Source organism: Frigidibacter sp. ROC022 (assembly GCF_024723735.1).
Taxonomy (GTDB): Bacteria; Pseudomonadota; Alphaproteobacteria; order Rhodobacterales; family Rhodobacteraceae; genus SLM-1.
The window spans coordinates 393416-448297 of sequence record NZ_JANQDU010000001.1 but is presented as its reverse complement, the minus strand read 5'-3'; the positions used below and the strand labels follow the sequence as shown (position 1 = coordinate 448297).

57 protein-coding genes, 1 tRNA gene and 2 pseudogenes (2 of these 60 only partly in view) are annotated in these 54882 nt (G+C 65.2%); 37 read left to right on the top strand and 23 right to left on the bottom strand.

Going from position 1 to position 54882, the window contains the following annotated elements; translation table 11 throughout:
* From NUW50_RS02120 to NUW50_RS02110, 3 genes are all read right to left on the bottom strand, one after another.
* Window positions 1-44, bottom strand: partial view of a polysaccharide deacetylase family protein gene (locus NUW50_RS02120; protein ID WP_258287405.1) — the beginning only. The gene continues 853 nt to the left of window position 1, outside the view; 44 of the gene's 897 nt are visible here — the first part of the coding sequence; the start codon lies at window positions 42-44; its stop codon lies beyond the left edge, outside the window.
* Window positions 45-303: 259 nt separating this feature from the next.
* Window positions 304-1005 (bottom strand): creatininase family protein, encoded by a 702-nt coding sequence (locus NUW50_RS02115; RefSeq protein ID WP_258287404.1) that lies wholly within the window; start codon window positions 1003-1005, stop codon window positions 304-306.
* Entirely contained in the window at window positions 1005-2003 is a 999-nt protein-coding gene (locus NUW50_RS02110) for a GntR family transcriptional regulator (RefSeq protein WP_258287403.1), read from the bottom strand. The genes NUW50_RS02115 and NUW50_RS02110 overlap by 1 nt, the downstream gene beginning before the upstream one ends.
* Before the next feature lie 175 nt (window positions 2004-2178).
* On the opposite strand from NUW50_RS02110, the gene NUW50_RS02105 reads away from it, so the two are divergent.
* The 6 genes and pseudogenes from NUW50_RS02105 (at window position 2179) to NUW50_RS02085 (ending at window position 7749) form a co-directional block, all read left to right on the top strand.
* Window positions 2179-3747 carry an ABC transporter substrate-binding protein gene (locus tag NUW50_RS02105; protein WP_258287402.1) on the top strand — a complete coding sequence of 523 codons (1569 nt, stop codon included), beginning with the start codon at window positions 2179-2181 and terminating at the stop codon, window positions 3745-3747.
* Window positions 3748-3855: 108 nt separating this feature from the next.
* The gene (locus NUW50_RS02100) at window positions 3856-4830 is read left to right on the top strand and encodes an ABC transporter permease (RefSeq protein ID WP_258287401.1); all 975 of its coding nucleotides are present in this window, start codon (window positions 3856-3858) and stop codon (window positions 4828-4830) included.
* Window positions 4830-5777 carry an ABC transporter permease gene (locus NUW50_RS02095; protein ID WP_258287400.1) on the top strand — a complete coding sequence of 316 codons (948 nt, stop codon included), beginning with the start codon at window positions 4830-4832 and terminating at the stop codon, window positions 5775-5777. The genes NUW50_RS02100 and NUW50_RS02095 overlap by 1 nt, the downstream gene beginning before the upstream one ends.
* Window positions 5672-6310, top strand: a pseudogene (locus NUW50_RS21500) (ABC transporter ATP-binding protein); the annotation flags it as partial. The gene NUW50_RS02095 and the pseudogene NUW50_RS21500, both read left to right, overlap by 106 nt.
* A gap of 144 nt (window positions 6311-6454) precedes the next feature.
* Window positions 6455-6742, top strand: coding sequence for an oligopeptide/dipeptide ABC transporter ATP-binding protein (locus tag NUW50_RS21495; protein WP_443135086.1), 288 nt, complete (start codon window positions 6455-6457; stop codon window positions 6740-6742).
* Window positions 6739-7749, top strand: a complete 1011-nt coding sequence (locus tag NUW50_RS02085; protein WP_258287398.1) for an ABC transporter ATP-binding protein — start codon at window positions 6739-6741, stop codon at window positions 7747-7749. Before NUW50_RS21495 ends, NUW50_RS02085 begins: the two co-directional genes overlap by 4 nt.
* Before the next feature lie 461 nt (window positions 7750-8210).
* Here the strand turns inward: NUW50_RS02085 and NUW50_RS02080 are convergent, their stop codons facing one another.
* Entirely contained in the window at window positions 8211-9161 is a 951-nt protein-coding gene (locus tag NUW50_RS02080) for a hypothetical protein (RefSeq protein WP_258287397.1), read from the bottom strand.
* Window positions 9161-10081 carry a restriction endonuclease gene (locus tag NUW50_RS02075; RefSeq protein ID WP_258287396.1) on the bottom strand — a complete coding sequence of 307 codons (921 nt, stop codon included), beginning with the start codon at window positions 10079-10081 and terminating at the stop codon, window positions 9161-9163. Before NUW50_RS02075 ends, NUW50_RS02080 begins: the two co-directional genes overlap by 1 nt.
* A 215-nt stretch (window positions 10082-10296) precedes the next feature.
* Between NUW50_RS02075 and NUW50_RS02070 the strand changes: the two genes are divergently transcribed.
* From NUW50_RS02070 to NUW50_RS21490, 4 genes and pseudogenes are all read left to right on the top strand, one after another.
* The gene (locus NUW50_RS02070) at window positions 10297-11004 is read left to right on the top strand and encodes a hypothetical protein (RefSeq protein WP_258287395.1); all 708 of its coding nucleotides are present in this window, start codon (window positions 10297-10299) and stop codon (window positions 11002-11004) included.
* The gene (locus tag NUW50_RS02065; protein ID WP_258287394.1) at window positions 11001-11681 is read left to right on the top strand and encodes a hypothetical protein; all 681 of its coding nucleotides are present in this window, start codon (window positions 11001-11003) and stop codon (window positions 11679-11681) included. Before NUW50_RS02070 ends, NUW50_RS02065 begins: the two co-directional genes overlap by 4 nt.
* A 442-nt stretch (window positions 11682-12123) precedes the next feature.
* Window positions 12124-12435: a hypothetical protein gene (locus tag NUW50_RS02060; protein ID WP_258287393.1), complete on the top strand. Its 312-nt coding sequence runs from the start codon at window positions 12124-12126 to the stop codon at window positions 12433-12435.
* A pseudogene (locus NUW50_RS21490) lies at window positions 12428-13465 on the top strand (recombinase family protein); the annotation flags it as partial. The gene NUW50_RS02060 and the pseudogene NUW50_RS21490, both read left to right, overlap by 8 nt.
* A gap of 493 nt (window positions 13466-13958) precedes the next feature.
* Here NUW50_RS21490 and NUW50_RS02055 read toward each other — a convergent pair.
* Both NUW50_RS02055 and NUW50_RS02050 read right to left on the bottom strand, forming a co-directional pair.
* A tRNA-Leu gene (locus tag NUW50_RS02055) sits at window positions 13959-14045 on the bottom strand.
* Between the two features lie 95 nt (window positions 14046-14140).
* Window positions 14141-15550, bottom strand: coding sequence for a peptidoglycan-binding domain-containing protein (locus NUW50_RS02050; protein WP_258287392.1), 1410 nt, complete (start codon window positions 15548-15550; stop codon window positions 14141-14143).
* A gap of 217 nt (window positions 15551-15767) precedes the next feature.
* Between NUW50_RS02050 and lipB the strand changes: the two genes are divergently transcribed.
* From lipB to NUW50_RS01985, 13 genes are all read left to right on the top strand, one after another.
* Complete coding sequence (gene lipB / locus NUW50_RS02045) at window positions 15768-16454, top strand: lipoyl(octanoyl) transferase LipB (protein ID WP_258288288.1); 687 nt, start codon at window positions 15768-15770, stop codon at window positions 16452-16454.
* A gap of 46 nt (window positions 16455-16500) precedes the next feature.
* On the top strand, window positions 16501-16944 hold the full coding sequence (locus NUW50_RS02040) for a tellurite resistance TerB family protein (protein WP_258287391.1): 444 nt from the start codon (window positions 16501-16503) through the stop codon (window positions 16942-16944).
* The gene (locus NUW50_RS02035) at window positions 16941-17744 is read left to right on the top strand and encodes a phosphate/phosphite/phosphonate ABC transporter substrate-binding protein (RefSeq protein ID WP_258287390.1); all 804 of its coding nucleotides are present in this window, start codon (window positions 16941-16943) and stop codon (window positions 17742-17744) included. The genes NUW50_RS02040 and NUW50_RS02035 overlap by 4 nt, the downstream gene beginning before the upstream one ends.
* Before the next feature lie 99 nt (window positions 17745-17843).
* Window positions 17844-18617, top strand: a complete 774-nt coding sequence (locus tag NUW50_RS02030; protein WP_338001340.1) for an ABC transporter ATP-binding protein — start codon at window positions 17844-17846, stop codon at window positions 18615-18617.
* Window positions 18618-18748: 131 nt separating this feature from the next.
* Complete coding sequence (locus NUW50_RS02025) at window positions 18749-19471, top strand: transporter substrate-binding domain-containing protein (protein ID WP_258287389.1); 723 nt, start codon at window positions 18749-18751, stop codon at window positions 19469-19471.
* Window positions 19472-19579: 108 nt separating this feature from the next.
* The gene (locus tag NUW50_RS02020) at window positions 19580-20464 is read left to right on the top strand and encodes an ABC transporter permease (protein WP_258287388.1); all 885 of its coding nucleotides are present in this window, start codon (window positions 19580-19582) and stop codon (window positions 20462-20464) included.
* Window positions 20461-21288, top strand: coding sequence for an ABC transporter permease (locus NUW50_RS02015; RefSeq protein WP_258287387.1), 828 nt, complete (start codon window positions 20461-20463; stop codon window positions 21286-21288). The genes NUW50_RS02020 and NUW50_RS02015 overlap by 4 nt, the downstream gene beginning before the upstream one ends.
* Window positions 21285-22616: a glutamine synthetase family protein gene (locus NUW50_RS02010; protein ID WP_258287386.1), complete on the top strand. Its 1332-nt coding sequence runs from the start codon at window positions 21285-21287 to the stop codon at window positions 22614-22616. The genes NUW50_RS02015 and NUW50_RS02010 overlap by 4 nt, the downstream gene beginning before the upstream one ends.
* A 136-nt stretch (window positions 22617-22752) precedes the next feature.
* On the top strand, window positions 22753-23451 hold the full coding sequence (locus NUW50_RS02005; RefSeq protein ID WP_258287385.1) for a type 1 glutamine amidotransferase: 699 nt from the start codon (window positions 22753-22755) through the stop codon (window positions 23449-23451).
* Window positions 23444-24799, top strand: coding sequence for a glutamine synthetase family protein (locus NUW50_RS02000; protein WP_258287384.1), 1356 nt, complete (start codon window positions 23444-23446; stop codon window positions 24797-24799). Before NUW50_RS02005 ends, NUW50_RS02000 begins: the two co-directional genes overlap by 8 nt.
* On the top strand, window positions 24796-26097 hold the full coding sequence (locus tag NUW50_RS01995) for an NAD(P)/FAD-dependent oxidoreductase (protein WP_258287383.1): 1302 nt from the start codon (window positions 24796-24798) through the stop codon (window positions 26095-26097). Before NUW50_RS02000 ends, NUW50_RS01995 begins: the two co-directional genes overlap by 4 nt.
* 169 nt (window positions 26098-26266) lie before the next feature.
* Window positions 26267-27469, top strand: coding sequence for a DegT/DnrJ/EryC1/StrS family aminotransferase (locus NUW50_RS01990; RefSeq protein WP_258287382.1), 1203 nt, complete (start codon window positions 26267-26269; stop codon window positions 27467-27469).
* Window positions 27470-27568: 99 nt separating this feature from the next.
* Window positions 27569-28936, top strand: coding sequence for an aminotransferase (locus NUW50_RS01985; protein ID WP_258287381.1), 1368 nt, complete (start codon window positions 27569-27571; stop codon window positions 28934-28936).
* Window positions 28937-29118: 182 nt separating this feature from the next.
* On the opposite strand, the gene phaR is transcribed toward NUW50_RS01985, so the two are convergent.
* The 5 genes from phaR to NUW50_RS01960 form a co-directional block, all read right to left on the bottom strand.
* The gene (phaR, locus tag NUW50_RS01980; protein WP_258287380.1) at window positions 29119-29676 is read right to left on the bottom strand and encodes a polyhydroxyalkanoate synthesis repressor PhaR; all 558 of its coding nucleotides are present in this window, start codon (window positions 29674-29676) and stop codon (window positions 29119-29121) included.
* 236 nt (window positions 29677-29912) lie between these two features.
* Window positions 29913-30362, bottom strand: coding sequence for a phasin family protein (locus tag NUW50_RS01975; RefSeq protein WP_258287379.1), 450 nt, complete (start codon window positions 30360-30362; stop codon window positions 29913-29915).
* Between the two features lie 194 nt (window positions 30363-30556).
* Window positions 30557-31540 (bottom strand): hypothetical protein, encoded by a 984-nt coding sequence (locus NUW50_RS01970; RefSeq protein WP_258287377.1) that lies wholly within the window; start codon window positions 31538-31540, stop codon window positions 30557-30559.
* Between the two features lie 81 nt (window positions 31541-31621).
* Window positions 31622-32041, bottom strand: a complete 420-nt coding sequence (locus tag NUW50_RS01965; RefSeq protein WP_258287375.1) for a Phasin — start codon at window positions 32039-32041, stop codon at window positions 31622-31624.
* A gap of 134 nt (window positions 32042-32175) precedes the next feature.
* Window positions 32176-34011, bottom strand: coding sequence for a PHA/PHB synthase family protein (locus NUW50_RS01960; RefSeq protein ID WP_258287373.1), 1836 nt, complete (start codon window positions 34009-34011; stop codon window positions 32176-32178).
* 120 nt (window positions 34012-34131) lie between these two features.
* Between NUW50_RS01960 and phaZ the strand changes: the two genes are divergently transcribed.
* On the top strand, window positions 34132-35418 hold the full coding sequence (phaZ, locus tag NUW50_RS01955; protein WP_258287372.1) for a polyhydroxyalkanoate depolymerase: 1287 nt from the start codon (window positions 34132-34134) through the stop codon (window positions 35416-35418).
* Here the strand turns inward: phaZ and NUW50_RS01950 are convergent.
* From NUW50_RS01950 to NUW50_RS01940, 3 genes are all read right to left on the bottom strand, one after another.
* Complete coding sequence (locus tag NUW50_RS01950) at window positions 35402-36118, bottom strand: alpha/beta fold hydrolase (protein WP_258287371.1); 717 nt, start codon at window positions 36116-36118, stop codon at window positions 35402-35404. The genes phaZ and NUW50_RS01950 overlap by 17 nt on opposite strands.
* Before the next feature lie 173 nt (window positions 36119-36291).
* Window positions 36292-37245: an alpha/beta hydrolase gene (locus NUW50_RS01945; protein WP_258287370.1), complete on the bottom strand. Its 954-nt coding sequence runs from the start codon at window positions 37243-37245 to the stop codon at window positions 36292-36294.
* On the bottom strand, window positions 37246-37998 hold the full coding sequence (locus NUW50_RS01940; RefSeq protein WP_258287369.1) for an alpha/beta hydrolase: 753 nt from the start codon (window positions 37996-37998) through the stop codon (window positions 37246-37248). It lies immediately after the preceding gene.
* A gap of 149 nt (window positions 37999-38147) precedes the next feature.
* On the opposite strand from NUW50_RS01940, the gene thrS reads away from it, so the two are divergent.
* On the top strand, window positions 38148-40109 hold the full coding sequence (thrS, locus tag NUW50_RS01935) for a threonine--tRNA ligase (RefSeq protein WP_258287368.1): 1962 nt from the start codon (window positions 38148-38150) through the stop codon (window positions 40107-40109).
* Between the two features lie 21 nt (window positions 40110-40130).
* Here thrS and NUW50_RS01930 read toward each other — a convergent pair whose 3' ends face one another.
* Both NUW50_RS01930 and NUW50_RS01925 read right to left on the bottom strand, forming a co-directional pair.
* A complete protein-coding gene (locus NUW50_RS01930; RefSeq protein WP_258287366.1) occupies window positions 40131-40772 on the bottom strand; it encodes a DUF1109 domain-containing protein in 642 nt (213 codons plus the stop codon).
* Complete coding sequence (locus NUW50_RS01925) at window positions 40769-41359, bottom strand: sigma-70 family RNA polymerase sigma factor (protein WP_258287365.1); 591 nt, start codon at window positions 41357-41359, stop codon at window positions 40769-40771. Before NUW50_RS01925 ends, NUW50_RS01930 begins: the two co-directional genes overlap by 4 nt.
* A 161-nt stretch (window positions 41360-41520) precedes the next feature.
* On the opposite strand from NUW50_RS01925, the gene NUW50_RS01920 reads away from it, so the two are divergent.
* Genes NUW50_RS01920 through NUW50_RS01905 form a run of 4 tightly spaced genes read left to right on the top strand, consistent with a single transcriptional unit; the run spans window position 41521 to window position 44085 of the window.
* The gene (locus tag NUW50_RS01920) at window positions 41521-41820 is read left to right on the top strand and encodes a BufA1 family periplasmic bufferin-type metallophore (protein WP_258287364.1); all 300 of its coding nucleotides are present in this window, start codon (window positions 41521-41523) and stop codon (window positions 41818-41820) included.
* Between the two features lie 60 nt (window positions 41821-41880).
* Window positions 41881-42750 carry an MNIO family bufferin maturase gene (gene bufB / locus NUW50_RS01915; RefSeq protein WP_258287363.1) on the top strand — a complete coding sequence of 290 codons (870 nt, stop codon included), beginning with the start codon at window positions 41881-41883 and terminating at the stop codon, window positions 42748-42750.
* Window positions 42747-43562, top strand: a complete 816-nt coding sequence (locus NUW50_RS01910; protein ID WP_258287362.1) for an HvfC/BufC N-terminal domain-containing protein — start codon at window positions 42747-42749, stop codon at window positions 43560-43562. The genes bufB and NUW50_RS01910 overlap by 4 nt, the downstream gene beginning before the upstream one ends.
* Window positions 43537-44085: a hypothetical protein gene (locus tag NUW50_RS01905; RefSeq protein WP_258287361.1), complete on the top strand. Its 549-nt coding sequence runs from the start codon at window positions 43537-43539 to the stop codon at window positions 44083-44085. Before NUW50_RS01910 ends, NUW50_RS01905 begins: the two co-directional genes overlap by 26 nt.
* Here the strand turns inward: NUW50_RS01905 and NUW50_RS01900 are convergent.
* On the bottom strand, window positions 44065-44397 hold the full coding sequence (locus tag NUW50_RS01900; RefSeq protein WP_258287360.1) for an arsenate reductase family protein: 333 nt from the start codon (window positions 44395-44397) through the stop codon (window positions 44065-44067). The two genes, NUW50_RS01905 and NUW50_RS01900, sit on opposite strands and share 21 nt — an antisense overlap.
* Before the next feature lie 198 nt (window positions 44398-44595).
* Between NUW50_RS01900 and NUW50_RS01895 the strand changes: the two genes are divergently transcribed.
* Both NUW50_RS01895 and NUW50_RS01890 read left to right on the top strand, forming a co-directional pair.
* A complete protein-coding gene (locus NUW50_RS01895; RefSeq protein ID WP_258287359.1) occupies window positions 44596-44802 on the top strand; it encodes a cold-shock protein in 207 nt (68 codons plus the stop codon).
* 95 nt (window positions 44803-44897) lie between these two features.
* Complete coding sequence (locus NUW50_RS01890; RefSeq protein ID WP_258287358.1) at window positions 44898-45542, top strand: SGNH/GDSL hydrolase family protein; 645 nt, start codon at window positions 44898-44900, stop codon at window positions 45540-45542.
* Window positions 45543-46129: 587 nt separating this feature from the next.
* On the opposite strand, the gene thyX is transcribed toward NUW50_RS01890, so the two are convergent.
* Window positions 46130-47050 carry an FAD-dependent thymidylate synthase gene (gene thyX, locus NUW50_RS01885; RefSeq protein WP_258287357.1) on the bottom strand — a complete coding sequence of 307 codons (921 nt, stop codon included), beginning with the start codon at window positions 47048-47050 and terminating at the stop codon, window positions 46130-46132.
* Window positions 47051-47261: 211 nt separating this feature from the next.
* On the opposite strand from thyX, the gene NUW50_RS01880 reads away from it, so the two are divergent.
* From NUW50_RS01880 to NUW50_RS01865, 4 genes are read left to right on the top strand one after another with little or no spacing between them, the layout of a single operon-like run.
* The gene (locus tag NUW50_RS01880) at window positions 47262-48128 is read left to right on the top strand and encodes a hypothetical protein (RefSeq protein WP_258287356.1); all 867 of its coding nucleotides are present in this window, start codon (window positions 47262-47264) and stop codon (window positions 48126-48128) included.
* Complete coding sequence (locus NUW50_RS01875; protein ID WP_258287355.1) at window positions 48125-49489, top strand: surface lipoprotein assembly modifier; 1365 nt, start codon at window positions 48125-48127, stop codon at window positions 49487-49489. The genes NUW50_RS01880 and NUW50_RS01875 overlap by 4 nt, the downstream gene beginning before the upstream one ends.
* Window positions 49486-50388 (top strand): DUF817 domain-containing protein, encoded by a 903-nt coding sequence (locus tag NUW50_RS01870; RefSeq protein ID WP_338001339.1) that lies wholly within the window; start codon window positions 49486-49488, stop codon window positions 50386-50388. Before NUW50_RS01875 ends, NUW50_RS01870 begins: the two co-directional genes overlap by 4 nt.
* Window positions 50385-50813, top strand: a complete 429-nt coding sequence (locus NUW50_RS01865; RefSeq protein WP_258287354.1) for a VOC family protein — start codon at window positions 50385-50387, stop codon at window positions 50811-50813. Before NUW50_RS01870 ends, NUW50_RS01865 begins: the two co-directional genes overlap by 4 nt.
* A gap of 67 nt (window positions 50814-50880) precedes the next feature.
* Here NUW50_RS01865 and NUW50_RS01860 read toward each other — a convergent pair whose 3' ends face one another.
* The 3 genes from NUW50_RS01860 to NUW50_RS01850 all read right to left on the bottom strand — a co-directional run bounded on the left by NUW50_RS01860 (window position 50881) and on the right by NUW50_RS01850 (window position 52200).
* Complete coding sequence (locus NUW50_RS01860; RefSeq protein ID WP_443135068.1) at window positions 50881-51390, bottom strand: MarR family winged helix-turn-helix transcriptional regulator; 510 nt, start codon at window positions 51388-51390, stop codon at window positions 50881-50883.
* A gap of 118 nt (window positions 51391-51508) precedes the next feature.
* Window positions 51509-51811 (bottom strand): FAD assembly factor SdhE, encoded by a 303-nt coding sequence (locus NUW50_RS01855; RefSeq protein ID WP_258287353.1) that lies wholly within the window; start codon window positions 51809-51811, stop codon window positions 51509-51511.
* Window positions 51808-52200, bottom strand: a complete 393-nt coding sequence (locus NUW50_RS01850; RefSeq protein WP_258287352.1) for a helix-turn-helix domain-containing protein — start codon at window positions 52198-52200, stop codon at window positions 51808-51810. Before NUW50_RS01850 ends, NUW50_RS01855 begins: the two co-directional genes overlap by 4 nt.
* Before the next feature lie 128 nt (window positions 52201-52328).
* On the opposite strand from NUW50_RS01850, the gene NUW50_RS01845 reads away from it, so the two are divergent.
* Together NUW50_RS01845 and NUW50_RS01840 are read left to right on the top strand one after the other, a co-directional pair.
* On the top strand, window positions 52329-53531 hold the full coding sequence (locus NUW50_RS01845; protein ID WP_258287351.1) for a pyridoxal phosphate-dependent aminotransferase: 1203 nt from the start codon (window positions 52329-52331) through the stop codon (window positions 53529-53531).
* Window positions 53532-53541: 10 nt separating this feature from the next.
* Window positions 53542-53961 carry a hypothetical protein gene (locus NUW50_RS01840; protein WP_258287350.1) on the top strand — a complete coding sequence of 140 codons (420 nt, stop codon included), beginning with the start codon at window positions 53542-53544 and terminating at the stop codon, window positions 53959-53961.
* Between the two features lie 10 nt (window positions 53962-53971).
* Here NUW50_RS01840 and NUW50_RS01835 read toward each other — a convergent pair whose 3' ends face one another.
* Window positions 53972-54882, bottom strand: the 3' portion of a protein-coding gene (locus tag NUW50_RS01835; RefSeq protein WP_258287349.1) for an MATE family efflux transporter. The gene runs 481 nt beyond the window's last position; 911 of the gene's 1392 nt are visible here — the last part of the coding sequence; its start codon lies beyond the right edge, outside the window; it ends in the stop codon at window positions 53972-53974.

Here is a 54882-nt window from a genome sequence, read left to right as displayed (position 1 = left end):
CCGCGCCAGGTCGCTTCGTCCCATTCCCACGATTCGTTGCTCATGCATATCCTCCGTCTATCGGCTGCACCTCTGCGCCGATCCGCCCTGCCCGCGGCGGGGCAGGCAAACGGACCGCCGAGGCGATGTTCTCGGGCGTGCCCGGCCGACGCACGTGGATGCCGCCCGGGCCTGTTTGTGGTGTTTCGGGCCCAGGGGCCCCCGGTCGTCTTGTCGTCGAGACGTTCGGGACAGCGAAAGCCGGCGTCACCGAGTTCACCCGGGGCGTCCGCGGCGCGGCCCCGGCGCCCCGGTTCAGCGTGGTCACTCCCAGTCTCCCTCGAGCAGGGCGCGCGTTTCTTCGACGGCGACGGACCAAAGCCTCTCCATCTCGGCGTCGGGCTTTTGGTAGACCCCGCCGTAGTTGCCGTCTCCGATCAGCTCACGCACCCCGGCGGCGTTGCGGTCACGCAGCTTCTCGAAAGGCACATAGGGCTTCTGTTCCTGCGGCATCTCGCACCCGGGCAGGCGCGTCCAGGGAAAGTTCTCCATCCAGCTGGCATGGCTGGCCACCGGGTCGATCTCTTGAACGCAGGCCCATGTCCGGGGCGCACGCCACCAGTCGTGGAAACGGCAGCGGGCGCCCTCGTTGGCCTCCATCCATTCCATCGTGACGGGCAGAACCGGGCTGTTGCCGCCATGCCCGTTCACGATCAGCACCCGGCGAAACCCGGTCTTGTAGAGCGAGTCGAGAATGTCGCGCACCAGCGCCGCATAGGTCGCGAGCTTCAGCGTGACGCTGCCCGGGAAAGCCATGAAATAGGGGGTCAGCCCATAGGGCACGGCGGGAAAGACGGGCACGCCAAGCGGCTCGGCTGCGTCGGCGGCCACCTTTTCGGACAGGATGGAATCGACCGACAGCGACAGATAGGCGTGCTGCTCGGTCGAGCCCAGCGGCAAGACACAACGATCATCCGTTTCGAGGTAGCGTTCCACCTCGAACCAGTTGGATTGCGAAACCTTCATCAGGCAGAGTCCTTCTCCTTCAACTCCGCACGGATCGCCTCGATGGCAGGCAAGAGGTCGCGGCGGATGGATTGCTTGCCCGGCGTGTGCCGGTATTCAAAGGCGACCTGGTCATCGCTCAGCCCTGCAAGCAGGTATTCTGCGCCGGTGGCATAGATCAGCACGTCGGCCTCGGCGATGGCGGCCTCGACCCCCTCCTCGCCGCGCACCACCATGGACAGATCCGACACATGCGGCGCAAAGCGCATGATGCCGGCCTTCATGATGGCCAGGAACTCGGGAAAGTAGGTGTAGCCCACAACCCGCGCCTCGGTCGGGATCGAGGCCATCGCCACGCGCGTCGCCTCGTTCGGGATCAGCGTGAGGTCCACCACGGAAACGCCCGGGAACAACGCCTGCGCCCGGCTGCGCAGGGTGCGCGGCGCCAGAACGACATCAACATCCTCGGGCGGTGAATCGCTGATCTCCGACAGGGTCACGGCGCGCAGAGTGTCCCCCTCGGGCAGCGAGGGGCGGACCGCCTCGGCATAGGCTTCGGTCGCGTCGTGAAAATTCCCCACCAGCAGCAGACGCATGGGCGTCGGGGCTTCGCTGCGCGTCATCGTGATCCGCATGGCCAGTTCGGACAGACCGATGCCGCATTCGCGGGCCAGCCGGATCAGGTCGGCGATGCGGCGATCCAGAAGACGTTGCTGCGCCGCCCCGAATTTCGCCGGATCGCTGCTGCGGACAAAAGTGCCCGACCCGACATGTGCCTCGATATGCCCCGCCTCCTGCAGCGCGGCATAGACGCCACTGACCGTGACCGGAGACAGACCGCAGCGCGAAGCCATCGCGCGGACCGAGGGCAGGCGCGCATTCGCGGGCAATTCGCCACTGGCGATGCCGAACTCGATCCCGCCGCGCAACTGGGTGGACACCGAGACAGAGCTGCTTCGGTCGATTGCCCGCGCAATTCGATCCAGAGCCTGCTCCATCTCAGCCTGTGTATCACTCATTTTGTAACACTTACCGAAAAGAATCTTTCTGCCAAGAGGAAATTCTTGCACAACCCGCAGGCAAACCCGCAAGAATCCTGCGCAAACCCGGCCAAAGTGTAACAGAACACTCTTGACGCTTTCCAAAACTGACCCGTAGTGTTTCACCATAGTGTAACACAGGGAGACACTCTGAATGATCTCAAACAAACTCCGTTCGGCCGTGGCAGCACTTGCTCTGCTGGCCGCACTGCCGGCGGCTGCCGCCGACCTGACCATCGGCCTGCGTGCCGGCCCCGATTCCATCGACCCGCACTGGTCGACCCTGGGCAGCCAGGCCGAGGCGCTGCGCCACATCTACGACACCCTCGTCGATGTGGACGACAAGCTGCAACTCAAGCCCGGGCTCGCCGTGTCTTGGGAGCCGATCGACGACACCACCTGGGAATTCAAGCTGCGCAAAGGCGTGAAATTCCACGACGGCACCGACTTCACCGCCGAGGACGTGAAATTCTCGATCGAGCGCATCCCGGTCGTGACCGGCCCCATGCCCATGACGCTCTACACCAAATACGTGGACAGCGTCGAAGTGGTCGATGACTACACTCTCCGTGTGAAGACCAAGGGCATCGCCCCCGCGCTTCCCAACGACTTCACCCGCCTCTTCGTCGTGCCTTCCGAAACCGGCATGGAAGCCGGCAACGAAGAGTTCAACTCGGGTGAAAAGGCCATCGGCACCGGCCCGTACAAGTTCGTCAGCTGGGAGCCCAAGGGCGACCTCGTGCTCGAGAAGTTCGACGACTGGTGGGGCGGCGACGTCGCCTGGGACAGGGTCATCCGCAAGGAAATTCCCGACGACGCGGCCCGCGTGGCGGCCCTGCGCTCGGGCGAGGTGGACCTGATCAACTACGTTCCCGCCTCGGATTACCTGGCGATGAAGAACGACAGCGATCTCGAAACCTTCGTGTCCGATTCGATCTATATCCTGAACGTGCAGCCGAACGTCGCGGACGAGCTGCCGCAGAAGGTCAAGGTCGATGGGAAGGAGATCGACGAGAACCCGCTTCAGGACGTGCGGGTGCGCAAGGCGCTTGACCTCGCGATCAACCGTGACGTGCTGGTCAACGTGGTTCTGGAAGGGCTCGGAACGCCGGCCAACCAGTTGATGCCCGAAGGATTCTTTGGCTACTCCGACAAGATCGGCCCGAAGGAATACGACGTCGAGAAAGGCAAGGAACTGCTGGCCGAGGCCGGCTATCCCGACGGGTTCGAGATTGATTTCACCTGCACCAACAACCGCGTGCCCGGCGACGCCGTGGTCTGCGAGGCACTGGCGCAGATGTGGTCCCGCCTCGGCCTGAAAGTGAACGCGCAGGCGCTCAACGGCACCGTGTTCTTCCCGGCCGCCGCGCGCCGCGAATACAGCATGTCCATGTCTGCATGGGGCACGCTGACGGGTGAGGCCGCCTATACCTATGGTGCGCTGGTCCACACCGAGGATCCCGAGAGGGGCCTTGGCAACTTCAACCGCACCTCCTACTCGAACCCCGAGTTCGACAAGGTGTTCGACGAGGGGACGCGGACCCTGGATGCCGAAAAGCGCAAGGCGCTCTACGAAGAGGCCTCCTATATCGCCATGGAAGACCGGGCGCTGATTCCGACGGTCATCCTGCAGACGGTCTGGGCGGCCAAGGACGGCGAGCTGAGCTTTGCCCCCCGCGTCGACCAGGAAACCCGGGCCTACGAGATCACCCCTGCCGAGTGATCCTGAACTGACCCCTGGGGCAGGACGGTCCAAAAGGCACCGACCCGCCCATTTCAGCGCGGCATCGCTCTCTTCGCGGTGTCGCGCCTCTTTTCCGAGAGGACCGGAATGTTCGGATATCTGATTCAGAGACTTGCACAGGCGGTGGTGGTGGTCTTTGCCATGTCGATCATCGTCTTCGTCGGCGTCTACGCCATCGGCAATCCGATCGACGTGCTGATCGACCCCGGTGCAACCCAGGAAATCCGCGCCAAGCTGATCGCCCAATACGGGCTCGATCAACCGCTGTGGCGCCAGTACCTGACCTTCCTCGGCAATGTCGCAAGGGGCGATATGGGCACCTCGATGGTCTACAACATCCCGGTCGTCGACCTCGTCTTCTCGCGCCTGCCCGCCACGCTGGAACTGGTCTTTGTCTCGGTGCTGATCGCCGTCGGCATAGGCATTCCCGCCGGTCTCTATGCCGGCTACCGCCCGGACAGCTACGCCGCCAAGGCCATCATGGCGCTTTCGGTGCTCGGTTTCTCGGTCCCGACCTTCTGGATCGGTATGCTTCTGATCATGACCTTTGCCGTGAACCTCGGCATCCTGCCTTCGGGCGGACGCGGGGACGTGGGCTCGGTGCTGGGCATTCACACCTCGCTGGCCACTCTGGATGGCTGGAGCCACGTGATCATGCCTGCCATCAACCTGTCGCTCTTCAAGATGGGGCTGATGATCCGCCTCACCCGTGCGGGCATGGTCGAGGCCATGCGCACCGACTATGTCAAATTCGCCCGTGCGCAGGGGCTGACCGACCGGCAAATCGTATTCTCGCATGTGCTGCGCAACATCTCCATTCCCATCGTGACGGTCTTCGGGCTTGAACTGGGCTCCACGCTGGCCTTTGCCGTGGTGACCGAAAGCGTCTTCACATGGCCCGGCGTGGGCAAGCTCATCATCGACTCGATTCTGCAGCTCGACCGGCCGGTGATGGTGACCTACCTGGTGCTGGTGGTGATCCTCTTCGTGCTGATCAACCTGACCGTGGATCTCGTCTACGCGCGGCTCGATCCGCGCGTGCGGCTGAAAGGAGGGGCATGATGGGCATGAACCACGATACGCTCGGCCCGGACAGCAACACCTCGGTCACCCCCTCGGCCGCGCCGCTGCAAACCCGGGCATCGCGGCTGCGGGACTTCTGGAACGATTTCCGGCAGTCGCCCGCGGCCGTCATCTCGTTGATCATCATCATCGCGCTGGCCATCGTCTCCTTCGGCGCGCCCTGGGTGTCACCGCAGGATCCCTACGACATGGCCTCGCTGGACTGGCTCGACGCCTTCCTGCGCCCCGGCACGGTAGGCTCGGGCGGCTACACGCACTGGCTGGGAACCGACAATGCCGGGCGCGACATGCTGTCGGCCATCTTCTACGGGCTCCGCACCTCTTTCATGATCGGCCTCAGCGCCTGTGCGCTGGCGCTGTTTGCGGGGATCTGCGTCGGGCTCACGGCGGCGTATTTCGGTGGCCGGATCGAGAGCCTGCTGATGCGGGTCGTCGACCTGCAGCTGTCCATGCCGGCAATTCTCCTGGCTCTGGTGCTGGTGGCGATGCTGGGACAGGGCGTGGGGCAGATCATCCTGGCGCTGGTGGTGGCCCAATATGCCTATTTCGCACGCACCACACATGGCGCGGCCACCGTCGAGCGCGGCAAGGACTATATCGAGGCCGCCCGCTCCACCCCCCTGCCCGCCCGCCGGGTGCTGCTGCGCCATCTGCTTCCCAATGTGCTGCCGCCACTGATCGTGGTGGCCACGGTGCAGGTGGCCTCGGCCATCGCGCTGGAGGCGACGCTGTCCTTTCTCGGGGTCGGCCTGCCGCTGACCGAACCCTCGTTGGGATCGCTGATCTCCAACGGCTTCAAGTACATCCACACCGACCGCACATGGCTGTCGATCTACCCCGGAGTATTCCTGATGATCACCGTCGTTGCCATCAATCTCGTGGGCGATCAGGTCCGCCACGTGCTCGACCCGAGGAACCAGCGATGAGCGCCGCCCTGGAGGTGCGGAACCTGACCACCCGCTTCGACACCCGCAGGGGGCCGGTCACGGCAGTCAACGGCGTCAGCTTCAGTGTCCAGCCCGGCCGCATCATGGGGCTGGTCGGGGAAAGCGGATCGGGCAAGAGCGTCACGGGCTTCTCCATCCTCGGACTGATCGACGCCCCGGGCAGGATCACCGACGGCGAGGTGCTGGTGGACGGCACCGACCTGCGCAGCCTTTCGCCCGACGCCCTGCGCCGGATGCGCGGCAAGCATGTGGCGATGGTGTTTCAGGACCCGATGATGACGCTGAACCCGGTGCTGCGGGTGGGCGACCAGATGGCAATGGCGGTGCGGGTGCATGACCGCGTCTCCAAGGCCGCCGCGTGGGACCGCGCCCGGAAGGCGCTCGAAACGGTGGGCATCCCCTCGCCGGCCGAACGCCTCAAGGCCTATCCGCACCAGCTTTCCGGCGGGATGCGCCAGCGCGTCGCCATTGCCACGGCGCTGCTGCACGGCCCTTCGGTGATCATCGCGGACGAGCCGACCACCGCGCTCGACGTGTCGATCCAGGGTCAGATCCTTGCCGAGGTGCGCCGCCTTGCCGACGAGACCGGCACCGCCATCGTCTGGGTGACCCATGACCTTGCCGTGGTGTCGTCGCTCGCCGACGACATCAGCGTCATGTATGCCGGCCGCATCGTCGAGAGCGGCACCACCGAAGAGGTGCTTTCCGCGCCCCGGCACCCCTATACGCACGGCCTGATCGACAGCGTGCCCACGCGGCACGCCCCCGGCCGGGAACTGCCGCAGATCCCCGGCTCGACGCCGCAGCTCATCAACCTGCCGGAAGGCTGTGCCTTTCGGCCCCGCTGCCCCCGCGCCACCGCCGCCTGCGCCGTGCAGCCGTCGAAGTCCGGCGAGACGCATTTCGCGCTCTGCCACCACCCGCTTACGGAGGCCGACAGATGAGCCTGCTTCGCATCACCGGCGTGTCGAAACGCTTTACCTCCCCGCCCGGCCTGATTACCCGCCTGGCGGACCGGATCACCGGGCAGGACAGTTCCGCCACCGTCCATGCCGTTTCCGACATCGACCTGACCGTGGACAAGGGCGAGGTGCTGGGCCTGGTGGGGGAATCGGGCTGTGGCAAGTCCACCCTCGGGCGGCTCGTCTCGGGCATCTACGCCCCCTCCGACGGGGTGATCGAACTGCATGGCAAGCCCGTCGCCATCCAGCGCGGCAGCACCGTGTTCAAGACCACGACCCGCGTGCAGATGATCCATCAGGACCCTTTCGCCAGCCTCAACCCGCGGATGCGCGTGGGCGAGACCATCGCCGAGGGGCCGCGGCAGCATGGGCTCTGGACCGCTGCGGAGGCGCCCCGGAAGACCCGCGACCTGATCGAACAGGTGGGGCTGGAAGGCGCCTATGCCAGCCGGCTGCCGCACCAGTTCTCGGGCGGGCAGCGCCAGCGCATCGCCATTGCCCGCGCATTGGCGATGGAACCCGACCTGCTGGTGCTGGACGAGGCGGTGGCCTCTCTCGACGTGTCGATCCAGGCCCAGGTGCTGAACCTGTTCATGGACCTGCGCAAGCGTCTGGACCTGACCGCCATCTTCATCAGCCATGACCTCGGCGTGGTCCGCCATGTCTGCGACCGGGTCGCGATCATGTATCTCGGCCGCGTGGTCGAGATGGGCACCGCCGAAGCGCTCTACTCCGCGCCGCAACACCCCTATACGCAGGCGCTCCTGGCTTCGGTTCCCACGCTGGGCACCGGGCGCGGGGCCTTCCACCCGATCGCCGGAGAAATCCCCTCGCCGCTGAATCCCCCGTCAGGCTGTGCCTTTCACCCGCGCTGCCCCCATGCCGGCCCGCGGTGCCGCACCGAGACGCCGGCGCTTGGCGACACCGCCTCGGGGCAGGCCGCCTGCCATCTGCATCACGGCGGCACCGGACGCGAGTCAGCGGCCTGAAGCACGCCGCCAACCGGATCGGAAGGATCGACGGCCTGCACGGCAGAAATTGAACGGGCGTCAGTTTGCGGACGCTTCGTTGGGGATGGACAGGGACGTCGCCCAGGCCGGCAAGCCGGGGTCGTGGCAGCGGCGCCAAGCCCGCTGTCCGGGATCCGGCTTCGACGGGAGTCCGGCGTCCGATCGGCACAGGGGCCGCCTGCATCGCCGGGAAGGAGCGAAACGAAGGAAGAGGGGTGATTCAGCGGCGGCCAAGTCGGGAGAACAGCGCCGGACTCCGACCGGAGACGGCCGATTCATCCAACGGTATCAATGCCAGGTGGTGCACCTAAAGGGAGAAACCTCGAACTCTCTTTTTACAGAGCTTTCAAGCTGGGAGAGGCAACTTCGCCTCCTATGAAACCCTTCTGACTGAAGGATAGCGCCGAGTTCTGCAGCAGTTTGAGTTTGGTTTCAGCCGCTCAGGGAAGCAGTGACACAAATACAGCCTTAACCAAGTCGTAGGCCGCGCTGACGCCCACGCCAGTCGCGACGACCGTGGCGATGCTGCGATGAATGAACGCTCCCAACCGGCTGCGTTTGTAGTACTCCATCGGCGGGAACAGCCAACGAGCATACTGGAAAAGGAACCGGGCGAACAGCAGTGACAACAGCAAACCGTAGATGCCGAGGATAACATTGAGGAAGATTGTCTGCTGCTCGAGCCAAAGGGTGATTGGCGAAGCATACTTGTAGAACAGCCAAATCACCGCAGGCAGGAAGGCGAGGTAAACGATGTAGTCATAGGCACCCGACCCGTGGATGATTGGGCGTGCTGCCTTCCGTTTCTTAAAGAAGCCGTCGATCTTCTGCGCAGTCGAGATTACCCAATCCTCATCCCGTCCGGCGACGTTGATGATGCTACGGTTCTCAGTCGGATTGGATGGCAGTGTTTGCAGGTCGATCTTCAAGGATGGCTTCTCGAACCCGAGGAGCACTTCGACAGTATTCAAAGGCCGTAAATTGATCGCGCGCTCGGCATAAGCCGCGTTCGATGCGAAGAGCGACTGCAAGTCGTCCGGAAACGCCCTTTCATCCGTCTTAGGAATGCCAAGACCCTGCATAGCGTCGCCGTTACCTGCGACATAGTTGTACTCGATACAGACCAGATCATTCACACGGGCAGTTGCCTGTTCCGGGCTCTTGAAAGTGGTAAGGTCGAGCCTACTATACTCGATCTCCTTTGCCTTTTCGTTCACCTCGACAAGCAATTCGCAGAACTCTTTCAGGTCATCCGCCGAGAGGACGAGATTGCTTGGTTTGAGAACGCGCCGATACAAGGGCACACGGATCGGCTGATCCGCGGGTAAGCCGACTGGTTGCTGCACCTGCTCCTCAACGACATCGGGCAGGTTCTGTTCGGTATCCTCCATCAGTCCGCCGCCTCATCGAAGTAACCCTCATCAATCTGCTTGATGTGCAGTACGTCCTTGTCGCGGCACCCGACATTGTACTTGATCATCAGCTTGGCTAGTTGCGGGCCGTCGATGAGTACAATCCGCGACCCCAAATCCTTGGCCGTCTGTTGCGCCGCGCCTGTGAAGCCCGATGTGGTCACGAAGATGCCTTTTGTCGCCTTCTTGATGCTCAAGGCTCCATAGAAGTCACGAATGTCACCTGGCCCGACGCTGTTCGCTGAACCGTAGCGCTTCGCCTGAAGGTAGATTTGGTCAACACCTAGCGGGTCTTGGTCAATGACACCATCTACGCCGCTGTCGCCCGATTGTCCGAGTGCGCGGCCTGCATCTTCAGACGTGCCGCCGTATCCCATCGCGATAAGTAGGTCCACAATCAGATTCTCGAAGAACATTGGCGACGCTGACCGCACATAGTCGAGTAAATTGGCCGCGAGCGCCGCTTCCAACCTCCTGTGCGCTGCCTGCAAATTTTCGTCGGGTGTATTGGTGGGAATTTCAGCTTCCCCCTGAACGGTCGCTTCTTCATCGTTGTCCTTCCCGCGTGATTTGAACTCCTGAAATTCGTCGAACTGTTCGAGGTATCTCGAGTTGAGCGAAATCGTTGGATCATCAGCCACAGCACGTCCGCGATCAGTTAATTCATACCAACCGCGCTTGATGTTTCGTGCCAGTCCCGCTTGTTTCATGTATGATCGTGCCCAATGAACACGATTGGCAATTGTGGTCTGCTTGCCGCTTAGCAACATTTTCTGGCGCTCTTCTTCGCTCAATTCAAGGCGATCAGAAATTTCCTCAACCACGTCGGAAATTTTTCGTGGCTGGCTTCGAGCGCACTCTAATAAGGGGCGCATAAGCGACTGGTAGTCTGGAATCATGCAGGCTCACCTCAAGATGCTTTTGAATAACCATAGTGCTACCAACGCACCGCATAAACCCTGCAAGCGCAGAACGGTCCCTAGGAGGCAGCCTAGCTCATAACCCACCAGCGGTCAGCCGTCAGGCTGGCCGCTATTATTGCCCTGTGGGCAGATCGGCAGGCCGCTGGTTTCTTGGTAGCTTCTGCCAAAGCGCCTGTGCTACGATACTGCGCATGGGTAACAGGCTTACAAATTTACAGCGTTTTTATGGGCTTATGGCCGAACTCGATGGGCGTGTCAGTGGGAAGCGCTATCTTCGAGATTGCCAGGGGCGGATGGATTGGCCGATGCGCGGGGTCTACTTCTTCTTTGAAGACGGAGAGCTACGAAGCCAATCCGGCAGCGGACCGCGCGTGGTGCGTGTCGGCACGCATGCGTTGAAAGCAGGTTCCCGCACGACCCTCTGGAAACGATTGTCACAACACAAGGGCGTGGCGCGATCCGGTGGCGGAAATCATCGCGGGTCGATTTTCAGGTTGAATGTCGGCACGGCGCTTCTCGACCGCGATGGGCTGGAATGTGAGAGTTGGGATAATCGGCAATCAAACGCTCCGTGCGAGGTTCGCCTTGCAGAGCAACCTATTGAACAGATGGTTAGCGGCGTGATCGGCGCGATGCCATTCCTATGGGTAGAGGTCAGCGACGACGCGGGCGCAGAAAGCGAGCGCGGTATCATCGAACGCGGCTCTATCGCACTTCTCAGCAATTGGGAGAAAGTGCCTATCGATCCTCCGTCAGAGTCATGGCTCGGAAACCAAAGCAACCGCGAGCGTGTTCGCGCCTCCGGTCTCTGGAATTCGAACCATGTCGATGAGGCTTATGATCCAAACTTTCTTGATGTTCTTGAAAGACGTGTCGAACAAATGGGATGGCGCGGATGATCGTTGTCATACAGTGTGCTGGCTCCAAGAGAGCAGATGCAGGACGCCTCAGCGCACCGGATGGCAGGCCCGTTCGCTTCGTGGCACATCCAGAACTCGCGCCGGATGACGGCGAATTCTACGCAAGGCCGGATGATGCGTGCGGCGGCGGATCGACTTGGCGTGATCTGCTGTTGGCGATCAACCAAAGCGGCACGGCATCCCCGCCGAACCTCTTGGCGGCAGCCACCCTTTATCGGCCTGCCGTCTATCAAGGGCTGCTGGAACATGTAGGACGCCAAAAACTGTACATCCTCTCCGCTGGATGGGGGCTTGTCCGCTCTGACTTCCAGTTGCCCGACTATGATATCACCTTCTCGGGGCAGGCAGAGCGGTACAAGCGGCGGCGGAAAGCGGATCTCTACGAAGATTTTCACATGCTGCCACAGGGATCGGATGAACCCATTTTGTTCTTTGGCAGTAAGGACTACCTGCCGTTATTCCGCCAGTTGAGCGCAGATCATCGCGGACAACGGATCGTCCTTTTCAGATTGGCGGAGCCGCCAGATTGCCCTGAGTGCACCGTAGTCAAGTACGATACGCCGCGCAGGACGAATTGGCACTACGAAGCGGCGGAACGCTATATGGCGGGCAATCTTCAACTTCCCGTCCGAGAGGACGCTGAGCGGCTGGCCTGATGGCCAGCCGAGATTTTTTCCTGTTTGGCGCCGCCTTACGCGGCGACTCCTTCTTCCTGCTCTTCCTCGATCAGCGGTTGCAAGCCGCCTAACAGCGGACTTGCGCAACCGAGTTGCCTCCACCCCTGAAGCGCTCAGAACGTCAGTCTCGCTAGCTGATTCGTGTCATGCTTTCTGACATACGCCGGTTAACAGCGAATCCGATATAGGAACGTCGCTTTCTTAGATGTGACAAAACCCAAAATGGTCGGCGCCATTGCCAAGGAGCAAGGGGCGCCGGGGTAGTAGATGTGAAAAATTTTTTTGTTCTGTCTTACGCTGCTTTGCAGTAGCTGATGTCATTTATTCTTACCTTTCCAAACCACGATCTCCACCGGTAACTAATTGCTATCACGTCCCTTTTTGGGGGTGCTTGAAGCCAACAACCAAGGAGAGTTCGAACATGCAGCACGAATTGAACCGTGGCGAAGTCATCGACTTCGTCGAAGCAAGAAACCGTCACCATCTGAACCGGAAGAAGTTGGAGATCGACGTTGAACGCTACCAGAGCTACCTTGATAACTGTGACATTTCCGACGAGCAGAAGGCGGAGTTTCTGAAGGCGCTCTGGACGGTGATTGTTGCCTTTGTCGACATTGGCTACGGAGTTCATCCCGTGCAGAAAGTTGGCGGCGCGGAGATCATTAACCTCCCTACGCGTCAGTCTCGCAGCAGCAGTGCCTCCCCTAACATCGGAGGGGCTGCAAATGTTTGACAAACAGCAGAAGAAAAGGCGGACCAAGTGCGTCATCTACTGCCGCGTCTCATCGATCAAGCAAACGATGGATGGCGCGGGTCTGTCCAGTCAGGAACGTAGCTGTCGGGACTACGCTCAGCAATGCGGTATGCAGGTCGAGGATGTGTTCACCGATGTGATCTCAGGTGCCAGTTCAAATCGTCCCGGCATGAACATGCTGCTGGATTTCCTGAACCGTGTTGATTCTCGTGATTACATGGTCATCGTCGATGACGTTTCTCGATTTGCACGTGACTTAGGTACACATACAGAGTTGCGGACCAAGATCACGACCGCCGGTGCTGCCATTGACAGCCCCAAGACCAAGTTCGGAGTAGATGCTGAAAGCCGTTTCTTGGAAATGCTCTGGGCATTGTTAGCTTCTCGCGACCGCGAGAAGAATGCGGAGCTGTCCAAGACCCGTACAATTGCTCGGCTCAAGAATGGCTATTGGACCTTCCGCGAGCCGGTTGGGTATCAATATACCAAGGCACCGGGCGGAGGAAGGCTCCTGATTACCAAAGAGCCGGAGGCCTCCATCATTCGGGAAGCGTTGGAGGGATTTGCATCCGGTCGTTTTCAGACGCAGGCAGAGGTGAAGCGCTTCTTGGACAGCAAGCCGGAGTTTCCTCGGCATCGAGGCTCGAAGGAAATCAAGTTCGACCGGGTGACCGGCTTACTGACCAGACTGGTGTATGCAGGATATCTGGAGAAACCGGAATGGGGGGTTCCGCTGACGAAAGCTCAACATGAGCCGTTAATCTCCTACGAGACTTATCTGATCAATCAGGACCGCTTGAACGGAAAAAAGGTTGCGCCTGCTCGGAAGGACATCGACCGTGAATTCGTTCTGCGCGGCTTTCTGACGTGCCATGAATGCGGATACAGCCTGACTTCCTGCTGGTCGAAGAGCGGGACAGGTAAGCGGTATCCCTACTACCTCTGCCATCACAAGGGCTGTAGCCAGCGAGGCAAGTCGATTGCGCGAGACAAGTTGGAGACCGAGTTCGAACACACGCTGAAGCGACTCACCCCCACAGCCGAAACGTTCGAACTTGCTGGTCGCATGTTTCGAGACGCATGGGACCGCCGTCGTTCGAATTCCAAAGAGGAAGCTTCACGGCACAGAACCCGACTGCGGCAGATCGATAGCGAAGTCAGCTCGCTCATCAACCGTGCTGCTCGAACTCAACACGACGATACCGCTCGCGCCTACGAATCAAGGATTGCGGAATTGCGCGCCGAAGCAGCCACTCTCGAGGAAGAGTTGGCCAATATTGACCTTCCGAAGGGAAACTTCGACAAAATGTTCGAACTCTCCATGGAATTCTTGGCAAGTCCTTGGAAAATTTGGGAAACGGGTTCCTACGAACTGAAGAGAACGGTGCTACGACTGGCTTTCGCCGCGCCTCTGGTCGTATCACGCGAAACGGGACTTCGAACTGCAGAAACCACCTTACCGTTCAAGGCGTTACGGTTTCTATCAACGTCAGGAAGTCAAATGGTGCGGTCGAAAAGACTCGAACTTTCACTCCGGTTAAGGAACAGCGACCTCAACGCTGCGCGTCTACCAATTCCGCCACGACCGCACTGTCCCGGCATCGGGTGCGCGGCTTATTAGCCGCGCACTGCGCCGTTGTGAAGGGGGAATCTGCGGGCCACGCCAAGGCGGGCCCGCAAAATCTCAGTTGGTCGAACTGCCGCGCCGTCCGTTGCTGCGCGTGGCGTCGTCGGCGGGGGCCGGAGCCACCGGAGTCAGCACCGGCAGTTTCGGGCCGGAACTGGCCGCCGGAACCGGCGCCGGGGCCGGCCGCTGACCGAAGACGACGGCGCGGATCAGATCGGTCCGCTCGGGCTGGCCCGGTGCGAAGACCGGCGGCTGTCCCGCGTCCAGCGCGTCGAGCCCGATCTGGAACCATTCCTTGGCCAGCGCCGGATTGGCGACGGTCCCGAAGCCGCGCATCAGGTGGTGGCCCAGAAGCTCGGCATAGGGGCCTTCGCCCAATGCGGTCAGGATCAGCGCCGACCCGGTCGCCACCGCCATGTCATCGGTACGATAACCGACCGACAGGCAGATCCGCGCGGTCCCGGCCAGCTGCGCCGGTGCCATCCCGGTGCCGCGGATCACCGTCCCGGCCTCGGCCAGCACATCCGCCGGCGCCTTCAGCCCGAGCGCCGCCACCGGCCCGGCCATCACCGGCCCGAAAGCCTTGCACTGTTCGGCCACCGCCGTCGGCGAAACGCCCTGGATCTGCGCCACGAGATCCTCACCCGAGGTGATCGCATAGGTCCGCGCCAGGCAGAACTGCTCGTTCAGGGCCTGGTCCGGATCGCTCATGCTGGCCAGCGTGGCATAGCCGCCATTGGTCCCGGTCAGCAGCGAGACCTGGTTGCAATGCGAGGCGAGCGAGGCTTCGACCGCGCCGCCCTGGCTGAAGAAGTCCGGCAACGCGGTGCCGCCCGACATCCCGGCCTCCTGCGCGCCGCCCTGCACCGGTGCGATCGGCGTCGGGGCAATCGGCGCGGGCGCCGCGGCGACCGGCGGGGCAGAGGCAACCACCGCCCCCTGGGCTGCGTCTCCGGGCGTCACCGGCGCGGCACCGGCCAGGGTTCCGTCCATCCGGGCGCCGGCACCACCGTTCACCAGTTCGTCGCGCCACGAGATCAGCAGACCGCTGGCGCCCTGCGGGTCCTGCGCGATCATCGCCAGCGTATTGGCGCCGCCCAGCTGTGCACGCTCATAGGACGACAGCAGGAAATCATGTTCGAATTCGGTCAGCTGCCCGGTCACCGGATAGCCCAATGCCAGCTGGAAGCTCGATATCGCGCGACGCGAGTTCTTTCCCATGACACCGTCCGGCGTCCCCGCGTTGTAGCCGAAATAGTTCAGCGCGGTCTGAACCTTGCGGTTGTCGGCCCGCTGCCCGGTGCTGACCGAGGGGGCACGTTTCACGACTTTCTTCTTCTTTCCGGCCTCGTTGGCGATCGCGCCGCCGATGATCCCGCCGATGATCCCGCCCACGATCGCATCGCCGCCGCGCGCCATCGCCGGGGCCACCGGGGCGGTCGTCATCGCCGCCGTGATCAATGCCATTGTAAAATGCTTGGGTGTCATATTCAGAGTCTCCAGAACCAATATGGCGGGCAGTTTACGCCGGGAGAGGCTTTCTTGGGAACATAAAATTGCGTCCGGATCCGCCCGCCGACTTGCGCCCTGCCCCGGCAAGGGCCAGATAGCCCGCATGACCGCCGCCCAGTCCCAGACCGACTCCCCCTCTGCCGTGCCCCCGGAGAACGCCCCGCCGGCCCCGCTGGAGTGGCGGATCAGCCCCGGCCTGACCGACTATGAGGAAGCGGTCGAGCTCATGGAAAACCGTGCCGCGGCGATCGCCGCCGGCCAGGCCGGAGAGCTTGTCTGGCTGGTCGAGCATCCGCCGCTCTACACCGCCGGTGCCAGCGCCCGGCCGACCGACCTGACCCAGCCCGACCGCTTTCCGGTGTATAAGTCGCGGCGCGGCGGGCAATATACCTATCACGGGCCGGGCCAGCGCGTGGCCTATGCAATGCTCGACCTCAACCGACGTGGTCGCGACGTGCGGGCCTTCGTCAACCGGATGGAAACCTGGGTGATCGCCACCCTGGCCGAATTCGGCGTGGTCGGCGAGCGCCGCGCCGGCCGGGTCGGGGTCTGGGTCCAGCGCCCGGAACGCCCGCCCCTGCCCGACGGCAGCCCGGCCGAGGACAAGATCGCCGCCATCGGCATCCGGCTGAAGAAATGGGTCTCGCTGCACGGGCTGTCGATCAATGTCGAACCCGATCTGGAGCATTTCTCCGGCATCGTGCCCTGCGGCATCCGGGATTACGGCGTCACCAGCCTTGTCGATCTGGGCCTGCCCGTCACCATGGACGACCTGGACCTGGCGCTGCGGGCCAGCTTCGATCAGGTCTTCGGCCCGACTCCCCGAAGTGGCGGTGCCGCAGGCTTGCACGAACCGTGAGCGGCGGCGCCTTGGCCCCGCCGGACTTCGCCGCTATATCAGCGCAATGTTCGCAGATTTGCTCCGTCGCCTGACCGCGCCCGCCCCCTCGCCGCTGGCCCCTCCCGATGCCCGCCTGGCGCTGACCGCGCTGCTGGTGCGGGTCGCCCGCGCCGACAACAACTATACCGCGGCCGAGCGCGAGCGCATCGACCGGGTGATGATCGCCCGCGAGGGATTTGGCGAGGCCGAGGCGGCCGCGCTTCGGGCCGAGGCCGAGGTGCTCGAGGCCGAAGCCCCCGACACGGTGCGCTTCACCCGCGCGATCAAGGACGCGGTGCCACTGATCGACCGGGTCCGGGTGCTGGAGGCGCTCTGGGACGTCGCGCTGGCCGATGGCAACCGCGACCACCAGGAAGACATGGCGCTGCGGCTGGTCGCCAACCTGCTGGGCGTGTCGGATGTCGATTCCGGCCTGGCCCGGCAACGCGTCGAAGCCCGCCGCCGATGACCACCCCGCCCCGGAGCACGACGCCGCGACCGATTGCCGCGCTGCCGATGTATGACTGGCCCGACCTGACCGCGGCCCATGACAGTCTCTGGACCCTGATCCGCGACGGGCTGTCCGCCGAAGGCATCGCCGCGCCGCAGACGCTCGACCGCGGGATCGGGCTCTGGGAGGCCTGGGACAGCCCCGACCTGCTGCTGGGCCAGACCTGCGGCATGCCCTACCGGACCCGGCTGCACGGCAGGATAACCCTGGTCGGAACGCTGGACTACGGGATCGAGGGAGCGCCTCCGGGCTTCTATCGCTCGGTCCTGGTGACCCGCCGCGGCGACAGCACCGACTTTGCCGGCTACCGCGATCGCAGCCTCGCCTTCAACGGTCAGGACAGCCAGTCGGGCTGGGCGGCGCCGCAGAACCATGCCGCGGAGCATGGCTTTCGCTTCACTCATACGCTGCACACCGGTGCGCATCGGGCCTCGGCCCGCGCGGTGGCCGAAGGGCGGGCGGACATCGCCGCCATCGACGCCGTGACCTGGCGCATCCTGGCCCGGGCGCTGCCCGAGGTGGTCGGCGCGCTTCAGGTGATCGGCAGCACCGCGCCCACGCCGGGCCTGCCGCTGATCACCGCGCAGGGCCGCGATCCGGCACCGCTGGCCGCCGCCACGGCAGCGGCAGTCGAACGTCTGGCCCCCGAACATCGGCAGCAACTTGGTCTCTGCGGTTTCGCCATGGTGCCGGCCAGCGCCTATCTCGCCGTGCCTACACCGGCGCCACCGACCCAGGATACCCCGGCCAACTGCTGACATTTCAGGCAGATGCAATCGCAATCGGCAGCTTCGCCGTTGCAAAATGCTGCTTTTTCCGCCCTACTCTGCGTCGAGGGTACCAGCTTTGGGGCAATTGTGACGGAACCGGCACCGGTCATCGAGATCAGAAACCTGCACAAGAGTTTCGGGCCTCTCGAAGTTCTGAAGGGCGTCGACATGGTCGCGCCGAAAGGTCATGTCGTGTCGCTGATCGGTTCGTCCGGATCGGGGAAATCCACGCTGCTGCGCTGCGCCAACCTGCTGGAAGACAGCGAACAGGGCGAGATCATCTTTGAAGGCGAGCCGATCCGCTGGCGCGGCCAGGGCCATGGCCGCCACCCGGCCGACCGGGCGCAGGTGACGCGAATCCGGACCAATCTGTCGATGGTGTTCCAGCAGTTCAATCTGTGGTCACACATGAGCATCCTGCAAAACGTCATGGAAGCGCCGGTGACCGTGCTGGGCCGCGACAAGGACGAGGTCGAGACCGCGGCGCGCGGCTATCTGGCCAAGGTCGGGATCGCCGACAAGGCCGATGCCTGGCCGGCGCAGCTTTCGGGCGGCCAGCAACAGCGCGCCGCGATTGCCCGCGCCCTGTGCATGGAGCCGCGCGCACTGCTGTTCGACGAACCGACCTCGGCGCTGGACCCGGAACTGGAACAGGAGGTCGTCCGGGTCATCAAGGCCCTGGCCGATGAGGGCCGGACCATGCTGCTGGTCACCCATGACATGAAACTGGCCGCCGATTGCTCGGACCACGTGGTGTTCCTGCACCAGGGCCGGATCGAGGAAGAAGGCCCGCCCGAAACGCTCTTCGGGGCCCCGAAGACCGACCGCCTGCGGCAGTTCCTGCAGGCCACGACCGCATGATCACAGGGATGCACGACGCTGCGCAACCTCTTGCGCTGCCGATGGAATACGAGAAAGCTGCTTTCACCGCCGGGCCAATCCCGGCACGACTGGGCGACGAGCGCCCACAAGACCACTCAGGGAGACGACCCATGAAGACCTTCCTTCTTGCGACCGCCGCACTTTCACTCTCTACCGGTTTCGCGCTGGCCGACACCATTCGCCTGGCCACCGAAGGCGCCTATCCTCCATACAATTTCATCAACGATTCCGGCGAAGTGGATGGCTTCGAACGCGAATTGGGCGACAAGATCTGCGAGATCGAGGAACTGACCTGCGAATGGGTCACCAATGACTGGGATTCGATCATCCCGAACCTGGTCTCCGGCAACTACGACGCGATCATCGCCGGCATGTCGATCACCGACGAACGCGACAAGGTCATCGACTTCACCCAGGCCTATATCCCGCCCGCTCCCTCGGCCTATGTGGCCCTGTCGGCGGATGTCGATCTGAAGAACGGGGTCATCGCCGCGCAGACCGCGACGATCCAGGCGGGCTACGTGGCCGAGACCGGCGCGACGCTGCTCGAATTCGCCACCCCGGACGAGACCCTCGCCGCGGTGCGCAACGGCGAGGCCGACGCGGTCCTGGCGGACAAGGACTATCTGGCCCCCTTCGTGAAGGAATCCGACGGCGCGCTGGTCTTTGCCGGCGAGGACATCGCCCTGGGCGGCGGCATCGGACTGGGCCTGCGCGAGAGCGATACCGAACTGAAGGCCACCTTCAACGACGCCATCGACAAGATGAAGGCCGACGGCTCGCTGAACACCATGATCAAGAAATGGTTCGGCGACGACGCGGTGACCTGGTAACAACGGGTTCGGCCCCCGGTCCGTCCGGGGGCGCTCCACCCCCATGCTCCTCCTACAGCCCCATCCCACCATGTCCCGATCAGCCGACAAGCCCCGGCGGTGCCGCGCATGAGCACGACCTGCGCCGACCCCAAGACGCTTGAAGGGCTGGTCTGGCTCGGCTGCTACCTGACCAACGGCAAGCATCTGCTGTTCTACCGCTCGATCGGCACCGTGCTGCTGTTGCTGGCCATCGCGGCGCCGGTATCGCTGGCGATGGGCTTTGGCGGCGCCATGGCCGCCCGGGCCCGGTTCTGGCCCGCCAGGATCCTCGGCCGCGCCTATATCGCCATGGTCCGCGGCGTGCCCGACATCGTCTTCTTCCTGTTCTTCGTCATCGCGCTGGATCAGGCGCTGGAATTCGTCCGGCACAAGATCAAGTGCCCCGACTGGACCGACCCGGTGTTTCGCGGCTCGGATTTCGTGGTCTGTCCCGAGGCCAAGCTGCCGCTGTCCTCCTCGCCGCAGATATGGCACGAGATCTACGGCTTCTCGCTGGCGGTCTTCACCTTCGGCATCGTCTTCGGCGCCTTCGCCGCCAATGTGCTGTACGGTGCCATGCGGGCGGTGCCCCAGGCCCAGATCGAGACCGCCGAGGCCTACGGCATGACGCACAGGCAAAGCTTCTGGCGCATCCTGGTACCACAGATGTGGCTCTACGCCCTGCCCGGCCTGTCGAACCTCTGGATGATCCTGGTCAAGGCGACGCCGCTGCTGTTCCTGCTGGGGGTCGAGGACATCGTCTACTGGGCCCGCGAACTGGGCGGCGCCAAGACCCAGGCCTTCGACTATCCGCATCCCGACTGGCGGGTCTGGTATTTCCTTGCCCTGCTGGTCTTCTACCTGCTGATGACCTACGTCTCGCAAAAGGTGCTGGGCCGCCTGACCGCCCGGCTGACCCGGGGCCAGGCGACGTTGGGCGGCGAAGCCATGCGCAAGGGAGCGGCGGCATGACCTGCGCCGAGACATTCGCGGCCTATGCGTTGCGCTCGATCGGGATCGGCGAAAGGCTGCTGCCGCGCGAAGGCTTCGACATCTGCCAGCAGGTGGTGCTGATCGGCTCGGGGCTGATCTGGAACATCTATTTCGGCGTGCTGGCACTCGGCTTCGGCTTCTTCGCCGCGACCGGCCTGGCAGTGGCCAAGAACGCCCGCAGCCGCTGGATCAGGCAGCCGGCCGAGCTGTTCATCTTCGTCTTCCGCGGCTCGCCGCTGTTCATCCAGTTCTTCCTTGCCTATGAGGCCCTGGTCCTGCTGCCCCGCGCCGGGATCGAGGTCTTCGGCCTGACCATCGAGACCTCCTGGACCACCAAGGCCCAGGCCGGCGCGCTCTTCGTGCTGTTTCTCAACACGTCGGCCTATGCCGCCGAGATTTTCTATGGCGCGTTGCTGGCCGTGCCCAAGGGCGATCTCGAAGCCGCCGACGCCTACGGGCTGAGAGGCTGGAAACGGTTCCGAAGGGTGGTCTGGCCGACCATGCTGCGGCTGGCCTGGCCCTCCTATACCAACGAGGCGATCTTTCTGTTCCACGCCACGACGCTGGTCTTCTTCTCGGGCTTCCCGGCCTGGCGGCAGAAGGGCGACGCGCTGTATTATGCCAACTACTTCGCGGACAAGACCTTCAACCCGTTCATCCCCTATCCGATCGTGGCCGGCTATTTCATCCTGCTCACCCTGGCCCTGATCGGTCTCTTCGGGCTGGCAAACCGCCGCCTGAACCGCCATATCCCTTCTGACCGGCGACAGCGCATCCGCTATCGCCCCCAGGTGATCCGATGAGCTGGCTCGATGACCATCCCGAAGTGCGCAACATCCGCTGCGGTGCTGCCGATCTGAACGGCGTGGCGCGGGGCAAGCGCGTGCCGGTGAAATTCGCCCGCAAGCTGGAGGAGGAAGGCACCCGTTTCCCGCTCTCGGTGCTCAATCTCGACATCTGGGGCGAGGATGTCGAAGACAGCCCGCTGGTCTTCGAGGTCGGCGACCCGGACGGCGTCCTGAAGGCCACCGAACGCGGCTATGTGCCGATGCCCTGGCTCGATTCGCCCTCGGCCCTGCTGCCCTTGTGGATGTTCCACGAAGACGGCCAGCCCTTCGAGGGCGACCCCCGGCACGCGCTGCGCGCCGTGGTGGAGCGGTTCGCCGCCCTGGGCCTGACCCCGGTGGTGGCGACCGAGCTGGAATTCTACCTGGTCGACGATTCGGGCAAGGAGCTGAAACAGGCGGCATCGCCCCGGTCGGGCAAGCGCCGCCCGGGCGCCGAAATCCTGTCGCTGCGGGCACTGGACGCCTTCGACGGTTTCTTCAACGACCTCTATGACGCCTGCGACGAGATGGGCATCCCCGCCGAGGCCGCGATTTCCGAGGTCGGGCTGGGCCAGTTCGAGATCAACCTCGAACATCAGGCCGACGCGCTGAAGGCCGCCGACGATGCCTGGCTGTTCAAGCTGCTGGTCCGTGGCTTGGCCCGCAAGCACGGCTTTGCCGCCTCGTTCATGGCCAAGCCCTACGAGGATTACGCGGGCAACGGGCTGCACACCCATTTCTCGATGCAGGACAAGGACGGCAACAACGCCTTTGCCAACGGCACCTTCGAAGGCACGCCGCTGCTGCATTACGCCATCGCCGGCTGCCTGCGCGGAATTCCCGACCTGACGCTGATCTTCGCCCCGCACGGCAATTCCTACGAACGGCTGGTCCCCGAAAGCCATGCCCCCACCGGCATCTGCTGGGCCTATGACAACCGCACCGCAAGCGTCCGTGTCCCCGGCGGCAGCCTTTCGGCGCGGCGGGTCGAACACCGGGTCGCCGGCGGTGACGTGAACCCCTACCTGTTCATCGCCGCAGTGCTCGGCTCGGCCCTGACCGGTATCGAGGACAGGCTGGAACCACCGCCGCCGATCTCGGGCAATGCCTACGAGATCGACCTGCCGCAGATTCCCGACACCTGGGACGCGGCGATCGACGCCTTCGAGGCCTCTCCCCTGGTGCGCCGCATCTTCCCCGAGGCGCTGATCCAGAACCTGGTGATGACCAAGCGCCAGGAATCGCATTATTTCGACGAGCTGACCCCCGCCGAACAGATCGACCTCTATCTCGATACCGTCTGATCCCCCCGGCGCGCCGCTTCACCTTCCAAATATCCCCGCCGGAGGCTCCCGCCGTCCGGGTGCCGCGCAACCGGAGCCTCTTGTAGCGCCGCCCCGGGCAGCATAGCCTTTGCCGACCCAAGGCTGCGGAGCTTTCATGAAGATCGGTATTCTGCAATGCGGCCACTTCATGCCCGAGGTGGCCGAACGTCATGGCGATTATACCGCCCTCTACAGCCGCCTGCTGGCGGGCCAGGGATTCGACTTCCAGACATGGAGCGTCGTGGACATGGAGTTTCCCCTTGATGTCCATGCCGCCGACGGCTGGCTGCTGAGCGGCTCGAAGCACGGCGCCTACGAGGACCTGCCCTTCATCAAGCCGCTCGAAGATTTCATCCGCCGCGCCTACAAGGCCCGGGTGCCGATGGTCGGCATCTGCTTCGGCCATCAGATCATGGCCCAGGCATTGGGCGGCAAGGTCGCGAAATTCGAGGGCGGCTGGGCCATCGGCCGGCAAAGCTACGATTTCGACGGGCTGGGGACCGTGGCGCTGAACGCCTGGCACCAGGATCAGATCATCGAACCGCCACCCGGCGCCAGGGTGATCGCCCGGAACGATTTCTGTGCCTATCCGGCGCTGGCCTATGAGGGGCCGGCGCTCTCGGTGCAGCCGCATCCCGAATTCGACAACCCGACGCTGGCGGATCTGGTCCGGTTCCGCCGGGGCGCGCCGGGCTATTCCGAAGAGATCATGGACCGGGCCGAGGCCGGCACCGCCCAGCCGGTCGACAACGAGGCCCTGGCCAGGATGATCGGCGATTTCTTCAGGAATTCGCAAGGGGCGGATCATGGCTGACTGGATCGACAGGCTTCCCGACGCTGCGCAACGCTATCTCGAGGGCCGCCGCCTGGACGAGGTCGAATGCATCGTGGCCGACCTGTCGGGCATCGCCCGGGGCAAGGCCATGCCGGCCAGCAAATTCGCCCGGCAGACCCATTTCTACCTGCCCAATTCGATCTTCCTGCAGACCATCACCGGCGACTGGGCCGACGATGCCGAGTCCGGCTATACCGAGCCGGACATGGTGCTGACCCCCGATTTCTCCACCGCCAGCGCCGCGCCCTGGACCGCCGACATCACGCTGCAGGTGATCCACGACATCCACGATCAGGCCGGGGTGCCGGTACCGATCGCACCGCGCAACGTGCTGAAGCGGGTGGTGGCGCTCTACAACGAGATCGGGCTTGACCCGATCGTGGCGCCCGAGATGGAATTCTTCCTCGTCGCCCGCAACATCGACCCGAACCAGCCGATCGTGCCGCCGATGGGCCGCTCGGGCCGCCGGGCCGCGGCGCGGCAGGCCTACAGCATGTCGGCGGTGGACGAATATGGCCCGGTGATCGACGATATCTACGATTTCGCCGAGGCCCAGGGCTTCGAGATCGACGGCATCCTGCAGGAAGGCGGCGCCGGGCAGATCGAGATGAACCTGCGCCATGGCGACCCGGTGCTGCTGGCGGACGAGATATTCTATTTCAAGCGGCTGATCCGCGAGGCGGCGCTGCGCCACGACTGCTTTGCCACCTTCATGGCCAAGCCGATCCAGGACGAACCGGGCAGCGCCATGCATATCCACCATTCGGTGGTGGACCGCGCCACCGGCGCCAATATCTTCTCGAATCCCGACGGCACGGAAACCGAGCGGTTCGGCCATTTCATCGGCGGGATGCAGAACCACCTGCCCTCGGCCATCGCGGTGCTCGCACCCTATGTGAACTCCTACCGCCGCTACGTCCGCGATTTCGCCGCCCCGATCAATCTGGAATGGGGCCGCGACAACCGCACCACCGGGCTGCGGGTACCGATCTCGGGACCGGACTCGCGACGGGTCGAGAACCGGCTGCCGGGCATGGACGTGAACCCCTATCTCGGGCTGGCGGCCTCGCTGGCCTGCGGCCTGCTCGGTCTGCGCGAGGCGCAGCCGCCGAAGGCCGAATTCAAGGGCGATGCCTATGCCTCGGGCGAGGAAATCCCGCGCTCGCTGTTCGACGCGCTGGACCTGTTCCGGACCGACGAGGCCCTGCAGGAGGTTCTGGGCCGCGATTTCGCCCGCACCTATATCGCGGTGAAGGAGAACGAGAACAAAGAATTCCTTCAGGTCATCAGCCCATGGGAGCGTGAACATCTGCTCCTGAACGTATGAGCCTGCTGTTCGGCAATGATCGCCGGGGCCAGTATCCCGACAGCTGGTATGCGGCAACCGCCAGGCCGCTGCCCGTCGCAGAGCCCCTGCGCGGCCATCTGACCTGCGATGTCTGCATTGTCGGCGGCGGCTATACCGGCCTCTCGACGGCGCTGCATCTGGCCCGGCAGGGCGCCTCGGTGCTGCTGCTCGAAGCGCATCGGGTCGGCTTCGGCGCCTCGGGCCGCAATGGCGGCCAGCTCGGATCGGGGCAGCGGCTCGACCAGGGCACGCTCGAGCGGATGGTCGGGCCCGAGGCCGCGCGGCGGCTCTGGGATCTGTCGCAGGATGCCAAGGAACTGGTCGGTGAACTGATCGTCCGGCACCGGATCGACGCGGCCCTGAAGCCCGGCATTGCCCATGCCTGCCGCACCCGCGCCGCGCTCGACCATGAATGGGCCGAGGCCGAGCGGCTGCACAGGCTCTATGGCTACGACAAGCTGGAAGGCTTCGACGGTCCCGGAATCGCCGCGCTGACCGGCTCCGAACGCTTTGTCGGCGGCACGCTGGACCACGGCGCCGGGCATCTGCACCCGCTGCGCTTCGCGCTCGGCCTGGCGCGGGCCGCCCTGAAGGCAGGCGTGCGGATTCACGAGAACACCCTGGTGACCGGGGTCGAGGAAGGCACGCAACCGCTGGTCCGGACCGAGGCCGGGAAGGTCCGCGCCAAGGCAGTGGTGCTTGCGGGCAACGGCTATCTCGGCGGGCTGGATGGCCGGGTCGCGGCGCGGGTCATGCCGATCAACAATTTCATCGTTGCAACCGAACCGCTGGACGATTTCCCCGAGATCCTGCCTTCGGACGTGGCGGTGGCGGATTCGAACTTCGTGGTGAACTACTGGCGCCGGTCCGAGGACAACCGGCTGCTGTTCGGCGGCGGCGAAAGCTATGGCTACCGCTTCCCCCGCGACATCGCGGCGCTGGTGCGCCGCCCGATGCTGACCATCTACCCGCAGCTCGCCGACGCCCGGATCGACTGCGCCTGGGGCGGCACCCTGGCCATCACCATGCGCCGGATGCCCTATTTCGCCCAGCCCCGGCCCGGCATCTGGGCCGCTGGCGGATATTCCGGGCACGGGGTCGGCATGGCCGTGCTGGCGGGCCGCATTCTCTCCGAGGCGATCGGCGGCAAGACCGGCGATTTCGACCTCATGGCCAGCGTGAAGCAACCGGCCTTTCCCGGCGGCGTGGCGCTGCGCATGCCGCTGCTTGCCCTGGCGATGACCTGGTACTCGCTGCGCGACCGGCTCGGTCTCTGACCGAAGCATCCCGACCACCGACAGGTTCCCCTGCCCGAACCGCCGGCCTCCCGGCGCGCTGACGCGCGGCAAACCGCCGCCGAGGTGATTTGTCATGAAAGTTCGGTAGACGCACAGAGACCGACTATGTAAATTAATCCTTAAGAGCAGTTTTCAAAAAGGTGAAACAATGGCCCATTCTGCAGATACGATGCCGAATGTCTACGATGCCGAGCCGATCCCGGCCGAGGCCATGGCCGAGATCGAGCGCCTGCTCGGCTCCGGCGACCTGTTTCGCTACACGGCCCCTTCCGACGCGCCGGTGGCGCTGCTGGAACGGGAATTCGCCGACCTGCTCGGCGCGAAATACGCATTGGCGGTCTCGTCCTGTTCCTCGGCGCTGTTCCTGTCGCTGAAGGCGCTCGACATGCCGCGCGGCGCCCGGGTGCTGATCCCCGCCTTCACCTTTGCCGCGGTGCCCTCGGCCATCGTCCACGCCGATTGCGTGCCGGTGCTGGTCGAAGTGGCCGAGAACTACCGCATCGACATCGAGGACTTCGCCGCCAAGCTGCCGGGGGCCGACGCGGTCATCATCAGCCACATGCGCGGCCATACCTCGGACATGGACGCGATCCTCGACCTGGCCGAGGCTGCCGGGATTCCCGTGGTCGAGGACGCCGCGCATTCGCTGGGCACCACCTGGAACGGGCGCAACATCGGCACCCTGGGCAAGATCGGCTGCTTCTCGTTCCAGAGCTACAAGATGGTCAACGCCGGCGAAGGCGGCATCCTGGTCACCGAAGATGCCGATCTGGCGGCCCGCGCGATCATCATGTCGGGTGCCTACGAACACAACTGGCGCAAGCACCAGGCGCTGGCCGGCGCCTGCGAACGCTGGCAGAACAAGCTGCCGTTGTTCAACATGCGGATGCAGAACCTCTCGGCAGCGGTGATCCGGCCGCAATTGCCGGAACTGGCCCGTCGGGTCCGCGACGGCCGCCGCAATCACGATCTGGTCGCGGCACGTCTGAACAACTGCCAGTGGCTGCGGGTGCCCGACGCCCTGCCGCCCGAAGTTCGCGCCCCGGATTCGCTGCAATTCTCGCTGCAGGGCTTCACCGATGACGAGGCCCGGGCGCTCGAGGGCGAGGCCAAGGCCCGCGGCGTCGGGGTTCAGGTCTTCGGCCTCAACCGCGACAATGCACGGGCGTTCTGGAACTGGCAGTTCCTCGGCCAGCCGCCGGAACTGCCGCGCACCCGCGACATGTTGATGCGGGCCTGCGACACCCGGCTTCCGGCCCGGCTGACCCCGGAGGAATGCAGCCGGATCGCCGAAGCGATCATCGATGCGGCCGAGGCGGTCAAGGCCCCCGCGCAGGCGCTGGCCGGCTGACCCCGCCCCCCCCGGAACGCCTGCCCCAAGGCATCCGCGCAATCCCGATTGCCGCCGACTTGGCGCAGGCGTAGCCTGTAGTCAAAGGAGATCCGCCCCATGAGAGACGCCGCACCGAACAGCTGGGAAGCCCGCGCCGATCGCAACAGCTTCTATGGATTCACCGACCTGCCGACGATCCACGAACGTGGCGCCGTGATCGTCACCCATGGCAAGGGCCCCTACATCTTCGACACCTACGGCCGCCAGTATCTCGACGCCAACTCCGGCCTCTGGAACATGGTCGCCGGCTTCGACCACCCCGGCCTGATCGAGACCGCGCAGAAGCAGTATTCCACCCTGCCGGGCTATCACGCCTTCTTCGGGCGGATGTCCGACCAGACGGTGATGCTGTCCGAGAAACTCTCCGAGGTGTCGCCCTTCGAACGGGCCAAGGTGTTCTACACCAACTCCGGCTCGGAAGCGAACGACACCATGGTCAAGATGCTGTGGTTCCTGCACGCCGCCGAAGGCAAGCCGCAGAAGCGCAAGATCCTGACCCGGCTGAACGCCTATCACGGCGTCACCGCGGTTTCTGCCTCGATGACCGGCAAGCCCTACAACTCGGTCTTCGGCCTGCCGCTGCCCGGCTTCCTGCACCTCTCCTGCCCGCATTACTGGCGCAACGGCAATCCGGGCGAGACCGAGGCCCAGTTCACCGCCCGCATGGCGGCCGAACTGGAAGCCACGATCATCAAGGAAGGCGCAGACACGATCGCCGGCTTCTTTGCCGAGCCGGTGATGGGCGCCGGCGGGGTCATCGTGCCTTCGGAAGGCTATTTCCAGGCCATCGTGCCGATCCTGCGGAAATACGACATCCCGATGATCTCGGACGAGGTCATCACCGGCTTTGGCCGCACCGGCAACACCTGGGGCTGCGAGACCTTCGACTTCATGCCCGACGCGATCATCAGTTCCAAGAACCTCACCGCCGGCTTCTTCCCGATGGGCGCCGTGATCCTGGGGCCGGAACTGGCGGACCGGATGGATGCCGCCGCCGAAGCGATCGAGGAGTTTCCGCACGGCTTCACCGCCTCGGGCCACCCGGTCGGCTGTGCCATCGCGCTGAAGGCGATCGACGTGGTGATGAACGAGGGCCTGGCCGAAAACGTCCGCCGCCTGACGCCGCGGTTCGAGGCCGGAATGGCCCGGCTGGCCGAGCACAGGAACATCGGAGAATGGCGCGGCAAGGGCCTTATGGGCGCGCTTGAGGCGGTCAGGGACAAGGACACGAAGACGCCCTTCGACGGGTCGCTCTCGGTATCCGAGCGGATCGCCAATTCCTGCACCGATCACGGGTTGATCTGCCGCCCGCTGGGCCAGGCGGTGGTGCTCTGCCCGCCGTTCATCATGACCGACGACCAGATGGACGAGATGTTCGACAAGCTCGGCAACGCACTTGAAGAGGTCTTCGCCGAGGTTGGCTAGCCGGGCGGCTCCCGGGGCCCCGCACTTGATGCGGGTGCCCGGGGCTCAACGATTGCGCGCCGTTCCCCCGCTGGCAAACCAGAGGACGGCCCGAGGGCCAAATGCGCAGCCCCGCGCAGGATTCGCCAAAGGGTTGTCCGGGGCCGAACTCAACCGCCCCGGGTCGATCCGGGCCGGACAGTTCAGCCCAGCTTCGACAGCTTCTTCTGCAGTTCGGCCAGCTGCCGCTTGATCTCGTCCAGGTCGTCCTTGTCGCCGGCCTCGTCCTCGGCGCCGCCCTCGGGGGCTTTCCAGCCGCCGGCCAGGGTGCCGCCGGTCATCGCCTTCAGAAAGGCCGCCTGCTGGGCCTGCATCGCCTCCCAGCCGGGAATCTTCGCCATCGGGCCGGACGAGATGTTCTCGATCATCTTGGCCTGACCCTGGCGCAGCATGTCGAAGCTCTGCGCCAGAAACTGCGGCACCACCGATTGCACTTCGGTCGTGTAGCTGCGGACCAGATCGGTCAGCACGTTCAGCGGCAGGACATTCTCGCCCCGGCTCTCGTGCTCGGCGATGATTTGCAGCAGATATTGCCGGGTCAGGTCATCGCCCGATTTCAGATCGACGATCTGCACTTCGCGCCCGGAGCGAATGAATTGTGCAATGTCTTCCAGCGTCACATAGTCGGACGTTTCGGTATTATACAGCCTGCGGCTGGCGTAGCGCTTTATCAGAAGCGGTTGTGAAGCTGTTTCGGCCACGGATCTTCCCTCCCCGTGATGCAGTGCAGCAAAGCGTAGTCGGTTAGGAAATAAAAGGAAAGCCTGCGTGTCCGGACAACCTCCGGGCGAGACCGGCGGCATCCGCTGCATCCGCAAACAAAATGAGGCGAGTTCCGTATGGAACCCGCCCCGGCAATGACTCCGACAGGGAGGAGAGGTCGGTAGCCACGGCAATCGTTACTGCACAATCGTCCGGCCGCAGCCGGGCGGGTAATTCACTTGGCGGCGGCGGCCGCTTTCTTGGCGGTCGCGGTCACTTCGGCGGCGGCTTTCTTCACCGCGGCCGAGGCGTCGTCCGACGCGGTCTTGCCGGCAGCCATCAGAAGCTCGACCGTTTCGGCCTGAACTTTCTTGGCGATCTCGGCGAAGGCGGCCATATGCTCGGCAGCCATTTCGGCCTGGGTCGAGGCAAAGTCGGTCAGCGACTTGCCATAGTCGGCCACGTCTTCCTTGACCTTGGTCACGTCGCCAAGCTTGGCCAGGGTGTCCTTGGTCCATTTGGCCGAGACTTCGGCGGACTTGTCGGCGGCTTCCAGAGCCACTTTCGACAGTTTCTCGCCGTAGCCGGCCGAGGTCTTGAACATGTTCTGGAAGGCCGACATGTCCATCGGGAAAGCGTTCATCGCGTCTTTGAACATCGTGTTGTAGTCGGTGGTCTTAGCCATTTTTGTCTCCAAGCAGGCGGATACTCCGCCCATCACTCCTAAGGTTCGGCGGGACCGCCCCGCCCGTTCGCTGCGTTGCAATGAATATGCTTGCTGCATCGCAGCATTTCAAGTGTTTTTCTGCGCCGCAGCAGAGAATCTGAGAAGGTGCTGAATTCCGGGACTTTTCCCGCCATGGGAGAGCAGCCCCTACGTCAGGCTGGCGAATTGTCGCCGGTCTCCGGAGCCGATTCACGCGACTCGGCAAGGGTCTTTGCCTCGGCATCCAGCAGAACCTGCACAACCTTGATGGGCATCAGCAGATCGCTATGGGCACCGCGAATCTGGCCTTCCAGATTGCCCCGGGTCGAGAACAGACCGCCCAGCCGGAACAGGTCGCGCCGGTTCCGGATCGCGATGTGGGTGGTGCGCCCGTCGGAACTGGCCGAGTAGAGATTCAGGTCGTGGCCCAACACCGCCTCGACCCCGAGGATCGCCGCAAGAAGCGCCTCGAACCCCGGTTCGTCCACCACCCGGGTCCGGCGGCTCCAGACCCCGTAGCTGTCGTGCCGGCCCGGGATCGCGCGGACGAAGCTCAGGCCATCGACTTCGATATTGCCCTTGAAGAGGAACCAGCCGCGGGTTTCCTTTTCGGCCGCGATCAGAAAGGGCGGCATCGGGACCCGATGCGCATAGCGCGCCACAATGCCCCTGAACTGAACGGTCGAATGCTTGCCGCCGGTCTCGATCCTGACCTCGCCAAAGGCGATCGGTCGCCCCGCCACCTCGCCGTCAACAAGGTCTTCGCATCTGCGAGCCCGACCGCGCGGCAGCATCCGCTGCGGCACGCTCTCGACGAAGTATCTCGCATTCTGTTCGTAGGACAGCCCGGCCGAGCGCGCCAGGATCGGCAACACCAGTGCCTCGTGCCGGCGCCGGGTCCATCCCGCGGCGAGGTAGACCAGAAGTCCACAGGTAAAGGCGATAACGGCGTAGACCTGGAGCAGGTTGGCATCAATTCCGCTGAGCATGCCGCGAATGCCGGCCACCAGGATTAAGCCAAACGTGATCAGACCCGCGACGACGCCCCAGCCGATCAGGGTGACGCTGCGCATCCGCGGCAGCAGTTCTGCCAGCGCCGTATTGATCTCATCGCCCGGATCGGCCTGCGAGGCGGAAGCGGCGGCGTGGTCTTGCATGGCAGGCCCCTGCGTTGACACGCATAGCCTGCCAGAAGTTGACGCTGCGGCATAGCCCTTTGCAGGACGCCGCTGCTCAGCTTATTTCTTGCCCGGCTTCGCGGCCTTGTCCATCGCGGCAGCGGCCTCAGCCTTGGCGGTTTCGGCGGCAGACATCATCAGTTCGACGGTGTCGGTCTGCACTTCCTTGGCGATCTCGGCAAAGGCCGCGACCTGCGATTGCATCAGGTCGGCCTGGGCCTTGGCAAAGGCCTGCATCGCGGCACCATAGCCTTGCGGTTCGGCCTGGACCTTGGAGACTTCGCCCAGCTTGGACAGCGTCTCACGGGCATAGGTCGCCGACAGTTCCGCCGATTTCTCGGCCGCGCCAAGCGCCACCTTGGCGAATTTCTCGGCGATCTCGGCATTGGCCTTCAGCATGTCGGGCATCTTGGCCGGGCCGGCCTGAAAGGCGGCGGCGGCATCTTGCATGATCTTCATGAAGTCGGGCGGATTGGTCATCTGGGATACTCCTGTCGGCCGGACCTTCTGACCCGACACACTGTTCAGTTACACGTTCTGGATTCAGCCATACGTTCTGATCTCCAGATAATGCTGCGCTGCAGCATTACAAGACGGGGTGCCGCGATGCGGCATCACGCCTCACCCTTGCCGCCGGAGCCCGGCGCGGATTTCGGCACCGCCACCACATAGGTTCCCGGCGCATCGGCCAGCGCCTTGTACTTGCCCTTGGCCTTCCCCTTGCCCGGCACCCGGGGCTTGACCATCGGGCCGGACCGCTCGGCCAGCCACTTGCCCCATTTCGGCCACCACGAGCCCGGCGTATGGGTGCTGTCCTCACGCCAGGCGTCCGGATCGAGATCCAGATCGCCGCCGCTCCAATGGCTGTACTTGTTCTTGGACGGCGGGTTGACGATCCCGGCGATATGGCCGGATTCGCTCAGCACGAAGGTCTTGTCCTCGGACCCCATCTGGACCACGCCGTTGAAGCTGGCCCGCCAGGCGGCGATGTGGTCGGTCTCGCAGGCCACCGCAAACAGCGGCACTTTGACGTCGCGCAGCCGCACCTTGCGGCCCATCAGAAGATAACCGCCCTGGCTGAACTGGTCGGCCTGGCAGAGTCCGCGCAGATATTCCACCGCCATCCGGCCCGGCAGGTTGGTGGAATCGCCGTTCCAGTAGAGCAGATCGAAGGCCGGCGGCGCCTGTCCCATCATGTAGCTTCGGATCGCCGGCTGATAGATCAGGTCGTTCGAGCGCAGGAAGGAGAACGTCCGGCTCATGTAGAAGCTGTCCAGGATGCCGTTCGCCTCGCATTCCCGCTCGATCCCGTCGACGAAATCGTCGTCGAGAAACACCCCGACCTCGCCCTGATCGGAAAAATCGGTCAGCGTGGTGAAGAAGGTCGCCGAGGCCACCGGCATCTTCTCCTTCTTCTCTGCTTCCAGCCAGGCCAGCGTCATCGCCAGCGTGGTTCCGGCGATGCAGTAGCCGACCACGTTGACCTTCGGCACGCCGCAGATCTCCGACGCCACCCGGATCGCTTCCAGCATCCCTTCCGAGGCGTAATCATCGACCCCGACATCGCGATAGCTGGCATCCGGGTTGACCCAGGACACCACGAACAGGGTGAAGCCCTGTTCGGTGATCCACTTGATCAGCGAATTCTGCTCCTTGAGATCGAGGATGTAGAACTTGTTGATCCAGGGCGGGAAGATCACCAGCGGGATCTTGTGCACCTCCTCGGTCGCCGGCGCATACTGGATCAGCTCCATCATGCGGTTGCGGAACACCACCTTGCCGGGCGTCGTCGCCAGGTTGCCGCCGACTTCGAAAGCCTCCTTGTCGGCCAGCGTCACCACCACGTCGCCGGCATTGGCCTCGACATCGCGAACCAGATTCTCCAGCCCGTCCACCAGGCTCTGCCCGTCGGTCTCCACCGCCTTGGCCAGCGCCTCGGGGTTGGTGCCCAGGAAATTCGTCGGGCTCATCATGTCGATCAGCTGCCGCGAGAAATAGCTCAATTTCTTGCGCTCGCGGTCGTCGAGCCCCTGCAGGGCCTGCACCGTCTGCGCCATCGCCTCGGAGCTCATCAGATATTGCTGCTTGAGGAAATTGAACCAGGGATTCTTCTGCCAGGCCTCGTTGGCAAAGCGCTTGTCGGGGCCGGTCGGGTCCTCGGGCGCATGGCCTTCGGCCAGGGCCTTCTGCGCCTCGGCATAATGCTTGACGGAGCGGCTCCAGAAATTGACCTGCTGCTCGATCATCTTGGACGGGTCGGACATCATCTGCGCGACCCAGGCGGCGGCGGCCTTCTGATACAGATCCTGCCCCGGCGCCTGAAGGGCTGGGTCGATTTGCCGCTTGTGCGCCATCGCGGCAACAAGACGCTGCGTCAGCGCCTCTACTTTCGCCAAATTGGCGTTCAGGACCGCAAGACTTTTTTCTGCACCTGCATCATCCGTTGCCATTGTGCATCTTCCGTCCTACCTTCTACGCTACAGTTTAGCATATCGTCTCCGGCTGCGGGGGGAAAGGTGACGATATGACATAGCCGGTCGCGGACCGGCCCAGGACACAGGGTAACCCCGATGCACTACATGGCCTTTTACGACATCATGGAATCGACCCGGAACACGAACCAGTGGCTGGGCGCGTCCGCACAGGCCCTCGGGTCCTATCCATGGGCCCAGGTCGTCCCCAACCCGGCGATGCAGATGCTGGCCGCCTGGGGCGAGGTGACCGAGCGGACTTTCGCCCGGATGGTCGCCAAGCCGGACTGGGGCATCACCTCGATCACGCATGAGGACGGCCGCGACCATGTTGTTTCGGTCGAGACCCTGGTCAGGAAACCCTTCGGAGACCTGATCCACTTCCGGGTCCACGGCCGCAAGGAACGCAACCGCCGCGTGCTGCTGGTGGCGCCGATGTCGGGGCACTACGCGACCCTGCTGCGCTCGACCGTGCAGTCGCTGTTGCCGGACTGCGAGGTCTATATCACCGACTGGCACAATGCGCGCGAGATCCCGGTCTCGGCCGGCAAGTTCGACATCGACGACTACACCCAGTATCTCATTGATTTCATGCGGCATCTTGGCCACCGAACCCAGGTCATGGCGATCTGTCAGCCGGCCCCGCTGGCGCTGGCCGCCGCCGCATGGCTGGCGGAACATGACCCCAAGGCACAGCCGCGCAGCCTGATCCTGGTCGGCGGCCCGGTCGATCCCGATGCCGCCGCCACCGAAGTCACCGATTTCGGCCGCAGGGTCACCATGGGCCAGCTGGAAGCCTCGATGGTCCAGCGGGTCGGCTTCAACTATCCCGGCGTCGGGCGAAAGGTCTATCCCGGCCTGCTGCAACTCGCCTCGTTCATCTCGATGAATGCCGAGCGGCACGGCCAGGCCTTTCAGGACCAGATCATGCGCGTCGCACGCGGAGAGGCCGGCGACCATGACAAGCACAACAAGTTCTACGACGAATATCTGGCGGTCATGGACATGACGGCCGAGTTCTATCTCTCCACCGTTGAACGGGTGTTCAAATCCCGCGAGATCGCCCGCAACGCCTTCACCATGAACGGCTCCCGGATCGACATCGGCAAGATCAAGGACATCGCGGTGATGATCGTCGAGGGCGAAAAGGACGACATTTCGGCGCCGGGTCAGTGTCTCGCCGCGCTCGACCTGCTCACCGGCCTGCCCGATTCGAAGAAAGAATCGCATGTCGAGCCGGGCGCCGGGCACTACGGGATCTTCGCCGGCAAGAGCTGGCGCGACAACATCCGGCCGCTGGTGCTGGACTTCATCGACGCCCATTCCCCGCCGACCCGGGCGGCATCCCGCCCCTCCGGCAAGCCGCAGATCAAGGCGGTGAGCTGACCGGCTCGGGCAGCAGGAACCGCCGCAGTGCCGCATTGACCAGGTCCGGCGCCTCCAGGGTCACCAGATGTCCGGCCCCGGCAGCGATCTCCAGCCGGCTGTCGGCCATCAACCCCGACATCAATTCCATCCGCCGGGCCCGGTACAGCGGGTCCGCGCCCCCCGCGATCAGCAACGCCGGGAGTTTCGTCTGCCGCAGGGTTCGTTGCTGGTCGGGGCGCCGTTGCAATGCCCGTGTCTGGGTCGCAAAGGCCTCGGGCCCGGCGGCCAGCGCCATGTCGCGCAGCAGCCCGGCCAGATCGTCACAATCGCCACGCCCCGCGTAATCGACAATCGCCGCGTCACGCTCCAGCACCGCCTCGTATTTTCCGGCCCGCGCCTGAACCACCGCATTCTCCCGCGCGACCGAAACCGCCGCCGGATCGGGCAGCGCATCGGTGGCGATCAGCACCAGCCGGGTGATCCGCTCGGGTGCCCGGCGCAGGGCCTCCATCGCCACCATGCCGCCGCTGCCGTGCCCGAGAAGGGCAAAGCGCGGCGGCGCTTCGGCCAGCATGGCTTCGGCCATCGCCTCGATGGTGCCCGGATTGACCCGGCGCGGCAGCAGCATCGGCAGCGCGTCGCCCAGCCCGATCATCTGCGGAAGGAATATCCGTGCATCCATCAGCGGCCCGGCAATAAGGACCAGCGGCTCCGGCATGTCTCACCTGTTGTCTGAAGAGGGCCTGCGAAGGCCATCATGGCACCGGTCGGGACCGGCCGAAACCCCGGGTGGCGGATCCTTGCCTTCGGTCGGTCGCCGGTCTTGCATTTATCCGACCTCAGGCGGCCGGTATCGGCCTGAAACGGGCAGGTTCCTGCACTTAGGCAACGTCATTGCGGCAATTCCGCCAGCCAGGCGGCCATCGTCCCGACCGCCCAATCGGTCAGCCCGGGCGATTGCGTGTCACCCGCGATGATATGCCGGTTCGGATCGGTGCCCGGAACCTTCGGCGGTGCGACCTCCTGCATGGCGCCGCCCCATCGGGCCAGCACCCGCCGCGAGACACCGGCATCCACCACCGCGTCGGCGGGGTCGATCAGCGCCAGCAAGGGCGCCTTGACCCGGCCCAGATCGAGCCGCCGCGCCACCCGGACAACGGCGGCCATCGGCACCAGTGCCACCGAGGGGTAGCGCATCGTGTTATGCGCGGCATGTTCGGGGTTCTGCGCCTCCCAGACCCGCTCGCGCCCCGCGAGCAGCGGCACGTAGAAGCGCGCGAAAGGCCCGTCGAGCAGAAAGGCGAACCGCCCCCGGACCCGGAAGTTCGGCGAGACGAAGACATAGCCATCCGCCTCCTGCCCCGAGGCCGCCTGCACCGCCGCCACCGTTGCCCCGGTCGAGGCCGCCACCACGATCACCCGCCGCCCCAGCCGCCGCCCGATCGCCAGCGCCTCGCCCGCGTCGCGCAGCCAGTCCGCCGCCGTCGCCGCGCCGAGCGCCTCGCCCGGCAGCCCGTGCCCGGTCATCCGGGTCACAAAGAGATTGGCCCCCAGCTGCGCCGCCAGCCGTTCGGTCACCGGGGAAATCTCGTGCCGATCCGCCGAGAACCCGTGCAGATAGATCAGCGCCAGATCGGTCTGCGCGCCCTTCGCGCCGGCCCAGATGATCCGCTTGGCGGCGTCGCTGCGCAGGTCGGGCACGGCGGCCTCTGCCCGGGCCAGATAGGCGTCCAGGTCCTCGCCCAGCAGACCGGCGTCGAACCCGGGGTCCACCACCGGCTCACGCGGGCCGAACAGCCAGAGCCCGGCCAGCCCGGCCGCCAGGATCGCCAGCGCGGTCAGCATCTACCCGTCGATCCGTGTCAGCAGCTCGGCCAGGGTCGCCTCGATCAGGCCCAGGGCTTCGGGCGAGGAAAACCGGTGATCGGCACCCTTCAGCACGCAAAGCCGCATGTCCGGGGCCTGTGCATGGTCCAGCACCGCCAGCGAGACCGCCAGAGGCACATCGGCATCCGCCGAGCCATGCAGCAGCCGCACCGGCATCGGCAGCGACAACGGCTTGCCCAGCACGGTTTGCCGGGCGCCATCGGTAAACAGCTTCGCCGTCATCACCGTCGGCGCGTCGCCATAGGGGTTGGGCAGCGTCACCCGCCCGTCGCGGGCCAGTTCCTCCCGCTGCTCGGGCGGCATCGCCGACCATGGCGCCTCTTCCGAGGTGAAATCCGGCGCCGCCGCAATTCCCAGGAAGCCGGCCACCGATGCGGCACGCTCGCGCGCCAGGAGCATCCCGATCCAGCCGCCCATCGAGGAGCCGATCAGAACCTTCGGCCCCGGCGCGGCAAAGATCACCGCCGCCGCGTCGGCCGCCCAGTCGCCGATGCAGCCGTCCAGGAAGTCACCCGACGAGGCGCCATGCCCGGAATAGTCGAACCGCAGGAAGGCCCGGCCATGCGCCTGCGCCCAGGCTTCCAGCCGCACCGCCTTGGTCCCGGACATGTCGCTTTGAAATCCCGGCAGGAACACCAGTTCCGGCCCCTGCCCCGCCGTGCGGCGATAGGCGATCCGGCGTCCTTCGGGCGTAGTCAGATAATCGGTCATGCAGTCCCCCTTGTCCCTGCCTTGATGCAACGCGTCGCCGCCCGGCTGCAAGCGCCGGTTGACATCCCCCGGGCGGATCGCCAAATGACCCCCCACATGACTTGCAACCGGGCGCTTGGTAGGCGCCAAACTGACGAGGAGATGGCCCGATGGCCGATTTGTCCCTGACCTTCCCCGATGGCTCTGTTCGCAAATTCCCGGTCGGCACCACGCCCGCCCAGGTCGCGGCCTCGATCTCCAAGAGCCTCGAGAAGGCTGCCATTTCCGCCACCGTCGGCGGTCAGCACTGGGACCTGGCCTGGCCGATCCCGATGGACGCCACGATCTCCATCAACACGATGAAGGACGACGAGCCGGCGCTGGAGCTGATCCGTCACGACCTGGCGCATATCATGGCCCGCGCGGTGCAGGAGCTCTGGCCCGACGTGAAGGTCACGATCGGCCCGGTGATCGAGAACGGCTGGTATTACGACTTTGCCCGAGACGAGCCCTTCACCCCGGACGATCTCGGCGCCATCGAAAAGAAGATGAAGGAAATCATCAACCTGCGGGACCCGGTCCGGACCGAGGTCTGGTCGCGTCAGGATGCGATCGATTTCTATGAAAAGGCCGGAGAGCCCTTCAAGGTCGAGTTGGTGAACGCGATCCCCGATGACGGGCAGCCGATCCGGATGTATTGGCATGGCGACTGGCAGGATCTCTGCCGCGGCCCGCATCTGCAGCATACCGGGCAGGTTCCCTCGGATGCCTTCAAGCTGATGTCGGTGGCCGGTGCCTATTGGCGCGGCGACCACCGCAACCAGCAGCTGCAACGGATCTACGGCGTCGCCTTCAAGAACCGCGAGGCGCTCAAGGCGCATCTGACCATGCTGGAAGAGGCCGCCAAGCGCGACCACCGCAAGCTGGGCCGCGAGATGGACCTGTTCCACATGCAGGAAGAGGCGCCGGGCCAGGTGTTCTGGCATCCGAACGGCTGGAGCATCTACACGACCCTGCAGGACTACATGCGCCGCAAGCAGAGGGCCGGCGGCTATGTCGAGATCAACACCCCGCAGGTGGTCAACCGGTCGCTCTGGGAAAAGTCCGGCCACTGGGCGAACTACCGCGAGAACATGTTCATCGTCGAAGTGGACGAGGAACACGCCCGCGAAAAGACCATCAACGCACTGAAGCCGATGAACTGCCCTTGCCACGTGCAGGTCTACAACCAGGGCCTCAAGTCCTATCGCGACCTGCCGCTGCGCATGGCCGAGTTCGGCTCGTGCAACCGTTACGAACCCTCGGGCGCGCTGCACGGGATCATGCGGGTGCGCGGCTTCACCCAGGACGATGCGCATATCTTCTGCCGCGAGGACCAGATCGAGACAGAATGCGCCCGGTTCATCGAGTTCCTGTCCTCGGTCTATTCCGATCTCGGGTTCGATGACTTCGAGATCATGTTCGCCACCAGGCCCGAAAAGCGGGTCGGGACCGAGGAAAGCTGGGACCGGATGGAGGCCGCGCTGGAAAATGCGATCAAGGCGACCGGCCGTTCCTATACGCTCGACCCCGGCGAGGGCGCCTTCTATGCGCCGAAGCTGGACTTCAAGCTGACCGACGCCATCGGCCGGGTCTGGCAATGCGGCACTTTCCAGGTGGACCCGAACCTGCCGGAACGTCTGGATGCCACCTATATCGGCGAGGATGGCGCCAAGCATCGCCCCTACATGCTGCACCGCGCCTGCCTGGGCAGCTTCGAGCGCTTCATCGGCATCCTGATCGAGAACTGGGCCGGCAAGCTGCCGCTCTGGCTTGCGCCGCGGCAGGTGGTGGTGGCCTCCATCGTGTCGGATGCCGACGACTATGTGCAGGAGATCACCCGGAAACTGACCGATGCCGGGCTGCGGGCCGAGGCGGACGTGCGGAACGAGAAGATCAACTACAAGGTCCGCGAACATTCGCTGACCAAGGTTCCGGTCATCCTGGCCATCGGTCAGCGCGAAGTGGCCGAGCGCACCGTCTCGCTGCGCCGCCTGGGCGACACGCGGACCCGGACGCTTGCCCTGGACGAGGTGGTCTCGATGCTGAGGACCGAGGCCCTGCCGCCCGACCTCGCGGCCGACCGGGCCTGATCTCTCCCGCCTGGCTGCGCGCTACCAGCGCAGCCAGCGCGCCCCCAGCAGGGCGCCGAGGCCGGTGACGATCCCGATTCCGAGACCGTACCAGACCACATAGAACAGCGGCGTGTCCTCGACACAGAAGGTCGAATAGATCGTCGCCGCCAGACCGGCGGCGGCGAGGCCCGCCAGGGCCCCGCAACGCGCCGGATGCTCGGGTGCGCCGCTCCGCAGGGCCAGCAGCAGGCCGGACAACGGCGGGATCGACAGGACCGTGATCGAGGGCAGGCAGACCTGGATCGAATGGCCCAGGAACCCGGTCATCCGCAGATCCGGTGCGGTATCCAGATAGGCCCAGACCAGCAGGCCCGCCGCCACGACCAGCAGCGCGGCCACGCCCCAGCGGGCCGCCCCCGGCCGCGCGCCCGGACGCGCCGCACGCTGCACCAGTCCCAGACCCAGAAGGCCCAGCCCCAGCGGGATCAGCGTCTTGGCCAGGATGACCGGCTGCGTGATCGCCTGCCAGAGGTCGGGCCTCGGCCCCAGGGCCAGGAAATACAACAGCAGGGTCGCCAGCAGCCCCAGCGGCAGCGCCATCCCGACCTGGCGTCCGAGCGAGGGCGCGGGCGGCAAGGCGGCCTCCTGGGCCAGTTGGTTGATCAGGTCTTCGGTTCTCATTCCAGCCTCTCGTCGGGGACGGTCCCCGCCACCTTCTGCGCCGCCGGCTCGGTCCCGTCGCGCGCCAGTTTCTTCAGCCGCGTCATGGCCCGGTGATAGGCCACCCGTACGGCGCCTTCCGTCATGCCCAGCCGGGCACCGACCTCGGCGGCACTGTTGCCTTCGACGGCCAGCGCCCGGACGATCCCGGCCGAACGGTCGTCGATCCCCGCCAGCATCCGGCCCAGGTCGCGCCCGGCCATCACCTCGCCGAAGCTCTCGTCGGGCAGCACCTCGGCCAGGTCGTCGATCGGCACCGAGTTCCCGCCGCGCCTGCGCCGCCCGGCATCCGCGGCCTTGTACCGCGCGATCGCGTAGAGCCAGGGCGTCACCGGTTCGGTCTCGCGCCAGGTGTGACGCTTGGCGTGGACTGCCAGCAGCACCTCCTGCAACACGTCCTCGACCTCCTCTGCCCGGCCCGGGCTTCGGGCCTGGACCACACGGCGCAACACCGGCGCAATCTCGCCAAGAACCTGCGCATAGGCCGCGCGGTCACCGCGGTTGGCCCGCCGTAGAAGATCGGCCCAACGGTCCTCGCGCTCGCTCATTCACCACTCCATTCGCACCGGTCCGGCGAAACGTTACAGCCTCCGGCGAAAATAGGCCATTTCCTTCACCCTTTCGTGAGGTCGGTAACGGAATCGCCCGGGACCGCGAAAGGACAGGCACGGCGGCCGACATTGGCCCCGACCCAACTGGAGGACTACCCATGAACAAGACCCTTGCGATCACCGCCGTTGCCGCAGCTCTGGCCGGTGTCTCGGCCCATACCGCTTCCGCCCAGGATCAGGAAAAATGCTACGGCGTTGCCCTGGCCGGCGAAAACGACTGCGCCGCGGGTCCGGGCACGACCTGTGCCGGCACCTCGAAGGTCGATTATCAGGGCAATGCCTGGAAACTGGTCGCCAAAGGCACCTGCGAAACCATGGAACTGCCGGCCGGCATGGACGGCACGGCGCGCATGGGCTCGCTGGAACCGCTCGACCGCGACATGCCGAAAGAAGGCTGAACCGTTCTGCTCCGGGGCGCCGATCCTGCGCCCCGGAGACCACCTGCAGGGGGACATGCGATGCTCGACGCCACGACTGCCCAGCCGACCGGCCTGCCTCAGCGGCCCGGCGTCGGCTACAAGCCCCAACACTATCAGGACATCCTCGAGGACCCCGGCAGCGTCGCCTGGCTCGAGATCCATGCCGAGAACTACATGGGCGACGGCGGCCGCCCGCTGGCGCAGTTGCGCCACCTGGCCGAGCGTTTCCCGATCTCGGTCCATGGTGTCGGCCTGTCGATCGGCGGCGAAGGCCCGCTGGACGCCGAACATCTGGCGCGGCTCCGCCATCTTGTCGGCTGGCTGAACCCGGCCAGCTTCTCCGAGCATCTGGCCTGGTCCACCCATGACTCGCACTATCTGAACGACCTGCTGCCGCTGCCCTACACCGAGGTGACGCTGGCCCGGGTCGCCGAGCATGTCGATCAGGTGCAGGACAGCGTCGGACGCCGGATGCTGCTGGAAAACCCTTCGACCTATCTGGCCTTTGCCGAAACCGAGATGAGCGAGATCGAGTTTCTGACCGGCATCGCCAGGCGCACCGGCTGCGGCCTGCTGCTCGACGTCAACAACGTCTTCGTCTCGGCCACCAACCAGCAAAGCGATCCGGAATCCTATATCGACGCATTCCCGATGGACCTGGTCGGCGAGATTCACCTTGGCGGCCATGACGCCGATACCGACGACCAGGGCGCGCCGCTGCTGATAGACAGCCACGCCAGGCCGGTGGTCGATCCGGTCTGGGCGCTCTATGGCCGGACCATCGCCCGCGCCGGCGCCCTGCCGACGCTGATCGAATGGGACAACGACGTGCCCGACTGGCCGACGCTGAGGGCCGAGGCCGGTCTTGCGGCGGACGTCCTTGATCACAGGGTCGGGGTCACGGCATGACCTCTCCCGATCTGCCCCCGAAATCCGGCCCGCTCTCCGCCGCCGGCCAGCGCCAACCCGGCTTCGTCGCCGCGCTTCTGGACCCTGACGCCGCGGTGCCGCCGGGTCTGATCGGCCCCGATGGCCGCCCCGCCGGCAAACGCTTCGACGTCTATCGCAACAATGTCACCGTTTCACTGATCGACGCGCTGGAACAAAGCTTCCCCTGCATATTCAAGCTGGTGGGCGAAGAGTTCTTTCGGGCCATGGCGCGCGAGTTCCTCCGCATTCATCCGCCGAAAAGCCCCAGGCTGGCAACCTATGGCGACGAGATGCCGGGCTTCCTGGAACGCTTCCCGCCGGTCGCGCATCTGGGCTACCTGCCCGATGTCGCCCGGTTGGAGAACGCCCTGCGCGCCGCCTATCACGCCGCCGATGCCGCGCCCATCGACACGGATGCCCTCGGCGCCCTGCCGCCCGAGCGGCTGATGGCGGCGCGGATCGGGCTGGCCCCGGCCGTGCGGATCGTCGCCTCGGACTGGCCGATCCTGGCGATCTGGCGTGCCAACATGGCCGACGGACCAAAGCCGCAGATGCAGGCCGAAACCGTGCTGGTCGCCCGGCCCGGCTATGACGCCAGACCCTATCCGCTGGCGCCCGGTGCCGCGCGTTTCCTGCAGGCCCTGGCCGAGGGCCGGAGTTTTGGAGTGGCGCTGGAGGCCGCCGGACCCGAGCTCGACCTGACCGCCCTGTTGCAGACCCTGGTCGATGCACAGGCCATGACGTCCATCACCGAAGGGACCGACGATGCTGGAACTTCTGACCGCCTATGACCGCCTGACCCGGCGCCTTGCCGCCACCGCCCCGGCCCTGCTGCCGAGCCTGGCGCGGCTGGTGCTGGCCGGCACCCTGCTGATCTATTACTGGAACTCGGCGATGACCAAGCTGGGTGACGGGGTGCTGGGCATCCTGCGCCCCGCGAGCGGCGCCTATGCGCAGATCTTCCCCAGGGCCTTCGAGGCCGCCAGCTACAACGTGCAGAACCTCGGACTGTTCCACTGGGCCGTGGTCGAAGCCGGAATGCTGGCCGAATTCATCCTGCCGCTGCTGCTGCTGATCGGTCTCTTCGGACGGCTGGCGGCGCTCGGCATGATCGGCTTCGTCCTGATGCAGTCGCTGACCGACATTCATGGCCACATGGCCGATGCCGCGACGGTCGGGCGCTGGTTCGACGGCGATCCCGGTGCCCTGATCTGGGATCAGCGCGGGCTGTGGATCATGGTGCTGCTGATCGTGGTCTGGCTTGGCTCGGGCCCCCTGTCGGCCGACCGGCTGCTACGCCGCGCCCAGCCATAGGGCCTGCACGTCAGGCTTCCAGCCCAGGGTCAGCCGGTCGCCCTCTTCGATCACGGGCCGCTTGATCAGGGCGGGATGGCGGGCCATCAGCTCGGCCGGCGGCAGGGCTTTTTCGGCCTCGTCCAGCCCGCGCCAGGTGGTCGAGGCCCGGTTCAGAAGGCCGGGTCCAAGCGCCTGCAACCAGCGCTCGATCTCGGCCACATCCGGCGCGTCTTCCCGGAAATCCCTGAATTCCGGCGACAATCCCGCGGCCCGAAGCGCCTTGAGCGCCTTCCGGACGGTGTCGCAACTCTTCAATCCATGCAGCTTCATGAGTCTCCCCTGCTCATTTCCTCACCCAAGTCCAGCGCAATCGCAACAGATCTTGATAAAAATTGATTCCTGCTCATAATACCGGCGCGTGACAACAGACTTCGCTTACATCGCTCCTTTCCGGAGCAGCCGTAAGTAGCCCTGGCTGCACCGCCCCGCCGCAATCTCGCGGTCGGGAAACGTCGAAGGAGAGACGGCATGCCGACCGGCACCGTAAAATGGTTCAACACCACCAAAGGCTACGGCTTCATTGCGCCGGATGATGGCGGCAAGGATGTCTTCGTTCATATCTCTGCTGTCGAGCGTGCCGGGATGACCGGGCTCGCCGACAACATGAAGATCGGCTACGAGCTGCGCGAGGGCCGCGACGGCCGCGCCTCTGCGACCGAGTTGCAGAAGCTCTGAACCGGCGCGAAGCGCGTCCTGACTGAAACCGGCGATCCGGGGCGCTGCGGCGCCCCGGATCGTGCCATGTCCTGCGGGACCAGGGGGGCACGGCGATGCCGCTACTGCTGACCTTCGGCGATTCCAACACCTATGGCACCCTGCCGATCCGGGTCGAAGGCGAACCCGGTCGTCGTTTGCCGCCCGATGAACGCTGGCCCGGCGTCTGTCTTGCCGCGCTCGGCGACGCATGGTCGCTGGTCGAGGAAGGTTTGCCGGGACGGACATTGGCGCATCCCGATCCGGTGATGGGGCCGCATATGGACGGGCGGGTCGGGCTGATGATCGCCTTGCAGAGCCACGGGCCGATCGACGCGCTGACGCTGATGCTGGGCACCAACGATATGAAGCGGGTCTTCGATGTCTCGCCCGAGCAGGTCGCGGCGGATGCCGGGGTTCTGCTCGACATCTGCCTGTCGGACGAGATGCAGGAGCGGCACGGCGGCTTCGATGTCCTGCTGATCTGCCCGCCGCCGGTGCTGGAACAGGGCGCCCTGGAAGTGAAGTTCCGCGGCGGCCATGCCAAGTCGCTGGCGCTGCCCGAGCTCTACCGGGCCGAGGCCGAGAGCCGCGGCCTGGCCTTTCTCGACGCCGGGACGCTGATCGAGAGCTCGGCCATCGACGGGGTGCATTTCGAGGCGCCGGAGCATCGGAAACTGGGCCGCGCCGTCGCCGATCTGCTGCGCGATCCGGGCGAATAGCGGCCGCCCGCGCCCCGCCTGGCCGGGCGTCCCCATGGGGACGGGGGGTCAAGGCATTGGAATCCTTTAAAGACTCCTGCGGACGGGTGTTATGGTTAATGCTCCGTTGACGCAGGCCGGGCTTTGGCCGGGGAGCGACGGGGTGTGGTGCGTGCGAGCACGCACCCTACGGAATCCCCGGACCGGCACCCACTTTCCGGCTGGCCTGGCGCAACCGAGGGCCGCGCCCGACCGCGGGTGGGCGCCGCTACGGGTCAGCTCTTGCGATTTATGGCGCCGCCCCATCGGGTCTTGCCGCTGGGTCCGAGGGAGAAGAAGCGCCCGCCCGTGCGGGCGGCCGGGCGCTGCCCGGCGGCGCTGCGCGCCTTGATTCCGGGCTGGCGGGGGCACCCAACGACTTCTGCTCGCTGTTCAATTGCCAACAAGATTCCTTTTAGATGCCCGAGCGGAAATATCTGCGTGACCGCCAATTTTCGACTCAACCACATCCAAATGAGAATGCCATTCCGGAAGCTTCTCATCTATAATCCAGTAACCGTAGGGTGCGTGCTCGCACGCACCAACCTCCCTGCCGTCTTGCGCCTCCCTCACCCGATCACCCCCTGAAACTCCCGCCATTCGCCCTTGCTCATGCCCGAGGTCTCCTGCGTCACCTCCTCGCCCTTCAGCATCCGGCGCAGGCAGTCCAGCGCCTTGGCGCTCAGCTGGGCGCCGCCGAGGCGGTAATCCTCGAAGGCGGCATAGGCGGCGGGGACCCAGTCGCGGACCATCTCGCAGATCGCCTCGGCATAGACCCGGATTTCCCATTGCGCATGGGCATCGGCGCGCAGCCGCAGGAAATGGAACAGGTTGTGCAGATCGACCTTCCAGTACCATTGCGTATAGATATTGGCCGGCAGGTTCATCCGCGCCAGCTCGCGCGCCAGACCCTGCTGCGGGCTGCCGTCCGGGGCGGTGTCCGAGATCATCGCCTCGTAATGGTCATAGGCCCGCCCGGCATCGGCCTTGAGCCAGTCGAGCACCCGCGCCGCCTCTTCCGGGCCCAGGGACTCGCCCCGGCCCTGGTTGTTCTGCCGCGACTGCGCCGCCAGGGCCGAAGCCTCGGGGATGTAGAATTCGCGGTCGAGGATCGAATAGCGGGCCGAATATTCGTTCACATTGGCGGTCCGGTGCCGGATCCACTGCCGGGCGACGAAGACCGGCAGCTTGACGTGCAGCTTGATCTCGCACATCTCGAACGGGGTCGAGTGCCAGTGCCGCATCAGGTAGCGGATCAGCCCCTCGTCATTCGAGACCGCCTTGGTGCCGCGGCCATAGCTGACCCGCGCCGCCTGGCAGATCGCGGCATCGTCGCCCATGTAGTCGATGACCCGGACGAAACCGTGATCGAGCACCGGCTGCGCGGTGTAGAGCCGCGCCTCGAGCCCCGGCGAGACCGCGCGAAGCGTCGGCACCGGGGTGGCGCGCTGCTGGGCAATCTCGGCCTCTTGCTCGGGGGACAATGGCATGACGGGCTCCTCTGGGGTATCTCGAATCAAAAACCACTATATATAGCGGTCAGGGGGCGGCAATCGACCAGATCGGGGGCTGCCGCAAAGCGGGGCTTTCCGGCATCAGTCACAGGGTCCCCCGTCGGCGAAAACGCGGCGGCAGTTGACACGATACCGTGAGATCAGGGACGCTGGCCGCAAAGAAAACAGACCAATGGCAGGTGTTGACATGAAGAGGGCGGCAATCATCCTACCGCTGGCGCTGGCCTTGAGCGCCTGCGGCGACGGGACCAATCCGTTGTTCAGCGTGACCGAAGACGACGGCGGCGGCGGCGGCAGCTCCACCTGCGACGGCAACACCACCTGTTCGGGCGAGGTGAACCGGTTCACCTACAATCCCTCCACCGACGTGGTCTCGATCAACAACCTGCCGTTTGACCTCGATGGCACCTATGTACGCGACGTGACTCTGGACCGGAACGGATTCCGCGGCTACCGGAACTCGGCCGGCGACGAGGACTACGTTGCGCTGTTCTCAGCCAGCCTGGCCGACAAGGTCTCGGCCGGAGTTGTCGCGACCGACGGCTACATCAATTTCGGCTATGGCGGGACGATGTACACCTCGACGGGTGCGACCCTGCCGAACCAGGGCGAGGCGACCTTTGAGGGTCCCTATGCCGGGCTGCGGGTCTATGAGGGCGACTCGACCGAGATGGGAAGCTCGACCGGCGTGGTGAAGCTGCGGATGGATTTCGACGATTTCGACGTGGTGGGCGCGATTGACGTGCTGGTGGTTGACCGGCAGGCCTTCGACAGCAACGGCAACCTGATCGGCGACCTGCCCTACCTGTCCGGCTCGACGACCGACCACGACGGCATCAAGATCAACGCGACCGACGTGGTCGAGGTCTTCCCGGACAGTTCGACCGGCGGCACCGGCACGCTGGAAGGCATCTTCGGCGGGACGGTCGGCGCGGGGCTCGAGGGCCAGGTCGCCGGGGTGGTGGTCATCACCAGCGCCGATGACGACAGCGGCCTGCAAGTGATGGAGCGCGGGGCGTTCATCGCCGATCAGACTGGCTTCATCTCGCCATGAGTCCAAGGCGGGCGGCTGTCCGCCCGATTGCGGCCCTGATCCTGCTGCTGGCGCTGTTCGCGGCACCGGCGCGCGCCGAGGATCTGACTCCGGATCAGGCGCGCGCGATTGCGTTGCAAGCCTCGCTGCGGGGCGATTTTCGGCTGGCCTACGACCTGGCAAGGGTGCTGCTGGAGCGCGACCCGAACGACGTGCCGGCCCTGCTGGCGCTGGCACGGGCGGCGCCCGCTCTGGGCCGGGCCGACCAGGGCATACGCGCGGCGGCACGGGCGTTCCGGCATGCTCCGAACCGGCTGCAACGGTTCAATGCGGCCTTCCTGCGGGCCGGCGCCGAGAATGTCGCCGAACATCCCCTGCGGTCGCAGTTCTGGTTGCGTCGGGCCGCTTCGCTGGCCGAGACCGAGCGGCAGGAAGCTGCCGTCGCCAAGAGCTTTCGCCGGGTCCGGGCCCAGTCGCCGATGCAACTGTCGCTGACCTTCGGCGTGCGTCCGACCTCGAATGCCAATGGCGGCAGTTCCGCCGACGCGATCAGCTATGGAGGGCTGGTCTTCGGCCTGCCGGGAGAAAGCCGGGCGCTGGCGGGGGTCGAGTATTCGGCCGGAGTCCGGCTGCGCTACCTGCTGGATGGCGATGCGCGCCATGCGACGCGGCTGACCACCTCGCTCTACGGCCGGACCTATACCCTGACCCGCGAAGCGCAGGACCTGGCCCCAGATGCGAAGGGGTCGGACTATGCCTATACACAGTTTCAACTGGGCCTCAGCCACGACCGCCGGGTCGGGCGGGACGGCGGGTTGAGCATCGGCCTTGTCGGCGCGCGCACCCACTACGGGGGCGCACCGCTGATGAACAGCCTTGCCTTCAGCCTGGACTATTTCAAGCCCGTCAGCCCCGTGGCCAAGCTCAAGCTCACCTTCGGCGTCGAGCGGCAATGGCGGCTGGATCAGACCTTGCGCTCGGCCGATATCTATACGCTGGGTCTCGGTGCGACCCGGAAGTTCGAGGCCGGCGGTGTCCTGCACGGCGAGCTGACACTGGCCCACACGGACTCGGCGGCCGCCTCGATCGCCAATGACGGCGTCACGCTGCGGCTTGACTACGACTTCGCGAAACCGGTGATGGGCGTGCAGTTCGGGCTGAATGCCGCGGTCGGCGGGCGTCGGTTCCCAACCTCGGTCTTCACCGCGGGCGCCCGGCTCGACCACGAATACAGCCTGGGGGTGTCGGCGGTTCTTACCGAGATCCAGTATTTCGGCTTTTCGCCGCGGTTTGATGTCCTGCTGAACCGGACCGAGTCAAATGACGACCTCTATGATCGCAATGATCTGGGCCTCCGGGTCGGATTGCAGTCGAGCTTTTGACCACCGCCCCGAATACACGCGCCATCGAGCGCCGTCTGGGCGACTGGGCGCGGGGGCGGTTGCCGGGCTGGGCGGCCGAGTTCGTCATGTTCGTGCTGAAACAGGGCTGGGCGGCGCTGTTCGGCATCCTGCTGCTGGTCGGGCTTCTGGCCAGCAAGGCGCTGTGGCAGCCGGGCTGGCCGGTGGCGCGCTATGATGCGCTGGTGCTCTATGCGATCGGCCTGCAGGTGCTGTTCCTGTGGGCCCGGCTCGAGACCCTGGCCGAGGCGCGGGTGATCCTGCTGTTCCATCTGACCGGCACCGCGATGGAGATCTTCAAGATCCGGGCCGGAAGCTGGGCCTATCCCGAGCCGGGGATGCTGAAACTGCTGGGCGTGCCGCTGTTCTCGGGCTTCATGTATGCCTCGGTCGGCAGCTACATGGCCCGGGTGATGCGGATATTCGAGATGCGTTTCGCGCCGTTTCCGCCCTATTGGCAGGTGGCGACGCTGGCCGTCGCGATCTATGTCAATTTCTTCGCGCATCACTATCTGCCCGACATCCGGCTGGCGCTGTTCGCAGCCACGGCGCTGGTCTTCCTGCGCACGAGAATCTGGTTCTATGTGCACCGACATCCCTACTGGATGCCACTGCCGGTCGCGGCGCTGCTGTCGTCCTTCTTCCTCTGGATCGCCGAGAACATCGGCACCCTGACCGGCACCTGGGTCTATGCCCTGACCGATGAGACGCAGTGGCATATGGTCAGCTTCGCCAAGATGGGCAGTTGGTATCTTCTGCTCTATGTTGCCTTCGCGACCGTCACCCTGGTGACGCGAGACATGTTGTCGCCGGTTCCGCTGCGCCCCGAGGCGCGGTGGATGCCTGGCGCAGACCAGCCGGAAAAGGAGACCGCTGCATGACGATCAAATATCTGCACACGATGGTTCGGGTGAAGGACCTGGAGGCGACGAAGGCCTTCTTCGAGCTGCTGGGCCTGGTGGAGACTCGCCGCATCGACAATGACAAGGGCCGGTTCACCCTGCTGTTCATGGCGCCGCCGGATCAGCCGGAATGCCCGGTGGAGCTGACCTACAACTGGGACGGCGACGAGGGCCTGCCTTCGGACAGCCGGCATTTCGGCCATCTGGCCTATCGGGTCGATGACATCTACGGGCTCTGCGCCAAACTGCAGGCGGCGGGGGTGACGATCAACCGGCCGCCGCGGGACGGGCACATGGCCTTTGTCCGTTCGCCCGACAACATCTCGATCGAACTGTTGCAGGAAGGCGAGGCGCTGGCGCCGGCCGAGCCCTGGGCCTCGATGCCCAATACCGGGCACTGGTAAGAGACCCCGACAGGACGGCCGGCCCATTTTGCGCAAGGGCCGGCCGCGCCGGTCCGGCTGCCCTGCCCTAGTAGATATGGCGGATCTGGTCGGCCCAGTAGCGTTCCACCCGGCGTAGCGAGCCGTTGATTTCCAGCAGCCCCGGATAGTCGAGCGTGCCGCGCTGTTCCAGTCCGGCGGCATGGCGGCCGAACAGATCGCCCAGCCGGGCCCGGGTGTCGCGGCCCTTCTGGGTCAACCGGACCCGGACCGAGCGGCGATCGACGTCGCAGCGCTGATGGTGCATGTAGTCCAGCTCGACCAGCTTCTTGAGATTGTAGCTGACATTGGAGCCCTGGTAGTAGCCGCGGCTCTTCAGCTCGCCCGCGGTGACTTCGTTTTCGCCGATGTTGAACAGCAGAAGGCCCTGGACCGGGTTGATCTCGATGATCCCCAACCGCTCGAACTCGTCCTTGACCACATCCAGGAGGAGCCGGTGCAACCGCTCGACCAATCCAAGGGTATCGAGGTATTTTGCCATGTAGTCGGTGTTCTGCCCCGATCCGGCCGTTCCGTCGATGCGCGATAGCATGCTCATCCATGTCTCCAATGACTGTCCCGTCTTCAGAAGGGACAATCGCGGAAAACACCGAACATCCGGTTAAAAGGCGATGCATCGGGCGGGCGGCGGCCGGGCTGGCGGCGCAACGCTCGGGTCAGAGCATCCGGAACCGCTCGGGGTTGGCGGCGGCGCGGGCCTGTTCGGCCAGGCGGGAGACCAGCGACGCAAGGGCCGGCGGCGGTTCCGTCTGGCCGGTGATCCAGGCCAGGATGTCGTGGTCGTTCTCGGCCAGTAGGGTTTCGTAGGCGTCGAGCCCATCCGGGTCGAGCGCGTCGAGCCCATCGGCAGCGAAGGCGCCCAGCAGCAGGTCCATCTCGCGGATGCCGCGGCGGATCGAGCGCAGTTTGAGCCGTTTCAGCCGCACCTCGGGGGTCTCGGCGTTGGCCGGGGCGCTCATGCAGGCTGTCCGAATGCGCGGGCCAGCTGCCGGTCGAGCCGGCCGGCCCTTTCGGCGCTGCGCAGCAGGTCGCGGCGCAGGGCACGGATCTCGGCCCGCAATTCGTCCAGACCCTGCGGGCGTTCGGGCTCGGCCTCTTCCCTGGGCGGGGCCACCCCCGGCCCCTCGCCGGTGAGAATCCACATCAGCGAGACATTCAGCACCCCGGCCAGCATCTGCACCCGGTTGGCGCGGGGATCGGCCTGATCGTTCTCCCAGGCCTGAACGGTGGTGTCGCGAACACCCAGCCGGCGCGCCAGGTCAGCGGTCGTCAGGTTGGCGGCCTCGCGGGCGGCGGTCACCCGGTCGCCAAAGGTCGCGGTGTTGTCGGAATACCAGTCTTCGGTCATCGGAGCCTCTCTTCTCGCAAACCCGGGCACGCGGGCCTGACGCCATCACGGGCGGCTGCGAATGCGCTTGATCGGGTTTGTGCGGCACCCTAAGACAAGGCGCCGCGAAACACAAACCGGAGTCCCCGATGGCCTTCCTCTCCGACACGCTGGCGCGGGTCAAGCCGTCGCCCACGATCGCCGTCACCAGCCGCACGCTGGAGCTGAAGGCCGAGGGCCGCGACATCATCGGGCTGGGCGCCGGAGAGCCGGATTTCGACACGCCCGACAACATCAAGGAAGCGGCAATTGCGGCGATCCGGGCCGGCAAGACCAAATACACCAATGTGGACGGGATGCCCGAGCTGAAGGCCGCCATCGTCGAGAAGTTCAAACGCGAGAACGGGCTGAGCTACGGGCCGCAGCAGGTCTCGGTGGCGACCGGCGGCAAGCAGATCCTCTTCAATGCGCTGATGGCGACGCTGAACCCGGGCGACGAGGTGATCATCCCGGCGCCCTACTGGGTCAGCTATCCCGACATGGTGCTGCTGGGCGGCGGCACCCCGGTGATCGTCCCCTGCCCGATCGAGGCGCAGTTCAAGATGACGCCCGAACAGCTGGACGCGGCGATCACGCCAAAGACGAAATGGCTGATCTTCAACTCGCCCTCGAACCCGACCGGCGCCGGATACAGCCGCGACGAGCTGAAGGCGCTGACCGATGTGCTGATGCGGCATCCGCATGTCTGGGTGATGACCGACGACATGTACGAGCATCTGGTGTTCGATGATTTCCGGTTCTGCACCCCGGCCGAGGTCGAGCCGGGGCTCTACGACCGGACGCTGACCTGCAACGGCGTCTCCAAGGCCTATGCGATGACCGGCTGGCGGATCGGCTATGCCGCCGGGCCGGTGGAACTGATCAAGGCGATGGCGAAGATCCAGTCGCAATCGACCACCAACCCGTCGTCGATCAGCCAATGGGCGGCGGTCGAGGCGCTGAACGGTCCGCAGGATTTCCTGGAGCCGAACCGCAGGCTGTTCCAGCGCCGCCGCGACCTAGTGGTCTCGATGCTGAACCAGTGCCAGGGCGTGACCTGCCCGCGGCCCGAGGGGGCCTTCTATGTCTATCCCTCGATTGCCGGCTGCATCGGCAAGACCAGCGCCGGCGGCGCCGTCCTGACCGATGACGAGGCCTTTGCCCGCGCCCTGCTGGAAGAAACCGGGGTCGCGGTGGTGCATGGCGCGGCCTTCGGCCTTTCCCCGAATTTCCGGATCAGCTACGCTACCTCGGACGAGGCCCTGGAAGAGGCCTGCCGCCGCATCCAAGGATTCTGCGCGGCGCTGCAATAGGGGATGGTGCATGGCAGGCGAGTTGCCGGAGTTCTTTTTCCGGGTCCGCGAGAATGGCGCATTCGTGTTCCGGGTCGATACCGAGAACCGGATGCGGCGCATCGAGATGGACCAGATCGCGGTCGTCAACATCAAGAACGGCGAGGTCAAGCCACATGGCGGGCACAAGCTGACGGCGCAGGAATCGGCCGCGATCCGCGACTGGATGGAAGAGCGGAGCCGGGTTCTGGCCGAGCGCGACATCGACGATATCCGCCGCGCCGTGGACTATCTGAACCTGACCGCGCATTGGGCCAATAGCCGCGCCACCGACGAGCAGCTGGACGAGATCACCGATCCGCTGCTGCTGGCGATGCATGACCTGCGCTCGGTCCTGGTGCGGCGCAAGGCCGACCGGCTGATCAAAGAGCAGCAGGGCAGCGACGGCTGAGCCGCCGCGCTCAGACCGCCGTGGGCCCGGGCCGGCCCTGCGTTCCTTCCCCGACCTGCCGCGCCTGGCCCATCCAGAACCGCCAGGCCAGCGCCAGCCAGACCACGCTGAGTCCGACCAGAAGCCCGGTCCAGACCCCGATGCCGCCCCAGCCGGCGGGGAAGCCCAGCAGATAGGCCACCGGCAGCCCGATCACCCAGTAGCCCACGGCGGCGATGACCATCGGCACCTTGGTGTCCTGGACCCCGCGCAGCAGGCCGATCGCCATCGCCTGCCCGGCATCGGCCAGCTGGAACAGCGCCGCCATCGTCACGAGGCCGACCCCGACCGCGATCACCTGCGGCGCCGCCGGGTCGGCGGGATCGAGGAACAGGCCGATCAGCTGCCCCGGGATCGACAGGAAGACCGCGATGGTCACCGCCGCGATCAGCGCCGAAAGCGCCACCGCGGTCAGCGCCCCGTCGCGCAGCAGCCGCCCGTCATGCAGCCCCGCCGCCTGCCCGGCCCGGATCGTCGCCGCGTTGGACAGGCCCAGATGCAGCATGAAGGTGGTCGAGGTCAGCTGCAGCGCGATGCCATGCGCCGCCAGGCTCTCGGCCGAGATCCAGCCCATCATCACCGAGGCGGCCGAGAACAGCCCGACTTCGGCCACCATCTGCAGCGAGATCGGCCAGCCGAGGGCGAAGATCCGCGCCATCACCTGCGGATCGGGGCGCCAGAACCGGGCCAGAAGATCGTATTGCGGGAATTTCCGGGTCGCATAGATCAGCAGAAGGACGAGGATCAGCGTATCCGAGATCAGGGTCGAGATCGCCGCGCCCCTGATCCCCAGCTCCGGCGCGCCCCAGTGGCCGAAGATCAGCACCCAGTTGATCAGCACATGGACCACGAAGCCGACCAGCGTCACCACCAGCACCGCCG

Coding starts and splice junctions, on each gene's coding strand:
- NUW50_RS01910 (WP_258287362.1), top strand. CDS start 42,747: ATGACCTCTCCCGATCTGCCCCCGAAATCCGGCCCGCTCTCCGCCGCC.
- NUW50_RS01950 (WP_258287371.1), bottom strand. CDS start 36,118: ATGCCGGAGCCGCTGGTCCTTATTGCCGGGCCGCTGATGGATGCACGG.
- NUW50_RS01920 (WP_258287364.1), top strand. CDS start 41,521: ATGAACAAGACCCTTGCGATCACCGCCGTTGCCGCAGCTCTGGCCGGT.
- NUW50_RS02110 (WP_258287403.1), bottom strand. CDS start 2,003: ATGAGTGATACACAGGCTGAGATGGAGCAGGCTCTGGATCGAATTGCG.
- NUW50_RS02010 (WP_258287386.1), top strand. CDS start 21,285: ATGAGCTGGCTCGATGACCATCCCGAAGTGCGCAACATCCGCTGCGGT.
- NUW50_RS02065 (WP_258287394.1), top strand. CDS start 11,001: ATGATCGTTGTCATACAGTGTGCTGGCTCCAAGAGAGCAGATGCAGGA.
- NUW50_RS02025 (WP_258287389.1), top strand. CDS start 18,749: ATGAAGACCTTCCTTCTTGCGACCGCCGCACTTTCACTCTCTACCGGT.
- NUW50_RS01880 (WP_258287356.1), top strand. CDS start 47,262: ATGAAGAGGGCGGCAATCATCCTACCGCTGGCGCTGGCCTTGAGCGCC.
- NUW50_RS02020 (WP_258287388.1), top strand. CDS start 19,580: ATGAGCACGACCTGCGCCGACCCCAAGACGCTTGAAGGGCTGGTCTGG.
- NUW50_RS02035 (WP_258287390.1), top strand. CDS start 16,941: ATGACCACCCCGCCCCGGAGCACGACGCCGCGACCGATTGCCGCGCTG.
- NUW50_RS02075 (WP_258287396.1), bottom strand. CDS start 10,081: ATGATTCCAGACTACCAGTCGCTTATGCGCCCCTTATTAGAGTGCGCT.
- NUW50_RS01990 (WP_258287382.1), top strand. CDS start 26,267: ATGGCCCATTCTGCAGATACGATGCCGAATGTCTACGATGCCGAGCCG.
- NUW50_RS01900 (WP_258287360.1), bottom strand. CDS start 44,397: ATGAAGCTGCATGGATTGAAGAGTTGCGACACCGTCCGGAAGGCGCTC.
- NUW50_RS01965 (WP_258287375.1), bottom strand. CDS start 32,041: ATGACCAATCCGCCCGACTTCATGAAGATCATGCAAGATGCCGCCGCC.
- NUW50_RS02115 (WP_258287404.1), bottom strand. CDS start 1,005: ATGAAGGTTTCGCAATCCAACTGGTTCGAGGTGGAACGCTACCTCGAA.
- NUW50_RS01975 (WP_258287379.1), bottom strand. CDS start 30,362: ATGGCTAAGACCACCGACTACAACACGATGTTCAAAGACGCGATGAAC.
- NUW50_RS02095 (WP_258287400.1), top strand. CDS start 4,830: ATGGGCATGAACCACGATACGCTCGGCCCGGACAGCAACACCTCGGTC.
- NUW50_RS01970 (WP_258287377.1), bottom strand. CDS start 31,540: ATGCAAGACCACGCCGCCGCTTCCGCCTCGCAGGCCGATCCGGGCGAT.
- NUW50_RS01855 (WP_258287353.1), bottom strand. CDS start 51,811: ATGAGCGCCCCGGCCAACGCCGAGACCCCCGAGGTGCGGCTGAAACGG.
- thyX (WP_258287357.1), bottom strand. CDS start 47,050: ATGCCATTGTCCCCCGAGCAAGAGGCCGAGATTGCCCAGCAGCGCGCC.
- NUW50_RS02100 (WP_258287401.1), top strand. CDS start 3,856: ATGTTCGGATATCTGATTCAGAGACTTGCACAGGCGGTGGTGGTGGTC.
- thrS (WP_258287368.1), top strand. CDS start 38,148: ATGGCCGATTTGTCCCTGACCTTCCCCGATGGCTCTGTTCGCAAATTC.
- NUW50_RS01945 (WP_258287370.1), bottom strand. CDS start 37,245: ATGCTGACCGCGCTGGCGATCCTGGCGGCCGGGCTGGCCGGGCTCTGG.
- NUW50_RS01895 (WP_258287359.1), top strand. CDS start 44,596: ATGCCGACCGGCACCGTAAAATGGTTCAACACCACCAAAGGCTACGGC.
- NUW50_RS01960 (WP_258287373.1), bottom strand. CDS start 34,011: ATGGCAACGGATGATGCAGGTGCAGAAAAAAGTCTTGCGGTCCTGAAC.
- NUW50_RS02000 (WP_258287384.1), top strand. CDS start 23,444: ATGGCTGACTGGATCGACAGGCTTCCCGACGCTGCGCAACGCTATCTC.
- NUW50_RS02050 (WP_258287392.1), bottom strand. CDS start 15,550: ATGGCATTGATCACGGCGGCGATGACGACCGCCCCGGTGGCCCCGGCG.
- NUW50_RS02060 (WP_258287393.1), top strand. CDS start 12,124: ATGCAGCACGAATTGAACCGTGGCGAAGTCATCGACTTCGTCGAAGCA.
- NUW50_RS02070 (WP_258287395.1), top strand. CDS start 10,297: ATGGGTAACAGGCTTACAAATTTACAGCGTTTTTATGGGCTTATGGCC.
- phaZ (WP_258287372.1), top strand. CDS start 34,132: ATGCACTACATGGCCTTTTACGACATCATGGAATCGACCCGGAACACG.
- NUW50_RS01865 (WP_258287354.1), top strand. CDS start 50,385: ATGACGATCAAATATCTGCACACGATGGTTCGGGTGAAGGACCTGGAG.
- NUW50_RS01840 (WP_258287350.1), top strand. CDS start 53,542: ATGGCAGGCGAGTTGCCGGAGTTCTTTTTCCGGGTCCGCGAGAATGGC.
- NUW50_RS01860 (WP_443135068.1), bottom strand. CDS start 51,390: ATGAGCATGCTATCGCGCATCGACGGAACGGCCGGATCGGGGCAGAAC.
- NUW50_RS02085 (WP_258287398.1), top strand. CDS start 6,739: ATGAGCCTGCTTCGCATCACCGGCGTGTCGAAACGCTTTACCTCCCCG.
- NUW50_RS02080 (WP_258287397.1), bottom strand. CDS start 9,161: ATGGAGGATACCGAACAGAACCTGCCCGATGTCGTTGAGGAGCAGGTG.
- bufB (WP_258287363.1), top strand. CDS start 41,881: ATGCTCGACGCCACGACTGCCCAGCCGACCGGCCTGCCTCAGCGGCCC.
- NUW50_RS02040 (WP_258287391.1), top strand. CDS start 16,501: ATGTTCGCAGATTTGCTCCGTCGCCTGACCGCGCCCGCCCCCTCGCCG.
- NUW50_RS01850 (WP_258287352.1), bottom strand. CDS start 52,200: ATGACCGAAGACTGGTATTCCGACAACACCGCGACCTTTGGCGACCGG.
- NUW50_RS21495 (WP_443135086.1), top strand. CDS start 6,455: ATGTATGCCGGCCGCATCGTCGAGAGCGGCACCACCGAAGAGGTGCTT.
- NUW50_RS01995 (WP_258287383.1), top strand. CDS start 24,796: ATGAGCCTGCTGTTCGGCAATGATCGCCGGGGCCAGTATCCCGACAGC.
- NUW50_RS01940 (WP_258287369.1), bottom strand. CDS start 37,998: ATGACCGATTATCTGACTACGCCCGAAGGACGCCGGATCGCCTATCGC.
- NUW50_RS01930 (WP_258287366.1), bottom strand. CDS start 40,772: ATGAGAACCGAAGACCTGATCAACCAACTGGCCCAGGAGGCCGCCTTG.
- NUW50_RS01905 (WP_258287361.1), top strand. CDS start 43,537: ATGCTGGAACTTCTGACCGCCTATGACCGCCTGACCCGGCGCCTTGCC.
- NUW50_RS01890 (WP_258287358.1), top strand. CDS start 44,898: ATGCCGCTACTGCTGACCTTCGGCGATTCCAACACCTATGGCACCCTG.
- NUW50_RS01925 (WP_258287365.1), bottom strand. CDS start 41,359: ATGAGCGAGCGCGAGGACCGTTGGGCCGATCTTCTACGGCGGGCCAAC.
- NUW50_RS02015 (WP_258287387.1), top strand. CDS start 20,461: ATGACCTGCGCCGAGACATTCGCGGCCTATGCGTTGCGCTCGATCGGG.
- NUW50_RS01985 (WP_258287381.1), top strand. CDS start 27,569: ATGAGAGACGCCGCACCGAACAGCTGGGAAGCCCGCGCCGATCGCAAC.
- NUW50_RS02105 (WP_258287402.1), top strand. CDS start 2,179: ATGATCTCAAACAAACTCCGTTCGGCCGTGGCAGCACTTGCTCTGCTG.
- NUW50_RS01845 (WP_258287351.1), top strand. CDS start 52,329: ATGGCCTTCCTCTCCGACACGCTGGCGCGGGTCAAGCCGTCGCCCACG.
- NUW50_RS02005 (WP_258287385.1), top strand. CDS start 22,753: ATGAAGATCGGTATTCTGCAATGCGGCCACTTCATGCCCGAGGTGGCC.
- NUW50_RS01875 (WP_258287355.1), top strand. CDS start 48,125: ATGAGTCCAAGGCGGGCGGCTGTCCGCCCGATTGCGGCCCTGATCCTG.